Annotated in this window: 50 protein-coding genes (1 of these 50 running past the window's edge); 28 read left to right on the forward strand and 22 right to left on the reverse strand. The window is 43.7% G+C overall.

The features are described from left to right. Positions 1–274: 274 nt before the first annotated feature. On the reverse strand, positions 275–1,477 hold the full coding sequence (locus AC5JPO_RS00005) for a pyridoxal phosphate-dependent aminotransferase (protein WP_493852142.1): 1,203 nt from the start codon (positions 1,475–1,477) through the stop codon (positions 275–277). A 619-nt stretch (positions 1,478–2,096) separates the two neighbouring features. Between AC5JPO_RS00005 and AC5JPO_RS00010 the strand changes: the two genes are divergently transcribed. The 4 genes from AC5JPO_RS00010 to AC5JPO_RS00025 all read left to right on the forward strand — a co-directional run bounded on the left by AC5JPO_RS00010 (position 2,097) and on the right by AC5JPO_RS00025 (position 7,259). After that, the gene (locus AC5JPO_RS00010; RefSeq protein WP_493852141.1) at positions 2,097–2,834 is read left to right on the forward strand and encodes an SDR family NAD(P)-dependent oxidoreductase; all 738 of its coding nucleotides are present in this window, start codon (positions 2,097–2,099) and stop codon (positions 2,832–2,834) included. 57 nt (positions 2,835–2,891) lie between these two features. Beyond that, on the forward strand, positions 2,892–4,595 hold the full coding sequence (locus AC5JPO_RS00015; protein ID WP_443526147.1) for an NAD(P)/FAD-dependent oxidoreductase: 1,704 nt from the start codon (positions 2,892–2,894) through the stop codon (positions 4,593–4,595). 60 nt (positions 4,596–4,655) lie between these two features. Then, positions 4,656–5,675, forward strand: a complete 1,020-nt coding sequence (locus AC5JPO_RS00020) for a DUF1365 domain-containing protein (protein WP_443526149.1) — start codon at positions 4,656–4,658, stop codon at positions 5,673–5,675. 129 nt (positions 5,676–5,804) lie between these two features. Then, complete coding sequence (locus AC5JPO_RS00025) at positions 5,805–7,259, forward strand: class I SAM-dependent methyltransferase (RefSeq protein WP_443526151.1); 1,455 nt, start codon at positions 5,805–5,807, stop codon at positions 7,257–7,259. Between the two features lie 75 nt (positions 7,260–7,334). Here the strand turns inward: AC5JPO_RS00025 and AC5JPO_RS00030 are convergent, their stop codons facing one another. Then, complete coding sequence (locus tag AC5JPO_RS00030; protein WP_443526153.1) at positions 7,335–8,507, reverse strand: MFS transporter; 1,173 nt, start codon at positions 8,505–8,507, stop codon at positions 7,335–7,337. Positions 8,508–8,615: 108 nt separating this feature from the next. Here AC5JPO_RS00030 and AC5JPO_RS00035 point away from each other — a divergent pair, with 108 nt between their 5' ends. The 5 genes from AC5JPO_RS00035 to AC5JPO_RS00055 all read left to right on the forward strand — a co-directional run bounded on the left by AC5JPO_RS00035 (position 8,616) and on the right by AC5JPO_RS00055 (position 12,547). After that, complete coding sequence (locus tag AC5JPO_RS00035) at positions 8,616–9,503, forward strand: LysR family transcriptional regulator (protein ID WP_443526155.1); 888 nt, start codon at positions 8,616–8,618, stop codon at positions 9,501–9,503. A 29-nt stretch (positions 9,504–9,532) separates the two neighbouring features. Then, complete coding sequence (locus tag AC5JPO_RS00040) at positions 9,533–9,943, forward strand: DUF2177 family protein (protein ID WP_319050595.1); 411 nt, start codon at positions 9,533–9,535, stop codon at positions 9,941–9,943. Positions 9,944–10,127: 184 nt separating this feature from the next. Continuing rightward, entirely contained in the window at positions 10,128–10,679 is a 552-nt protein-coding gene (locus tag AC5JPO_RS00045; protein ID WP_443526156.1) for an acyl-CoA thioesterase, read from the forward strand. Positions 10,680–10,863: 184 nt separating this feature from the next. After that, entirely contained in the window at positions 10,864–11,958 is a 1,095-nt protein-coding gene (locus AC5JPO_RS00050) for a cation diffusion facilitator family transporter (protein ID WP_493852140.1), read from the forward strand. Between the two features lie 31 nt (positions 11,959–11,989). Continuing rightward, the gene (locus AC5JPO_RS00055; RefSeq protein WP_493852139.1) at positions 11,990–12,547 is read left to right on the forward strand and encodes a DUF2059 domain-containing protein; all 558 of its coding nucleotides are present in this window, start codon (positions 11,990–11,992) and stop codon (positions 12,545–12,547) included. Positions 12,548–12,685: 138 nt separating this feature from the next. On the opposite strand, the gene dps is transcribed toward AC5JPO_RS00055, so the two are convergent. After that, positions 12,686–13,168: a DNA starvation/stationary phase protection protein Dps gene (gene dps, locus AC5JPO_RS00060; RefSeq protein ID WP_319050592.1), complete on the reverse strand. Its 483-nt coding sequence runs from the start codon at positions 13,166–13,168 to the stop codon at positions 12,686–12,688. A gap of 458 nt (positions 13,169–13,626) precedes the next feature. Here dps and uvrB point away from each other — a divergent pair, with 458 nt between their 5' ends. From uvrB to AC5JPO_RS00075, 3 genes are all read left to right on the forward strand, one after another. After that, complete coding sequence (gene uvrB, locus AC5JPO_RS00065; RefSeq protein WP_319050591.1) at positions 13,627–15,738, forward strand: excinuclease ABC subunit UvrB; 2,112 nt, start codon at positions 13,627–13,629, stop codon at positions 15,736–15,738. Positions 15,739–15,967: 229 nt separating this feature from the next. Then, entirely contained in the window at positions 15,968–17,020 is a 1,053-nt protein-coding gene (locus AC5JPO_RS00070; RefSeq protein ID WP_493852138.1) for a pyridoxal phosphate-dependent aminotransferase, read from the forward strand. Between the two features lie 288 nt (positions 17,021–17,308). After that, positions 17,309–17,686, forward strand: coding sequence for a hypothetical protein (locus AC5JPO_RS00075; RefSeq protein ID WP_319050589.1), 378 nt, complete (start codon positions 17,309–17,311; stop codon positions 17,684–17,686). An 89-nt stretch (positions 17,687–17,775) separates the two neighbouring features. Here the strand turns inward: AC5JPO_RS00075 and AC5JPO_RS00080 are convergent, their stop codons facing one another. Together AC5JPO_RS00080 and AC5JPO_RS00085 are read right to left on the reverse strand one after the other, a co-directional pair. Beyond that, positions 17,776–18,165, reverse strand: a complete 390-nt coding sequence (locus AC5JPO_RS00080; RefSeq protein WP_443526166.1) for a hypothetical protein — start codon at positions 18,163–18,165, stop codon at positions 17,776–17,778. Between the two features lie 169 nt (positions 18,166–18,334). Then, positions 18,335–18,850 carry a hypothetical protein gene (locus tag AC5JPO_RS00085; protein ID WP_319050587.1) on the reverse strand — a complete coding sequence of 172 codons (516 nt, stop codon included), beginning with the start codon at positions 18,848–18,850 and terminating at the stop codon, positions 18,335–18,337. Between the two features lie 339 nt (positions 18,851–19,189). On the opposite strand from AC5JPO_RS00085, the gene recJ reads away from it, so the two are divergent. Next, positions 19,190–21,058: a single-stranded-DNA-specific exonuclease RecJ gene (gene recJ, locus AC5JPO_RS00090; protein WP_493852137.1), complete on the forward strand. Its 1,869-nt coding sequence runs from the start codon at positions 19,190–19,192 to the stop codon at positions 21,056–21,058. Between the two features lie 68 nt (positions 21,059–21,126). On the opposite strand, the gene AC5JPO_RS00095 is transcribed toward recJ, so the two are convergent. The 6 genes from AC5JPO_RS00095 to AC5JPO_RS00120 all read right to left on the reverse strand — a co-directional run bounded on the left by AC5JPO_RS00095 (position 21,127) and on the right by AC5JPO_RS00120 (position 26,835). After that, on the reverse strand, positions 21,127–21,792 hold the full coding sequence (locus tag AC5JPO_RS00095; RefSeq protein ID WP_319050585.1) for a trimeric intracellular cation channel family protein: 666 nt from the start codon (positions 21,790–21,792) through the stop codon (positions 21,127–21,129). A gap of 123 nt (positions 21,793–21,915) precedes the next feature. Then, the gene (locus tag AC5JPO_RS00100) at positions 21,916–22,551 is read right to left on the reverse strand and encodes a trimeric intracellular cation channel family protein (protein ID WP_319050584.1); all 636 of its coding nucleotides are present in this window, start codon (positions 22,549–22,551) and stop codon (positions 21,916–21,918) included. Positions 22,552–22,656: 105 nt separating this feature from the next. Then, on the reverse strand, positions 22,657–23,757 hold the full coding sequence (locus AC5JPO_RS00105; RefSeq protein ID WP_493852136.1) for a multidrug resistance efflux transporter family protein: 1,101 nt from the start codon (positions 23,755–23,757) through the stop codon (positions 22,657–22,659). Between the two features lie 69 nt (positions 23,758–23,826). Then, the gene (gene queE, locus AC5JPO_RS00110) at positions 23,827–24,558 is read right to left on the reverse strand and encodes a 7-carboxy-7-deazaguanine synthase QueE (protein WP_493842859.1); all 732 of its coding nucleotides are present in this window, start codon (positions 24,556–24,558) and stop codon (positions 23,827–23,829) included. Between the two features lie 235 nt (positions 24,559–24,793). Beyond that, positions 24,794–25,615, reverse strand: coding sequence for a 2,3,4,5-tetrahydropyridine-2,6-dicarboxylate N-succinyltransferase (gene dapD / locus AC5JPO_RS00115; protein WP_319050581.1), 822 nt, complete (start codon positions 25,613–25,615; stop codon positions 24,794–24,796). A 263-nt stretch (positions 25,616–25,878) separates the two neighbouring features. Further along, the gene (locus tag AC5JPO_RS00120; protein ID WP_443526173.1) at positions 25,879–26,835 is read right to left on the reverse strand and encodes an alpha/beta fold hydrolase; all 957 of its coding nucleotides are present in this window, start codon (positions 26,833–26,835) and stop codon (positions 25,879–25,881) included. 562 nt (positions 26,836–27,397) lie between these two features. Between AC5JPO_RS00120 and AC5JPO_RS00125 the strand changes: the two genes are divergently transcribed. From AC5JPO_RS00125 to AC5JPO_RS00150, 6 genes are all read left to right on the forward strand, one after another. Further along, entirely contained in the window at positions 27,398–28,585 is a 1,188-nt protein-coding gene (locus AC5JPO_RS00125) for an FAD-dependent oxidoreductase (RefSeq protein WP_493852981.1), read from the forward strand. Between the two features lie 221 nt (positions 28,586–28,806). Then, on the forward strand, positions 28,807–29,802 hold the full coding sequence (gene arsS / locus AC5JPO_RS00130; protein WP_493852132.1) for an arsenosugar biosynthesis radical SAM (seleno)protein ArsS: 996 nt from the start codon (positions 28,807–28,809) through the stop codon (positions 29,800–29,802). Between the two features lie 210 nt (positions 29,803–30,012). Beyond that, the gene (locus tag AC5JPO_RS00135) at positions 30,013–30,834 is read left to right on the forward strand and encodes a DUF547 domain-containing protein (RefSeq protein WP_493852131.1); all 822 of its coding nucleotides are present in this window, start codon (positions 30,013–30,015) and stop codon (positions 30,832–30,834) included. 39 nt (positions 30,835–30,873) lie between these two features. After that, positions 30,874–31,605, forward strand: a complete 732-nt coding sequence (locus tag AC5JPO_RS00140; protein WP_493852130.1) for a TIGR04283 family arsenosugar biosynthesis glycosyltransferase — start codon at positions 30,874–30,876, stop codon at positions 31,603–31,605. A gap of 106 nt (positions 31,606–31,711) precedes the next feature. Further along, on the forward strand, positions 31,712–32,389 hold the full coding sequence (locus AC5JPO_RS00145; protein WP_493852129.1) for a TIGR04282 family arsenosugar biosynthesis glycosyltransferase: 678 nt from the start codon (positions 31,712–31,714) through the stop codon (positions 32,387–32,389). 163 nt (positions 32,390–32,552) lie between these two features. After that, entirely contained in the window at positions 32,553–33,596 is a 1,044-nt protein-coding gene (locus AC5JPO_RS00150; RefSeq protein WP_493852128.1) for a methyltransferase domain-containing protein, read from the forward strand. 128 nt (positions 33,597–33,724) lie between these two features. On the opposite strand, the gene mtnP is transcribed toward AC5JPO_RS00150, so the two are convergent. After that, positions 33,725–34,618 (reverse strand): S-methyl-5'-thioadenosine phosphorylase, encoded by an 894-nt coding sequence (gene mtnP, locus AC5JPO_RS00155; RefSeq protein ID WP_493852127.1) that lies wholly within the window; start codon positions 34,616–34,618, stop codon positions 33,725–33,727. A 603-nt stretch (positions 34,619–35,221) separates the two neighbouring features. Here mtnP and AC5JPO_RS00160 point away from each other — a divergent pair. Genes AC5JPO_RS00160 through AC5JPO_RS00170 form a run of 3 tightly spaced genes read left to right on the forward strand, consistent with a single transcriptional unit; the run spans position 35,222 to position 38,787 of the window. Further along, the gene (locus AC5JPO_RS00160; RefSeq protein ID WP_493852126.1) at positions 35,222–36,241 is read left to right on the forward strand and encodes a TAXI family TRAP transporter solute-binding subunit; all 1,020 of its coding nucleotides are present in this window, start codon (positions 35,222–35,224) and stop codon (positions 36,239–36,241) included. Beyond that, on the forward strand, positions 36,219–36,779 hold the full coding sequence (locus tag AC5JPO_RS00165; protein WP_493852125.1) for a DUF1850 domain-containing protein: 561 nt from the start codon (positions 36,219–36,221) through the stop codon (positions 36,777–36,779). Before AC5JPO_RS00160 ends, AC5JPO_RS00165 begins: the two co-directional genes overlap by 23 nt. Then, positions 36,751–38,787 (forward strand): TRAP transporter permease, encoded by a 2,037-nt coding sequence (locus tag AC5JPO_RS00170; RefSeq protein ID WP_372887390.1) that lies wholly within the window; start codon positions 36,751–36,753, stop codon positions 38,785–38,787. Before AC5JPO_RS00165 ends, AC5JPO_RS00170 begins: the two co-directional genes overlap by 29 nt. 145 nt (positions 38,788–38,932) lie before the next feature. Here AC5JPO_RS00170 and lipA read toward each other — a convergent pair whose 3' ends face one another. Together lipA and AC5JPO_RS00180 are read right to left on the reverse strand one after the other, a co-directional pair. Then, positions 38,933–39,976 (reverse strand): lipoyl synthase, encoded by a 1,044-nt coding sequence (gene lipA / locus AC5JPO_RS00175; RefSeq protein ID WP_372887392.1) that lies wholly within the window; start codon positions 39,974–39,976, stop codon positions 38,933–38,935. Positions 39,977–40,124: 148 nt separating this feature from the next. Next, positions 40,125–40,535 (reverse strand): carboxymuconolactone decarboxylase family protein, encoded by a 411-nt coding sequence (locus AC5JPO_RS00180; protein ID WP_493852124.1) that lies wholly within the window; start codon positions 40,533–40,535, stop codon positions 40,125–40,127. A gap of 325 nt (positions 40,536–40,860) precedes the next feature. On the opposite strand from AC5JPO_RS00180, the gene acnB reads away from it, so the two are divergent. From acnB to AC5JPO_RS00195, 3 genes are all read left to right on the forward strand, one after another. Next, positions 40,861–43,464, forward strand: coding sequence for a bifunctional aconitate hydratase 2/2-methylisocitrate dehydratase (gene acnB, locus AC5JPO_RS00185; RefSeq protein ID WP_493852123.1), 2,604 nt, complete (start codon positions 40,861–40,863; stop codon positions 43,462–43,464). A gap of 197 nt (positions 43,465–43,661) precedes the next feature. Further along, a complete protein-coding gene (locus tag AC5JPO_RS00190) occupies positions 43,662–44,417 on the forward strand; it encodes a hypothetical protein (protein ID WP_493852122.1) in 756 nt (251 codons plus the stop codon). A 244-nt stretch (positions 44,418–44,661) separates the two neighbouring features. Next, positions 44,662–45,105: a PACE efflux transporter gene (locus AC5JPO_RS00195; protein WP_319050567.1), complete on the forward strand. Its 444-nt coding sequence runs from the start codon at positions 44,662–44,664 to the stop codon at positions 45,103–45,105. A 157-nt stretch (positions 45,106–45,262) separates the two neighbouring features. On the opposite strand, the gene AC5JPO_RS00200 is transcribed toward AC5JPO_RS00195, so the two are convergent. Further along, entirely contained in the window at positions 45,263–46,060 is a 798-nt protein-coding gene (locus AC5JPO_RS00200) for an enoyl-CoA hydratase/isomerase family protein (RefSeq protein WP_493852121.1), read from the reverse strand. 327 nt (positions 46,061–46,387) lie between these two features. Here AC5JPO_RS00200 and AC5JPO_RS00205 point away from each other — a divergent pair, with 327 nt between their 5' ends. After that, on the forward strand, positions 46,388–47,200 hold the full coding sequence (locus tag AC5JPO_RS00205) for an alpha/beta fold hydrolase (RefSeq protein WP_319050565.1): 813 nt from the start codon (positions 46,388–46,390) through the stop codon (positions 47,198–47,200). Between the two features lie 147 nt (positions 47,201–47,347). On the opposite strand, the gene AC5JPO_RS00210 is transcribed toward AC5JPO_RS00205, so the two are convergent. The 6 genes from AC5JPO_RS00210 to AC5JPO_RS00235 all read right to left on the reverse strand — a co-directional run bounded on the left by AC5JPO_RS00210 (position 47,348) and on the right by AC5JPO_RS00235 (position 54,383). Continuing rightward, a complete protein-coding gene (locus AC5JPO_RS00210; protein ID WP_493842873.1) occupies positions 47,348–48,412 on the reverse strand; it encodes an HpcH/HpaI aldolase/citrate lyase family protein in 1,065 nt (354 codons plus the stop codon). A gap of 70 nt (positions 48,413–48,482) precedes the next feature. After that, positions 48,483–49,664, reverse strand: a complete 1,182-nt coding sequence (locus tag AC5JPO_RS00215; protein WP_493852982.1) for a cysteine protease StiP domain-containing protein — start codon at positions 49,662–49,664, stop codon at positions 48,483–48,485. Between the two features lie 75 nt (positions 49,665–49,739). Beyond that, positions 49,740–50,570, reverse strand: coding sequence for an HAD hydrolase family protein (locus tag AC5JPO_RS00220; RefSeq protein WP_493852119.1), 831 nt, complete (start codon positions 50,568–50,570; stop codon positions 49,740–49,742). A 42-nt stretch (positions 50,571–50,612) separates the two neighbouring features. After that, positions 50,613–51,950, reverse strand: coding sequence for a phosphoribosyltransferase domain-containing protein (locus tag AC5JPO_RS00225; protein WP_493852118.1), 1,338 nt, complete (start codon positions 51,948–51,950; stop codon positions 50,613–50,615). 48 nt (positions 51,951–51,998) lie between these two features. Continuing rightward, complete coding sequence (locus AC5JPO_RS00230) at positions 51,999–53,087, reverse strand: NYN domain-containing protein (protein WP_319050560.1); 1,089 nt, start codon at positions 53,085–53,087, stop codon at positions 51,999–52,001. Positions 53,088–53,147: 60 nt separating this feature from the next. Beyond that, the gene (locus tag AC5JPO_RS00235; RefSeq protein WP_443526206.1) at positions 53,148–54,383 is read right to left on the reverse strand and encodes a S1 family peptidase; all 1,236 of its coding nucleotides are present in this window, start codon (positions 54,381–54,383) and stop codon (positions 53,148–53,150) included. Positions 54,384–55,176: 793 nt separating this feature from the next. Between AC5JPO_RS00235 and AC5JPO_RS00240 the strand changes: the two genes are divergently transcribed. Together AC5JPO_RS00240 and AC5JPO_RS00245 are read left to right on the forward strand one after the other, a co-directional pair. Next, the gene (locus AC5JPO_RS00240; RefSeq protein WP_443526208.1) at positions 55,177–55,884 is read left to right on the forward strand and encodes a hypothetical protein; all 708 of its coding nucleotides are present in this window, start codon (positions 55,177–55,179) and stop codon (positions 55,882–55,884) included. A gap of 122 nt (positions 55,885–56,006) precedes the next feature. Further along, the gene (locus AC5JPO_RS00245; RefSeq protein ID WP_493852117.1) at positions 56,007–56,747 is read left to right on the forward strand and encodes an MHYT domain-containing protein; all 741 of its coding nucleotides are present in this window, start codon (positions 56,007–56,009) and stop codon (positions 56,745–56,747) included. Between the two features lie 164 nt (positions 56,748–56,911). Here the strand turns inward: AC5JPO_RS00245 and AC5JPO_RS00250 are convergent, their stop codons facing one another. Further along, positions 56,912–57,671, reverse strand: the 3' portion of a protein-coding gene (locus AC5JPO_RS00250; RefSeq protein WP_493852116.1) for an ATP-grasp domain-containing protein. The gene runs 380 nt beyond the window's last position; 760 of the gene's 1,140 nt are visible here — the last part of the coding sequence; the start codon falls outside the window, past its right edge; the stop codon is at positions 56,912–56,914.

Here is a 57,671-nt window from a genome sequence, read left to right on the forward strand (position 1 = left end):
GGTTGTAAGTATTTGAACGCTTACAACGAGCCTTAGAAGCCTCTAACGAGTTCTTGCTAAGTGGGGCGTATTCTAGCAAAGATAAAAAATACGTCAAGCGTTTTTTTGCATAATTAGTAAAAATTATCATTTTAATAGCTTGAGAGAAGGTTTTTGGCAAAAACTAACCAAAGACTACCTAAAAAAGACGCCACATAGAGAATATGTGGCGTCTTTATTTATCAAGATACGAGATCTACTAGAATACTGGCAACACTAATTGGCGTTGATTTAGTTACTCGGCAACGTCTAAATCAGCAACGGCTTTTTCGATACGTGACAAGGCATCTTTTAAAGTAGCCTCGTCAGTCGCGTAAGAGATACGCATATAGCCACCAAGACCGAAAGCATCACCAGGTACGACTGCCACACCAACTTTATCTAATAACCAAGCTGAAAACTCAGTACAAGAAGACAAACCAGCCGCTTTGATGAGCGGCACAATGTTTGGATACACATAAAATGCGCCATCAGGACGCAGGCAAGTAATACCTTTGATAGCATTTAGACCATCTACAACCAAGTCACAACGCTTCTCAAACGCCTCAATCATTGGCTTAAGCACACTTTGATCACCGTTGATCGCTGCGGTTGCAGCAACCTGGCTGATAGACGTTGGGCATGAAGTAGACTGTGACTGTACTTTTTTCATCGCACCGATGAGTTTGGCAGGGCCGCCAGCATAACCAATACGCCAGCCGGTCATGGCATAGGCCTTAGACACACCATTCAAGATAATGGCACGGTCTTTTAGCTCAGGCGCTGCATTTAAAATATTGTAGAACTTATCACCTGTCCAGCGGATGTGCTCATACATATCATCAGACGCCACATAGACGTGTGGGTACTTTTTCAATACTTCAGCAATGGCTTTTAGCTCATCTAGCGTATAGATCATACCCGTTGGGTTAGAAGGGCTGTTCAGTACCAGCATTTTGGTTTTGTCAGTGATGGCACCTTCTAGCTGTTCAGGGGTGATTTTAAAGTCTTGTTCAGCTGGGCACTTAACGATGACTGGTACGCCTTCTGCGATGATAACCATGTCAGGATAGCTGACCCAGTATGGTGCTGGGATGATGACTTCGTCGCCAGGGTTGATAAAGGCTTGGGCAAGGTTGAAGAATGACTGCTTACCACCGACCGATACTAGGATCTCGTTTGGCTCGTAGCTGATATCGTTGTCACGCTTGAATTTTTCTATGATAGCGGCTTTTAGCTCTGGCGTACCATCGACAGCAGTATACTTGGTGAAGCCGTCATTGATTGCATCGATTGCTGCTTTTTTGATGTGATCAGGGGTATCAAAATCAGGTTCGCCAGCGCCCAAACCGATAATATCTTTACCAGCTGCTTTTAGTTCTTTGGCTTTGTTAGTAATCGCTAGCGTAGGAGAAGGTTTAATGCTATTGACGCGGTCAGACAGTTGCAACTCGCTCATGAGAGATCCTTTTTTATATGGGAGTGGGATTGGAGAAAATCTGATATGAATGATTTAATGTTTTTATAGCTGTCAGGACAAGATGTTAAGTGGCTTGAACAATAATAACGCCAGTCTCATGTTGTCATGAAGATAGCCTTTATTTGCCCATCAACGAACCGGTTCACTAATGTACGTATGGCTATCTTGATATTGTAGCATGCCCGTATAGAGCTGTCTTATCGCCTCTATGACAAAACGATAGTAAACGGTTGCGATATCGCGAACCGTACCATTTATTAAGGTTGTTGCCTGTCTGCATAGCTAAAGCTTTGCGAAGATATTGCGCTTTTATATCAGCAATTGCGAAGTCACAACAATAAACCTATCGCCATACACTATAATTATTTAGGTTTGTTAAATAAGATGGCTTATCGCTTAATCAAAATCAATCAATACGATGCGTGAGTCAATACGGCATGTTAGAAATAAGACAGTCGGTCAAAGGCAAGCAAGACAAATAATCTTCATTGAAGAGTCTCGTGTGGTTTTCCAAGATAAGTCTCCTTAGATTCTAGATGAAGGGCACACTTTACAATATATATTTCATACTATAAGAATATTAAAAAGGACAATTACCATGACAAATTCTACTGAAAATCTACATATTCTCATTACGGGTGCGACATCTGGTATCGGTAATCAGTTAACAAAGGATTACCTATTAGAAGGACACACCGTCTACGCCGTTGGCCGGGATGATGAGGCATTAGCCGAACTTAAGTCATTGGGTGCAGAAACGATTGATTTGAATCTTATGGATCGAGATAAAGTCGTTGAAGCTTTTGCGAAAATCGAAACGGTTGATCTCGCGATTTGCGGTGCTGGCATGTGTGAATATCTGGACATGCCAAATTTCGATAGCAGCGCCTTTATGAAAGTCATGTCAGTCAATATGGGTACGTTGTCTCATGCTATCGAAGGAGTATTACCACATCTGATTGCTTCAAAAGGTCGCCTTGTCGGTATCGGCTCTGCATCTGCTTATGTGCCTTTTGCGCGTGCTGAAGCTTATGGTAGCTCAAAAGCAGCGATACATTACCTGATGAAAACGCTACAAATTAGCTTGGCGCCACATGAGGTGTCGGTCAGCCTTGTCGTACCTGGTTTTGTCGAGACGCCAATGACCAAGCAAAATGACTTTCCTATGCCGTTTATCCAGACGCCAAAGCAAGCAAGTCAAGCCATCCGTGATGGTATCGATAGCGGTCATGAGGTTATCGAGTTTCCCAAAAAACTTACTATGCCACTAAAAGCATTGGGTACGCTGCCTGATCTGGTCTGGCAGCAAGTCAGTGAAAAGCTGAATAAAAAATAATTTATCACAGAATATATGACTCACTAACATAGTAAAAATATAACAGGGAATGCCTTTATGCCGTTTATTCGCGCCAAGCGTGCAACCAGCCAAAAAACCGATAACAGCAACATAAAAAATTCAGGCGGTCAGCCCGTGCAAAAACGTATTGCCATCATTGGCTCAGGGGTATCAGGATTGACTTGTGCGCATTACTTGGGTATGCAGCATGAAGTGACCGTTTTTGAAGCCAACGATTATATCGGCGGGCATGTAAATACTATTGATGTGGCACTACAGGATGGCAAAAAGGCAAAGAGCGCTAATGAAGAGAGTAGTGCAATAGACACCGGTTTCATTGTTTTTAATGAGCGTACCTATCCGAATTTCTTTCGTTTACTTCACGAGCTACAAGTACCGTTTCAATCGACGGACATGAGCTTTTCGGTAAAAAACACGGCGCGTCGATTTGAATACAACGGTCATACGTTAAATACCTTATTATCACAGCGCAAAAACGTCCTTAATCCAAAGTTTTGGCAATTTATAAAAGATATATTACAGTTCAATAACCATATCAAGCAGTTGCGTCAAGACTATGATAATGCACGCGTACAAGGAGAGGATGTTAGCGGTTTTACCACGCAAACCCTTGGCGGCTACCTAGCGCAAGAAAGCTACGGTAAGCTGTTCACTGATAACTATCTGCTGCCGATGGTCTCTGCTATTTGGTCGACCAGCTTGGATGAAGTGCAAGATTTCCCGCTGGTGTTTTTTGCGCAGTTCTTTGACAATCATGGTCTACTCGATGTGGTCAATCGTCCACAGTGGTTTACGATCAAGGGTGGCTCAAAACAATACGTCAATAAGTTGATTCCACGTTTTATCAAGTCGGGCGGTAAAGTGAGAGTAAATAGCCCAGTCCAGTCTGTGGCGCGTGATGGTGAGCAAGTGTTATTGACTGTCCAGAACAAAGGTGATGATAGCGATACCGAACACCTTGTATTTGACGAAGTTATCTTTGCCTGTCATGCAGATACGGCATTGAGTATCTTGAAAGATGCCAGCACCAATGAATCTGAGGTGCTGAGTCATTTCCGCTTCACCAAAAACACCGCTGTACTACATACCGATACCAGTATTTTACCCAAGAAGCCATTGGCATGGGCAAGTTGGAATTACCTGATAGATGAGAGTATTTCAGGTGCTAAAACAGGTGATAAACAAAATGACGTAAATACGAAAACACCTGCAAAGCCCGTGCTGACCTACCATATGAATATCTTGCAACGTCTAACCAAAAAGCATAATTATTTGGTTACGCTTAACCATGATATAGATGACAAACAAATCATTAAAAGCATTGATTATAGTCACCCAGTATTTGATCTCACAATGGTTGATGCACAAACCAAGTGGTCAAATATATCTGGTGCCGGCTTGCACACTCATTTTTGCGGTGCCTATTGGTTCAATGGGTTCCACGAAGATGGCGTACGCAGTGGTCTACGTGTCTGTCAGGCACTCGGTTATGATATCGATATCAAAGATGAGGTTGATCCAGCACACTTGCCTGACGCTACGAGTACACATACGCCGTTTCGCTATAAAGACCTGCCAGTAAAGGCTGACACAAAACAGCGCAAGCTAGATAAACGTCAGGTGATTATTGCGACCACCAATCAAGAGCTGGTTGAATACGCTGCGCGTCTACAGAGTGAGACGGGGGGTAGCAGCCAACCTAAAAAACGTGGTTTATTTGGTCGCCGTAAAGCCAAGTAATATCACGATATTTTAAAGAATGTATGTTATAAAAATATGACGTTAAAAATGAGACTGTCTATGGCCACACCCATTCAATCTGCTAATGCTATGCCCGCGCATGATCTAACTCGTAAGCGTCCTATAGTGCCGCATCAGTTATTTGAGGGTACGACATGGCACAGTCGCTTGCTACCCAGTATCAATAAGTTTGTTTATCCGTATCGCTATTGGGGGGTCAATATTAGCGCACTGGCAGCAGGTCACGCGCTGCCTGAAATCAGTACAGCAGCCTTCAGCGATCATAAGACTATCAGAACATCACCTTTGAGTACGATATTGCCAAAGCAATTACTGGCAAAAGCATTGCCTTTGTTTTCTGCAAAATCAAAGGCGCTACAACGGTTCTGCCCTGAAGACTATTTGCAACATTCTAATAGCCTAAGTGACGATAAAAAGGTAGATAACAATATTCAGCCTGATCAAGCATTAGAGCAGCGTTTGAGCCAAGCATTCTTGGAGCATGCAGGCAGTACACCTACAGGGGATATGTTGGGATTACTCGTTTGCCGCAATGCAGGTATGTATTTTAGCCCAGTCAATTTCTACTTAGGGTTTGACGAGCAGCAGACACCGACGCATTTGCTGGCTGAAGTTTCCAATACGCCCTGGGATAAGCGTCACTACTATGGGTTTTTGTTAGAAGGGGAGGACACCGAGTTCTGTCATGATAAAAACTTCCACGTGTCACCTTTCAACCCTATTGATCAGTTATATCGCTGGCAGGTCACAGTTAAGCGTAGCAGTACAGATATGGCAGATGAGCAATCAACTACTGGATTACAGGTTCGTATCGCTATCAATATCAGTGATGAGCGCGGCGAAGTCCTAAAAACGGGTATAAAAATATCGGGCGTACCGATGACAGATCGCTCTGTGCGTAATAGCTTGCGCAAAAATCCATTGATGAATACCACGTCTTTAGTACGTATCTATTGGCATGCTTTTAAGCTATACGCGATCAAAAAAGTACCTTACGTCAATTATGACGAAAAACTAGCTGACAGCCAGCAGAAAAGTACGCATCATAAAAAAGCCTGAACGATTAGAGGATTAGCGCTCCATAACCTCAAAAGTCAAAATCTTAAGATGCATCAACTTAAAACGTAGCCATACCCTTTATATACTCAATTCCAAAATACAAAGCACTTAGACAAGGACAACCATACGATGTCAGCACGACCGACCGACAGAGCACCAGTCACAACACTAGAGAAATTAAGCGCTCGCATGAGCAAAGTCGTCAATGAAAGCGCTGTGCTACAGCCAGTAAGCGATGGCGTAAACAATGTCGCTCGAAAACTTATATTTCGTGCACTGCAGCATATTCAGTTTGGCAGTCTTACTTTAATTGAAACATTTGCTGAGCCAGAATCAAAGACGAGCAGTTTTGGCAAGGTCGAGTCCAATGCAGCAAGCAGCTCGGCAGTGGGTCGCCATCCGCTACATGTCACCTTAAAAATTCATGATAGCGCCGTATATCGCCAGCTATTGTTAGGCGGCTCAATCGCGCTTGCGGACAGCTATATCAATGGCGAATGGGATACGGATGATTTGACTGGTTTGATTCGCTTGGCGGCTCGCAACTTAGCCGTGCTAAACAAGCTTGAAAATCGTTTTGCAGGTATTAGTAAGGCGTTCGAAAAAGCCAAGCATCAGCTACGTAGTAACGACAAATCGGGTTCTAAGTCTAATATTTTAGCGCATTATGATTTGGGTAATGACATGTATCAGCGGTTTTTGGATGATACGATGATGTACTCATCGGCGGTATATCCCACGCCTGACATGACACTCAGTGATGCCCAGCAGCATAAGCTGTCGCTCATATGCCAGCGCCTACAGCTCAGCGCTGATGACAATGTGATTGAAATTGGCACAGGTTGGGGTGGGTTTGCTATCTATGCAGCCAAACATTATGGCTGTCATGTGACGACCACGACTATATCTGATGCTCAGTACGATGAGGCACAGCGGCGCGTCGAGGCAGCAGGTCTGTCAGATAAGATCACGCTACTCAAGCAAGACTACCGCGAGCTGACGGGACAATACGACAAGCTGGTCAGTATTGAGATGATTGAAGCGGTAGGGCATGAGTACTTGCCAACGTTTTTTGCTAAGTGTGACAGCCTACTTAAACCAACGGGTCTTATGGTACTTCAAGCGATCACTTTCAATGATCAAAACTACCAAGATTATATCGGTTCGGTCGATTTTATCCAGACGCATATCTTCCCAGGTGGCTGCCTGCTCTCTAACCAAGAGCTGACCACTCAGTTCACTGAGCAGACGGACATGGTCATCAAGCAACTACACGACTATGGCTTTGACTACGCTTATACATTACGTGATTGGCGTGCTGCGTTTTTGGCACAGCGTACAGAGATCCAAGCGCTTGGCTATGATGATGCCTTTATACGCTTGTGGGAGTTTTACTTCTGCTACTGCGAAGGTGGGTTTTTGGAGCGCACCATTGGTGTGGTGCAGGTCACTGCAGTAAAACCAAACAATATCGATACCTTGCATTTTTCTGATTTGCCAGCTGCTGTTTTGAACAACAGGACGGTCTCAGATAATGAAGGAACATTTAACGATGCAGGTGTGACAGATACAGTCTCGGTATAAGTATATAAGATTTGGCCGCCAAGCTTGTGCGGTCTCATACTACCAGTAGAGTATGAGACCGATGTGCTGACAGACTTAGGAAGCTAGTGCAGACCGTCTATCAAGGGCGCCCGAATAGCGTGTCACTGCCAATGCCATCAAAGAGATAACAGCACCGATCCAAGCGGTATCTTGCAAGCTCAAGTTTTCGACCACGCTGCCGCCGATAATAGAGCCGAGTGCGATACCGATATTGAATGCAGCAATGTTCAACCCAGAGGCGACATCGACAGCATTTGGTGTGTATTTTTCGGCTTGTTTGACGACGTAGATCTGTAGACCAGGCACGTTTCCAAAGGCAAAAGCACCCCATACTAAGATAGTCAGCACCGCTGCAACTTTTGATTGCATCGTAAAGGTAAACAGCAATAAGACAATGCTAAGTGCGCTAAATATTATACTAAGCGCACTAATAGGACCACGTTTGTCGGCAAGTTTGCCGCCCCAAATATTGCCGATGGCAACGGATACACCGTATACCAGCATGATGAGGGCAACAGCAGAAGGTGCAAATTTGGTCTGTTGTTCCAAAATAGGGGCAAGGTAAGTAAACGCTGTAAACGTACCACCATAGCCAAGAATAGTCATCAGGTATACCAGCAGCAATTGTGGTTTTACGATGACTTGCAGTTGTTCTTTAAATGTTGCAGGAATGGATTGTTTGAGGTTTTTGGGTACCAGTAAAGCGCTGCCAATCAAAGCGATGACGCCCAGTACCGAGACGACCAAAAACGTGGCACGCCAGCCAAAATGCTGACCGATCCATGTGCCGAGCGGTACACCAGTGACTAGCGCAACAGTGAGTCCGGTAAACATAATGGCAATCGCACTGGCCTCTTTTTCTTTACTCACTAAACTGGTGGCGATCATAGAGCCAATGGAGAAAAACACGCCGTGAGCCAGACCGGTCAATATACGTGCAAGTATCAGCGTCTCGTAACTGGGCGCTTGCCAAGCGAGCAAGTTGCCGATGACAAATAAACCCATGAGGCTCATGAGCACTATTTTGCGATTCCAGCGACCAGTGAGTGCAGTGAGTATGGGCGCGCCAATAGCGACGCCCACCGCGTATAAGCTGACCAGTAGCCCTGCAGAAGGCAAGCTGACGCCTAGATCAGCTGCGATAGTTGGTACTAACCCAACAATGACAAATTCGGTTGTCCCGATTGCAAATGCGCTCAGCGTGAGCGCCCATAAAGCGAGTGGCATAACGACATCCTAAGCATTAAATGATGTGCGTAGTTTGACGTACTTATAGTTTGCAAAAAACAGCACAAATGACAAAATACTTTTGTCAGTTTTGTAAAGGTAGCAGTAATGACAGGACATGCTAGAACAGAAGATATAGAGATATTTTTGACGGTAGTGGATACGGGCAGTTTTACTGGCGCTGCTAACTTGTTAAATCAGCAGGTCGCTAAAGTATCTCGTGCTGTGTCCAGACTCGAAGGTACGCTGCAATGCACACTGCTAAATAGAACGACGCGACGTTTAGAGTTGACAGAGGAAGGGCTTGTCTTTATCCGATATGCACGTGAGAGTTTAAATACTCTGCATACTGGTGAAGAGGCGATTAAGTTGTTAAAGCAAGCGCCAAGTGGACACTTACGAATTGATGCAGCCAGTCCGTTTGTTTTGCATCAACTCACGCCATTGGTAGGTGAGTTTGTGCAGCAGTATCCGCATATTACGCTTGATTTGACATCGCATGACAATATTATCGATTTACTTGAGTACAAAACTGACCTTGCGATTAGAATCGGTGACTTAAAAGACTCAAACTTGCACGCGCGTATGCTAGGCAGAAGTAAACTGCGTCTGGTAGCCAGTCCTGAATATTTATATCGCCATAACCAAGTCACTGATGTCGCAGACTTGATCCATCACAAATTGATCAGTTTTAATGACGCATCAAAGCTTGCGAGTTGGCCATTGACGTCGTCCGTGGATCTTAGTTTTCATATGACCGCGAGTAGTGGCGAGACCCTGCGGCAGCTATGCTTGGCGCATCAAGGCATCGCGCTGTTGTCTCATTTTATGATTGGCAAAGACATAGAGTCTGGGCGACTGATTGAGGTACTGCCTGAGGCGGTAGACAGACCGAACAATCGCGAATCGATACAGGCGGTTTATTATAGAAACAGTGCTGTATCGTCGCGTATTTTAGCATTTCTAGATTTCATTCAGCCGCGGCTGACATTATAGTTTTTATTCATTTGATAAGGGATATCATTATGGGCTACGTTTTTATCTATCTTGCCGCTGTGGTTATTTTCTTGGGTGTTGACGCTGTTTGGTTGACGACCATGAAAGGCGCTTTTTATGAGTCGCGCATTGGTCATCTTTTGGCTGATGAGCCAAATATGATGGCTGCTGGTGTGTTCTATATGTTCTATATACTGGCACTTTGTATATTGGTTTTATATCCACAAATTAAAGCAGGCGCATCAGTTGGTCATATCTTTTTACTTGGCGGTTTGATTGGTTTGATGGCTTATGGTACCTATGACTTTACCAACTTGGCACTTTATAAAGGATTTACATTAGATACGGCGCTGGTTGATTTTGTGTGGGGCGGTGTTTTGACAGGTTCCGTCAGTGCGATTGTTGCTTGGCTTGCTTATCGTTTTCATTGGTTGAGCTAAGGTTAAGGTATATCGTCTTGCTCTCTATGATGTCGTATATATATAGTACTGACATATCGCTCTACTTGTAGAGCGGTGATTTACATAACCTAGACTGTTTACTGACAGAGGGCTGTTTGTGCTATAGGCTGACCTACTGTATAAATGGTAGGCATAATAAATGTCAAACCCATTAAGGAATATTATGCCACAATACAATACCAGCTCAACTGCCAAAAAAGCCCCACTAAACCACGAGTTGTATATGTCGATATTGATGACGCCTGATATGGCAAATTTCATCGGTAATGTACACGGTGGTGACTTGCTCAAGATGCTTGATCAGGTTGCTTACGCCTGTGCCAGTCGCTATAGCGGGAACTATGTAGTGACACTGTCTGTCGATCAAGTGATGTTCCGTGAGCCTATTTATGTGGGTGAGTTGGTTACTTTTGCAGCGAGTGTCAACTATGTAGGTAACACTTCGATGGAAGTAGGTATTCGCGTTGAGGCAGAAGACGTACGTGCTCGTACAGTGCGCCATACCAACAGTTGTTACTTTACGATGGTAGCTATCGATGATAATGGTAAACCAACCCCTGCGCCGCCACTCGATATAAAAAACGAAATGCAGCAGTGCCGAGCTGACGCAGCAAAAGAGCGCAAACAGCAACGTATGGAAAGCTCACATCGCCCAAGCTGCGACTTTGAGAGCATAAGCCAAAAATTCGATAAGCATGATAATGAGGCTAAATAAAACAAGAAACTAAACAGAACGAATAGCTTTTCAATTCTGAATATTTAGCCATCATTACCCTGTGTAACGACTCACTAAAAAGACACTGATATTGTAGCGCGCTTACTTTAAGCTGATGTGTATTCCAATTTATTCATCTATAGTAAATACGTTCAGTATCAACCTGTTCTTTAGTGAGTCCAGCATGAGCCTAAAACCATCTATCGCTAATCCCCAGCGTCATCTATCATCCTCTCCTAAAGCACAGCCCTCTCGTGCTCGCGGTGCCAGTCATCCAAAAGTATCAGATGATACCAGCCTAAACTCTAATACCAACAACTATTCTGAAATCAATGATGAGCATTCAGGTTCACTCGTTACGGTATTGATTGCGGTTGGTGCCAATCTTATTATCGCAATTGCAAAATCAGTTGCTGCTTTTATGACAGGCTCTGCCTCGATGATTGCAGAAGCCGCTCATTCGTGGGCAGATGCCGGTAACGGCACATTACTCATTGTGGCAGAAAAAAAGTCTATAAAACCTGCAGATAAGAGCCATCCATTAGGCTATGGCAAAGAATCCTATGTTTGGTCGATGATTGCTGCGTTTGGTGTATTTACCGCAGGTTCAATTGTCTCTATCTATACTGGTATCAAAGAGTGGAATGCTACGGAGTCTGAGACCAATTATACGGTCGCTTTTATTGTTCTAGCAGTAGCATTTGTGCTTGAAGGGTTCTCACTGATTCAGGCCTATAGACAAAGTAAAAAACATGGAGAGGCATTAGATATCAGCGCGATTGGCTATGTAGTAGATACCTCTAACCCAACGCTGCGCGGAGTGTTTTTTGAAGATTTGGCAGCTGTTGTTGGCTTGGTGATTGCGGCTGCCGCGATGGGTATGCATGCTTATACAGGAGAGCCATATTGGGATGCGCTAGGCTCTATCATTGTAGGTTTGCTACTGGGAGCGGTCGCTATCTTTTTGATCAGTCGTAACCGAGACTTTTTGGTAGGACATCGAGTTGCTGAACGCATGCATGAGTACGTCTTGGGCGAACTACTTAATCATCCAGATATCGATAGTGTGTCATATCTACACCTAGAGTGGGTCGGTCCCAAAAAAATGTTTATGGTTGCGGCTGTAGATATCAAAGGTAACCAAAAAGAAGAGCAGATTGCACAGAAATTCGAAGAGGTTGAGAACCTATTTCGAGCCAATCCTATATTTCAGGAAGCTATTTTGACACTATCGGTGCCAAATGCTGATCTTTTGACTTTATCAGATATTTCATTATAAACTTAATCCACAACAATCAAGTGATAATCATATGAAAGCTTTTTCAAGAAATACCATATTTTCTATGTCATTGAGTGCCGTGGGACTGATACTCATGCCTATGCTATCCACACAAGCAGCTGTGCCAACGGACAGTTCTTTAGTACGATTGGCAGAAGTGACCAAGGTTGTAGAGCGAGCGAACGATATTTCTAATAGCAGTGGTATGGCAGAACAGGTCACGCAGTCAATACTATCTTCGATATCTAGTGATAACATAAGCCAAGAAAAACGCCAACGTTTCGATGAGATTGTTAGTAAGTATAGTAAAGAAATGACAAATAGTAGCCAAATAGGAGATATGAATAAGCAGATTATCAACGTCTATATGCAGACAGCGAAACAACACTTTGACCAAAGAGAAGTTGACGCTCAGATAGCCTTCTATAGTAGTGAAATAGGTCAAAGCATCATCGACAAACAACCTGCTATGCTCAACGATTATATGGAAAAAGTGATGCCTATTGCTATGGAGTCCACTATGAAAAAAGTGAAGAGCACTGTACCGAAAATGGTCGCAGAGATTAAAGCTCTCCAGCTTGAAAAGTAGTTCGGGTCACTATAAGGTTAAAAGATTGTACATACAATAAATCAGTCGTTAAGCAATCTTAAAAACATAAAAAAGCCATCGATATCGATGGCTTTTTTTGTGGCTATAAATTTTAAGTGTCTAGTAGTCTATAACTAGTTATTTCTTAGGCGCGTTAGCACCGATGAACCATGCGTCTTTATCAACAATGCGGCTTGCTTCGGTGAATAAATCAGCTGTATCTTCATCGCCTGCATCACCAGCAGTAGCAATCGCTTCTCTTAACGTCTCTGCTACTTTTTTATAACGACCAGTTAGCTCACGAACGTGTTGGTCCACTTCAGTAATATCAGTTGGATAATCATCCAAGATAGACTCTTTTGCCACACGGCTGGCTAGACCATTCGGCTGACCACCTAGGATAACAATGCGCTCAGCAATCGTATCTGACACTTCAAGAATACGATCTGATGTTTCATCTAATAACTGATGCACACCAATAAACCCAGTACCTTGTAGGTTCCAATGGCACTGTTTACCATCTAGAGTTAAATCAATAACGTTTGCTAGGTTTGCATTTAGCAGATCAATCATCTTCTTTGCAGTCTCGTCCGAAATTCCACTTGCGTAACGTTCTCTCATATTGTACTCCGTTATTTGTTTAAAATTATTATATTGAATTAAATATCCAATGTATTTTTATTAGTTCTTATTTGATGATACTTGATCAATTAACTTCGTTATTTTATCAAGTGTCATCTACTTGCTTGTTAATTCATGATCGATAATAGCAGCTTAAATCTATGATGGAACCCCTGAGTGTTAGGCTTTGTTAAGTGGTCGTGTAAATGGTTTGTTAACCGTGAAAATCTTTGTAAATTTATCAGAGGCTGTGTGCGTTTTTTATAACGATGCAATATTTATCCGCTACTATTGAGGCTATTCGTCCAGTAAATAGCGCTTTTACATACTCGCGCTTTGCTTAATAAAAATCCTTATCAGCCAATACTTATAAACCTTAGATATGCGGCATTATTGTCCTTTAAAATCCGCTGTTTGAACCCCATATTGTTATAAACTTTAATAAGAAGAAATCAATTATGCGAATGCCTGAACCGCGTTCATCGCGTCAGTTAAACCAATTGGCCACACAGCTCCAAGGTGAAGCTGAAATTACTGGTGTCAATGCGTCAGGGACGCAAATATCGAGTCGTGCTTTTGAGATGGTCACTGATTTCGAGCCAGCAGGTGATCAGCCGCAAGCCATAAAAAAACTGGTCAACGGTATTAACTCTGATATGGATGAGCAGCTATTATTAGGTGTGACCGGCTCTGGTAAGACCTATACCATGGCAAAGGTTATTTCTGAGACGCAGCGCCCGACCATTATTATGGCGCATAATAAAACACTAGCCGCTCAGCTATATGGTGAGTTTAAATCGTTTTTCCCTAACAATGCTGTCGAGTACTTTGTTAGTTATTACGACTATTATCAGCCAGAAGCCTATGTTGCTGCCAGTGATACTTTTATCGAAAAAGACAGTGCCATCAATGATCATATTGATCAGATGCGTCTGTCTGCTACGCGTGCACTTTTAGAGCGCCGTGATGCCATTATTGTGGCCTCGGTATCTTGTATCTACGGTTTGGGTGACCCAGAGAGCTATCTAAAAATGTTATTGCATGTTGTGGTGGGCGACAACATAGACCGTACGGCGACTATCAAGCGTTTGGTAGAAATGCAGTACACACGTAACGAGTTAGATTTCGGTCGTGGTACGTATCGACTACGTGGTGAGCTGCTTGACATTTATCCTGCTGAGTCTGAGCAGCTAGCCGTACGTGTGCATTTATTTGACAACGAAGTCGAGAAGATTACGTGGTTTGATCCTTTAACAGGGAAAACAGTACGCAGCGTGCCACGTATTACGATTTATCCAAAATCGCACTATGTGACTCCGCGAAATAAACTAGAGGCAGCAAGTCATACCATCCGCGAGGAACTAGAGCCACGGCTAGAATACTTCCGTGATAACAACAAGCTGATTGAAGCCCAGCGTCTAAAGGAGCGTACTCAGTATGATCTTGAGATGATTCAGCAGCTGGGCTACTGCAATGGTATCGAAAACTACTCACAGCATCTCTCTGGTCGCCCATCAGGAGAGGCGCCGCCAACGTTGTTTGATTATATTCCAGAAGATGCCTTGTTGTTCCTCGATGAATCACATGTCACGGTCTCTCAGATTGGTGCGATGTACAAAGGCGATAGATCACGTAAAGAAAACTTAGTCAATTATGGTTTTAGATTACCAAGTGCAATGAACAATCGCCCGATGAAGTTTGAAGAGTGGGAGCGTATCAAGCCTAAGACGATTTATGTCAGTGCGACGCCTGCATTATATGAGCTTGAACACAGTGAGCAAGTAGTAGAGCAGGTTGTCCGTCCAACTGGTCTGATCGATCCTGAGATTGAGATACGTCCCGTCTTGACGCAAGTCGATGATGTGCTATCAGAAATTACTAAACGCCGAGAAAAAGACGAGCGTGTATTGATTACCACACTGACCAAGCGCATGTCAGAGGATTTGACCAGCTACCTCAAAGAGTACGACGTAAAAGTCGCTTATCTACATTCGGATATTGATACGGTTGAGCGTATGCAGATTATCCATGAGCTACGCACAGGCGTGCATGATGTGTTGGTCGGTATCAACTTATTACGTGAAGGTTTGGATATGCCTGAGGTGTCGCTAGTGGCGATCTTTGATGCTGATAAGGAAGGTTTTTTGCGTTCTGAGCGTTCACTTATTCAGACGATTGGTCGTGCCGCACGTCATTTAAATGGTAAAGCCATTCTTTATGCTGATCGTATTACGCCAAGTATGCAAAAAGCGATAGACGAGACGGATCGTCGTCGTGATAAGCAGATTGCCTTTAATGTCGAGCATAACATCACGCCAAAAGGCGCTCGCCGCAGTATTACTGATAAGATTGATACGGGTGAAAGCTTGGATGCCAATGATAATCAGGCTATCCCTGTTAAGAGTAACCTACCAGATGTCGACATCAATATATTACGTAGTCCTGATTTGCTTGCTAAAGAAATAAAACGTCTAGAGAAACAGATGCAGCAAATGTCGCGCGATTTGAAGTTTGAAGAAGCAGCAAAAACACGTGATAAAGTGCTTGAGTTAAAAGCACATCTAATCTGATAGTTTGGTTTGATAAACAAAAAAAGGTGACGTGCTTATTGAGTACCTCACCTTTTTTATGGCTTTTTCAATAGTAGGGCGCTTGTAATACGTTTTAATGACACTTACCATATGCGCACCATTCTTACTATCCACATCGCATTCCAAAACTTGTACCAGGCTTTATAGATAAGCTTGTCATCCAAGACTGAATTTTTGGAATAGTCATAAACTAGGCGTATCATTCACTGTGCTTATTAACCATTTGATAGAACTTAACTCCAATGAAAACTCACTGGGTATGTCAGCGGCTGCCAAAAAAGCTGTTATCGACTCTTTAGATATCGGCTTTCGTTATCCAGACGATCAGCGTGCAGCACTGACCACCAAAGTCGCTGAGATAAACGGCGTAGCAGAGAACCAGATCTCACTAGGCAGCGGCTCTAGTGAGAACATCCGTACCGTTGTCCAAATGCTAAAAAATAAGTCCTTAATAGAAGGTAAAAACTTTCAAGTCATCGTGCCGCATCCAACTTTTGCCTATGCTGAGCTATATGCAACGTCCATTGATATACCCGTGGTAAAAGTGCCTTTGACCCCTGAAAACTACGATTTCGACTTACAAAACATGCAAAAAGTCGCTGACGACTTTGACGGTATTAGCTTATTTTATTTATGCAATCCAAATAACCCAACAGCGACTATTACCGATACTGCAGTATTAAAAAATTGGGTAGGGTCTGCGCCAGCCGATCACTATTTTTTATTAGACGAAGCTTATTCGGAGTATGTGATAGACTCTAGCTTTGAGAGTGGTATTGGCTGGCTCAGCCAGCAGCAATCGGATAATCTGGTTGTTGTGCGTACTTTCTCAAAACTATGTGCGCTCGCTGGCATGCGTATCGGCTATGCAGTGGCTAGCCCGCAAATGATAGCCAAACTAGAGGCGTTTATCTCGATTGATAATACCAACTTGTCAGGCGCTGTAGCTGCGTTAGCGACTCTCGATGATGATGCGTTCTTGTCATTGAGTCTACATACGGCCAACCAATCGCGTAAGTTAGTTGAGCAGACGTTAGATGAGCTGGGCTTACGCTACCTGCCATCGCAAGCCAGCTTTATATTTCATGAGATAAAAGGAGACGTACAAACCTACATCGATAGAATGCGAGATCATGGTATCGCAGTCGGTCGGGAGTTTGCGCCAATCACTGGATTTAATCGGCTAACGCTTGGCAGACCTGATGAGATGGCAGTATTTGTAAAAGTGCTCAAATCATTTCGTGATAAAGGCTGGGTTTAGTTGGATTCGTTAAGGTAGTTTGATAATGCAGTAGGGAAGTTGCCACTGAGCAATTTCATTTTCTGCTTTATATCTATTCATCTATGTTCCGACACCAAAATTGACCGCGGGTTTTTACCAACATCAAACGCAGTTTTACATATTGTACCTTAAATAGCTTTTGTCTATCTTATAGGATGGTTCAGTAATGCATGACCCGATAAGCACATATATAAATGTCGTATAAATAATATACAACTGGGCATGCTCACTTATCTGATAATTATAAAGTTAGGGATGTACTGTACTATGTTTGATATCAAGTCGTTTTTTAAAAGAGAAGTAGAAAAAAAGCTCATCAACGTGGATGATTATATTTTTATGCCTGAGCGGGTAGAGATGGAGCTTGAAGGGGGTCGATTGAACTGTGTACTAAATAGTGACGGCCGCGTAGATATTTTTTATAGCAAAGAAGGGGTGACAGAAGTAGGTTCGGCATCGCGTAAGCACCCATTTACAGCATTTGAGAAAGAGCTGTATCATGGTATCTATGATGACGTAATCGATGATTTAATCAAGGAAGTAGATAAAATTATTGATAGCTCTTCTAAGTACTTTCGTCGTAGCCAAGTGCTTCCTTTTACTGCTGCTATATCACAAAATCCAGTGGACGAAAACAAGTTCTAGGCTGCGTAGTATAGAGCTGAGTAGAAAAAAAGGGGTGCATTACTTATAGTGCACCCCTTTTTTTCTCTATTTTTTAACGCTTATATATTCTACTGAACAAAACTTGCATAGCAGCTCTGCAGTGATTTTGCGACTACTTGCGCTACCAACTGAGTACGATACTGAGAGTCAATAGCGGCATTGCCCAACTCAACAATGGTGACCTGCTGTGGTGCTTGCTCGCTGACACAACCACAAACGTTGGTTTTAACAGATTCTTGCTGTGCTTCCGTCATGGCGACGCTGGCAACACGCCAAGCGGTTTGTTTTTCAATTTGGCTACGGCATTGGTTGTCGATCGCAGCTCTAAAGACATTCATACCAATCTCGTTTGCGGTGCCGATTGCTGTACCTGTACCGTTATTTGTAGCACCTGTTGTGGTACATCCAGCTAGCGCAAAAGTGGCTAGCATGACTGTTGAAGCCAAAAGTTTTTTCATGAATTAATCCTTTAAGGTGTTGGGTAGTCTCTAAAGCTACATATTATCAGTAAAACATCGCAATGACATCATGAACCAATGGCTGGGGTCAGCTTTCAACTAGATAACGCATAAAAAAGCCAGCTAAGAGAATGTCTCTCAGCTGGCTTTTTGCAAAATATGGCTGATATTAGACGTTTTTGCCGTGCTCTTTTTGCTGAATGTCTTTTGCTAGCTTGTAGCATTCATTGATATGGTCAGTAGCGATCTTCTTAAAGATGGTATAGCCCATAGTAGCAGCAACCAATTGACCGCCCAATGGGATAAACTTAGTAACCTGTTTTGCAGCGATGCGACCACCGAAGCCTTGGATTGTCTTTTTGACGATACCACGTGTCGCCATCAGACCAGCAAAGTCTACCGTACGGTCTTTAACAGCACTCCAATGCACTTCACGTGACTCTAAATTGATGGCTGACTGACGATCTTCAATCAAACCAAAGCGCTCACTGATTTCAGGAATCAATTGCGTCAACATACCAGCATCGACCGCCACATCAAAAAACGGTACAGGAATAACAGCAACACCTGCAGATACTCTGGCGCGCTTTTTTACCATGCCTAGGCATTCTTTTTTGACTTGATCAAGATCCAAGCTAGGATCGATTGTATTCGGTAGTTTTTCAGCAGCTGGGGTGGTTTTCATAAAGTGTCCTTATAAATGGTTAAAATATTGATAATTAAAATTTCAATAAATAGCAAGTCTCTCAGTTGTTTACTATTCTATGTATTTATCAGCGGCATACAATCATTGCTTTGTAGCAAAATGCAGAAAAGTACGGTCACTATGCACCCTTTTTGTAAATACAGGACTGCCTGTGCCTATACATGTCAGCCTTTACATGATGATGAAAATACAAATCAATCACCTATCTAAAGTGTTTGCGAAGCTAATATTTTGATAAGCATATGCAACCATGAATAGTATACAGAGGCATTATAAATTGTCGTTGTGAGCACGCTCTAAAGCCAGTAGAATACGTTCATGCTAAATTTAACCTCCCGTTATACTGGTACTCGCATCGACGAGCTACCCACTGCGTTGCAACCACTTGCCGCCCAATCTTTCACACTTGCCCGACTGTATGCAGGGCGAGGTATCATGGAGCCTGATGAGCTTGAGACAGCTTTGTCTGGTCTGTTGCCAGCTGATATGCTGCACGGTGTTACTGACGCTGTCCATCTATTAGATACTGCTATCGATGAGCGTAAGCGAATCCTTATTGTTGGGGATTTTGACTGCGATGGCGCAACCAGTACCGCACTGATGATGCGTGCGCTGACTGCGATGGATGCGGTTGTTGATTTTTTAGTGCCAGATCGATTTAAGTATGGTTATGGACTCACGCCAGAGATTGTTGAGCTAGGGATTGAGACTTATCGTCCAGATCTGATAGTGACAGTCGATAACGGTATTTCTAGCCATGAAGGCGTGGCGCGCGCCCAAGCTGATGGTATTACGGTGATTATCACTGACCATCATCTCACGACTAAAGAGACACCACCTGCTGAGGCCGTCGTAAACCCTAATCAACTTGCTTGCGACTTTACTAGTAAAGCACTGGTAGGGGTTGGCGTAGCATTTTATGTCCTTGGACGACTGGCAAAGCTGCGCCGCCAAGCGGGCAAGTCTACAGTACAGGTCAGTCAGTATCTGGACTTAGTTGCGCTTGGAACCATTGCAGATGTTGGCGTACTCGATAAGAATAACCGTATCTTGGTACATCATGGATTGTCTGCTATTCGTCAAGGTCGCTGCTGTATGGGTATATTGGCATTACTTGAGCAAGCAGGCCGTGACCCGAAACAGCTTCAGGCACAGGATTTTGGTTTTGTGTTAGGACCACGTATCAATGCTGCTGGACGTATGGATAACATGCGTATTGGGATTGAGTGCTTATTAACTGAAGATTGGAGTACTGCGCAGCGTTTGGCGCAAGAGCTTGAACAGCTGAATCGTACACGTCGTCATGTAGAAGGCGAGATGCGGGCACAAGCAGATAGTATTGTGCAGGCATTAACCACTGACAATATTCATGATAGCGGTGTCAATATTGAGACTGATGTTAATACTGATGAGCATATAGGCGATAACCAGAATGAGAGTCATGATGATGTAATCACTTTAGAGGCTACCCCTGGTCTGGCAAGCAAGACAGGCGCTCGTAGTATCGTTCTGTATCAAGATGACTGGCATCAAGGTGTCATTGGCATTGTCGCTGGTCGATTGAAAGAAAGCCACTATCTACCTAGTATCGTTTTTGCGCCAGCAGATACTGAGCATACGGATGCAGACAGTGCCATCAAAGGCTCGGCACGGTCTATCCCCGGCATCCATATTCGTGATGCGATTGAACAAGTCGCCGAGCGATATCCGGATTTGATCAGCCATTTTGGTGGTCACGCGATGGCAGCAGGCTTGACCCTCAAACGCCGTAACTTTGAAGCATTTGTTACCGCATTCAATGAAGTAATGGCTCAAATGAACGACGACGTGTTTGCAGAGCAAAAATTCACTGATGGGTCTTTGCAGGCGAGTGACTTTAGTCTATGGTTTGCTGAACATCTCGCAGATGCCAGTATTTGGGGTCATGGGTTTGCACCGCCACTGTTTGATGGTGTCTTTGAAGTGCTCAGCTTTAAAATATTAAAAGACAAGCATCTGAAGCTGTCGCTGCGCTATCCAGACGTTCAGTATCCAATTGATGCAATTTGCTTTAATTTTGACAATGATGCTTGGGATTACCGTGCCAAAAAAGTACATTTGCTGTTTCAGTTAGATATTAATGAATGGAATGGCAAGCAAAGCCTACAGCTGATGATAAAAGATCTAGCGGTAGTAGAACAGGGCTAAGACTAAAATAGTGTGAGTGCGATCAAGCTTGAGGGCACTCATACCAGTCGCCATCTTTTGATTTCGGATTAGTATTTCCATTCGAGTGTCGGAAACTGCCAGTCATAGCGGATAGCCAGCATACGTAAAGTAAATATCGTACTCATGGTAGAGATATCAACGATCCAGTCTGTCACGCCTAGGTTTCTGAGCGCAAAGTAGAGAATACCACCAGTTAATGCGGCAGTAATATAAATCTCTTGCTGTAGCACCAGTGGAATCTCGTTGCAGATCATATCGCGGATAATGCCGCCAACAATAATGGTAATCACACCCAATAATAGTGCTACCGGTACATTGGCGCCCATGCTATCAGCGACCTTGATACCTATCAATGTGAATGCAGATAAACCGATGGTATCGGATAGCTTGAGAAACTTGTCGACGCGCCTTGAGTTCGGGTGAAAAAAGATTTGCATCACCAGTGACGAGATAGTAATGAGCGTCAGATAGCTCATATCTACCATCCAAAATAGCGGATGACGGTCCAAAATCACATCACGTACCGTGCCGCCGCCAATAGCGGTGACAATTGAAACCAGCAAGCAACCAAAGACGTCAAAGTTTTTGTGCTTCGCCAGAATCGTTCCTGAAACACTACACGCGACAATGCCGATCATATCAAAAAAATATATCAAAGAGCGCGGATCAAAAGTAGTGATTAGGACGGCAGGATCCAGTGCGATAGCCAACATAAGTCATTCTCACTATTTTCAATGATCGTCATCGGAACTGTCTTAGTCAATAAACTACCATAAGCCTGCCATCGCAAATGCAGTAGCTAGCAACTAAGTAATTAGCAACTAAGCAGCTAATAACTAAGCAACCAAACGAATAGAGGGCAGATGCCAGTCATATCTAAGTGCTAGCATACGCACGGCAAAAATCACAAAGAGCATAATAAACTCATTGATACTAGCACTTACGCCCAAGTACTGTAGACATAAATAAGTCACAGATCCTGCGATACTGGCAGTGATATAAATTTCACGTTGTAGCACTAGGGGTATCTCATTACAGATAATATCACGTAGCATCCCGCCAATAATGGCCGTCCAAACGCCCATCATTATCGCGATAATAGGAGACATGTCTTGTGTCAATGCAACCTTAAAGCCAATAACACTAAACGCCGCCAAACCAATAGCATCAAAAAGCTTCAGTGCATTATCAATCTTATGATAAAGATGGAAAAATATCTGCAGGATAAGAGACGTTACAGTGATCACAATCACATAATTGAGATCAGTCATCCAAAATAGGGGATGACGGTCTAGTGCCATGTCACGTAGGGTTCCACCGCCGATGGCATTGACCATAGAGACCAATATGCAACCAGCAATATCAAAGCCTTTGTGCTGCGCGAGTAGCGTTCCTGCAATCGCACAAGCGATGATACCTACCATATCTAATAAATATAATAGAATATCAGGAAAAATTAAATCATTAACCATGGTTATATTGCCAAATCTTGATCATCAAAAATAATTAAATGTGTTGTTAAAGCGGGTATGACGATGATGACCTAAACTAAAGCTATTTTGCTGTTAGATCATCATTTAGCCATCTTTTGCAAACAGTATCAGTCCGATAATAATCAGCACAATACCGACCAATCCTAAGATTGATGGGAGTGGGTTGTCCAGCAGGATCATACCACCGATCAAAGCAAAGATAATTTCACTTGCCTGAGTCGAGTCGACGCCCGCTACCTCGCTTGAGGTCACCGCTTGCTCACGTGCATATAAGAACAGGCTGGTCGCAGCCACGCCTGATAGTAAAGCAACCAGTAGCGTATTGAATACCTGCGCGCCGCCTGGCAACTCAGGGCGGACTATAATGCCTAACACAAGCCAAAATGGCAAACTCCCTACGGTCATTAACCATACTTTGTTAAAGGCGTTCTGCAGTAAGTCTGTATCGATAACAGGGATGCGTCCGATTAGAGTCTGAAGGGTGGAGCTACCGGTAGTGTCATGCTGAGTACTATGGGTATCAGCGGTATCATGAGCACTGGCTAATAATGCGGTCTCAGCACGCATTGGCTGCGCCTGTTGCTGGCTGTCTTGTTCTTTAATTTTATGCTGCTTGGCATTATAAGAGGCCTGCCAGACCAACTGATTACCAATAGGGTAGCTAAATGCAGCGATTAGCGCCGGTAGTGCACCATATAGCAGCATTTGGGTCAGTGGAATAGCATTGGTATCAGCAGGCGCGTGTAGACCCTCACTGATATTGACCAGCACGACGCCAACGAAGACAATCAGCGCATAGACGATGAATTTTTTGTCAAAGCGCTGCCCAAATGCCAATAAGACGAGCAAGCTGGTGACGACCGTAAACATAAAGGTTGCCGCGACAACCCAGCCGCTAGCATGATCACCTGCATAGCAAATACCGGTATAAAACAAACCAAAACCAATACTGCCAGTGATGCACCAAAAGCCTATATGCTGACAGAAAATCGTCCAAAGCTCTTTGATGCGTCCCATACCGTGCTGAACAGCAATCATTGCCGTCAGTAGCAGCAACATAAATACGTAGCGCAAGCTCGCTGACCAAAACCAATGCCCACCAGCCGCGCTCATCAGCTCATTTAACACAAACGTTGAGCTAAAAAACGCACCTGATAGTAGCCCCAGTAAGATCAGTCTTATCATATTTCCTCCTTGAAAATGCTTGCGGTTTGTATCTGGTTTTAGGCAGACGATATGTCATCTGTGGTTATGCTATTTGCCTTTGGCGTCCGCCCAGATAATCTTGTGTAGTTGCAACTGAAAGCGCACAGGCAGGGCATCTGCCAACATCCACTCAGCAAGCTCCCGTGCCAATACAGGTACTTCAGGGCTAAGCTGCTCATCAATATCATCTGCAACGTTGAACATTGGCGAAAACCAAACGGTTCCGACCAGCTCATCTAGCTTATGCTCTATTAATTTTTCTTTGGCCCAGTCGTAATCTTTACGATTCATGATGACAAATTTGATTTGGTCATGTTCGGTGAGGTAGTCGAGGTTTGACCATAGGTTTTTGTCGACTTCGCCTGAGCTAGGCGTTTTGAGATCCATGACTTTACTAACTGCTGGCGGCACATTCTCTACGGTGAGGGCACCTGCTGTCTCAAGAGATATCTCGTAACCATCGCTCAGCAAGCGTTTCATCAGCTCGATAGCATTCGGCTGCGCTAATGGTTCACCGCCTGTCAGGCAGATGCGCTTACATGGATAGCTTTTGATGGTTTCTACAATCGTCTCTAAAGACTGACGTTCGCCACCAGTAAAAGCATATTCAGTATCACAATAAATGCAGCGCAGCGGACAGCCTGTGAGACGGACAAATATCGTCGGTAAGCCTGATGTTATTGCTTCACCTTGTAAAGAATAAAAAATCTCGGTCAGACGCAGTCCGGCTTCAGGATCAGTAACAGGAATAGCGGCGTTGCGTAATAGTGATTCACTCATAATATGTCAAATACAGTTAAAGGCTGACAAAGCGATTAAGCCGTTGTCAATCGTAGTAAAAAAGGCAGGTTTTGTTATAGATGATTTTGTTTGGACAAAGCCAAAAAATGGATTATAACGCAACAGTATCTATTAAGGTGCAAAAAAGACGCTGAAGTTTGCTTCAGCGTCTTTGATAAAGAAGATTTATTACTGTCTGTACCGTTCGGGTACGAGAATATAAGTATGAAAAATACTAGGCTAAACGTAATAGCTCATTTACTGATGTTTTTGCACGAGTTTGTGCATCGACTTTTTTTACGATGATTGCAGCGTACAAGCTGTGCGTGCCGTCTTCTGAAGGCAAGCTACCCGGTACGACAACAGAACCTGCTGGTACACGGCCACGATGAATCTCACCAGTTTCGCGATCATAGATGCGTGTAGATTGACCGATGTAGACACCCATAGAGATAACAGCGCCTTCTTCGACGATCACGCCTTCAACGATCTCAGAGCGTGCACCGATGAAGCAGTTGTCTTCGATGATAGTAGGGTTGGCTTGTAATGGCTCTAATACGCCGCCGATACCAACGCCACCTGATAGATGGACGTTTTTACCGATTTGGGCACATGAACCAACGGTTGCCCAGGTATCAACCATAGCGCCTTGATCAACATAGGCACCAATGTTGACGTATGATGGCATCAATACTGCACCTGCTGCGATATATGAGCCTTTACGGGCAACTGCTGGCGGTACCACACGTACGCCTGCTTCTTTGAACTGTGCTTCAGTCCAGTCAGCAAACTTAGTTGGTACTTTGTCATAAAACTGCACATGCTCGCCTGCTGCCTGGACATAGTTGTCGTTCATGCGGAATGATAGTAGTACGGCTTTTTTTGCCCATTGGTTGACGACCCATTCGCCATCTTTCTTTTCTGCGACGCGTAGGCTACCGTTATCTAACTGCTCAAGCACTTGACTGATAGCATCACGTACGTCTTGTGGCATAGTGCTTGGGCTATACTCATTGCGATTTTCAAAAGCCTGTTCGATAGTTTGTTGTAACGACATAAAAATTCCTAAGATAAGTGAAAGGGGAGGTAACTCAGTATTATAGTGATATAACGGGTTTGACCCGATCTCAAATAGGCCATACCTCACAATATAATTGATTTTGAGGTGTGGCTTATTTATAGGATTCACTGGGTCAAAAACTTACTTGCCGTATTGTCGCTAATTTGGCAGCGTTTAGCAAATAAGTTCAGTGTCTCGTGATGAAAGTACGGACGATAAAATCCCTGAAACATGCTGTAAAAAAGAATCAGCTACCACTGTTAAGCATCTGGCGTGGTGTTGTCTATCCACGCTAAAATATCTTGATAAACAGTCTGGTGGTCTGTTTCGTGTAGCACTTCATGGCGCATAGTGGGATACAGCTGAATATCAACACGATTGAATTTTTGCTTGTGTAATCGGCCAACAACTTTGCGGATACCGCGTCCCATATTACCAATAGGGTCATCCTCACCGCTAATAAACAGCATTGGAAAATTCTTGGCGATGGTGGTTGCCCAGCCTTTATTTAGTCCTGTATCCATTAGGGTAAATAGGGTCATAAAGCCATTATTAGTAAAGTCAAAACCTGTTTTTGGGTCGGCTTCATAGGCCTCAATGTTAGCCGTGTTTTCACTCAACCACGCAAACTTCGATGATGCAGTACGATCTTTTAATTGGCTGTTGAGTATCTTATTCATGGTATTTGCCAGCACTGTATTGGGCTGTCTTGGTGCTATTTTTGCTAATATCTTATTGATAGGAAGCAAAACTTTGGTCAGTGGGTTGGCGTCTGCCGAGCCCATTAGTATCGCCCCAGTAAAGTTATGTGCGTGATGTTTGAGCACGTTGCGCACGATAAAAGAGCCCATAGAATGACCCATAACAAAATGTGGCACATCGGGATGGCGGGCTTTTAGGTTGTCTGCCATCACAATTACGTCTTTTAATAGCGACTGCACGGGATGCTCTTCACCAAAAAAACCTAAATCCGCGTCGGTTTTGATAGTTTGCCCATGACCCAAGTGATCATAGGTTGCTACCGCAATACCATTGTCCGCCAAAAACTGCGCAAAATCTGCATAACGACCACCATGCTCTGCCATTCCATGCACGATCAGCAACGTTGCGCGAATATCGATGCCTTTGTCACGAGGTTCAAAGAAGTCATGATGTAAATAATGGGTGTTATCGGATGAGAGAATGTGGTCATTATTGGTATCGAGAGGGGTACTCATATAAGGTTCCTTGACGGGTTTTGATTGTCTGTATTTTTTGTTGATATGTTTTGAGAGTGACAATGCATTGGGCAATATCTCGCAGAGCAGTAGCTTACAAAGCAGGGTCACAAAGAACTATGTTTTAAAGCGCTATGTTTTAAAGAAAAAATCTTAAAATAATGCTCCAAAATAATGTCTCAAAAATAGCTACTTGAAAACTTGAAAAATAGCATTCTAAAAAATCACTCTATCACGTGGCTTCTATTACGACTCACTATACTAAGTGTTTTGTCATCAACGTAGGTAAATAATTTTACCTTCTTTTATTATTTCAAGCAGTATTTTTATAAAATTCATCGTGCGCCGGACAAACGCTATGGACAATTTAACGACAAAGCTGAGTGTGGTCAATATTGTCAAAAGCATTTGAGACTTTCAAACCGTTTACGCTCTTACTGTCTGCCCGTAACAGAAGACTCTCAATTATATGTTACCTTTAGAAAATATCTAATAAGCATATGTCCAAAGTCGTCTATTAAGACACACCTTAAACACACTGTTAGCCTTGATAAAGTTGCCTATGAAACCTTCACCGATAAAGAAACTCTTATTAGCAGGGGCGGGTCACGCTCATATAGGTATGCTGCGCCGAATTAATGACGCATCTCTAGACCCAAGCAGTATTGATATTTGTTTGGTTAGTGAGCAGACGCAGACCATATACTCTGGGATGCTACCTGGCTGGCTGGCTGGACATTACCAACTTGATGACATCAGTATCGATACACAATCACTTTGCGCGCGTGCGGGTGTACGCTTTATTCAGCAGGCAATTACTCAGGTCCATGCCGCATCAAATACCGTAGTGACGGGTGGTAATGAGACGTCGTCTGGTGACGAGATGTTAACTGATGATACGGCGTTAACGCTCTATTATGATGTACTGTCACTTAACACGGGCGCAGATACGGATATAGGGTGGTCGGGATCGTCAGGTAGTGATGTTAGCCACGATGTCGATACAAGCACAGGCGTGATTGCTATTCGTCCATTGTCAGCATTCATTACACACTGGCAGCAGATTTTGACGGATGCTCAGCAGTCTGATAATTATCAACTGGCTATCGTTGGCGCAGGCGCTGCTGCGACCGAGTTGGTCATGGCAGCTCAAGTCGCGCTACAGCATATCAACAATAACCATCAAGTGACCTTGGTGTGCGGTAAGCAACTGTTATCAGGATTCAATACACGGTTTAAAGAGCGCGTTATTAGGCAGCTGCATCGCCACGGTATTAAAATAGTTTATGAGCGAGCAATTGACTATCGTAACGGCCACCTATCGACGACAGATGACTCGTTGCCGATGAATGCTGTGATCGCTGCAACTGGCGTAGTGGGTGCTGCATGGACGATTAACACGGATCTTCAGACACTAGATAAAGGCTTTATCGCAGTCAATAATCTGCAACAAAGCATCTCTCACCCTAATGTATTTGCAGTTGGTGATGTCGCCACGCGCGTAGATAAAGAGGTAGCGCATTCAGGTGTCCATGCGGTGCATGGCGGGGCGGTAGAAGCTGATAATTTATTTGCATATCTAAAAGGCGAGTCTATGCAAGAGTATCAACCAAAAGCACGCACGTTGTATCTATTGTCTTGCGGTGACAAATACGCCATTGCCAGTTGGGGAGACTGGAGCTTACAAGGTCGCGGGCTATGGTATCTCAAACGGTATATTGATAAGCGCTTTGTAAAATCCTATTCGTAGTCATGCTCATTTGGAATAAAAGATAATAACCATCATATTGGTTGTCAATATTGATTCACAATGAGGTATGATTGGTTAGGTAAACCGTAAAGTAACGGGGAAGTATACAAGGTGCTATTTCTAAAATAGTAAGCGAAAGCAGTAACTTGTCTTTGTCTAAAGCTTTTTTGACTTTGCGCTATTATTTTTTAGTTGTGTGACTAACAGGGTTTTGTACCATTATGAAATCGACTATCGAATTACTTGAGCATACTGACTTTCCAGCTATCAAACGTCGTCAACTGACGATACTACAAGTCAACATGGGCTATTTATGCAATATGTCCTGCGTGCACTGCCATGTGGCAGCCAGCCCTTATCGTACAGAAATGATGTCGCGTGAGTTGGTTGAGTTGATACCCAAGGTGCTACAAGCACAAAATATAGATACGCTCGATTTGACGGGCGGTGCGCCTGAGATGCATGAAGATTTTAAGTATCTGGTAAAAGCAGCTCGTGCACTGGGTGTTAAAGTGATAGATCGCTGTAATCTGACTATTCTCATGGAGGATGGCTATGAGGATATGGCGCAGTTTTTAGCAAACAATCAAGTGGAGGTAGTCGCATCTCTGCCGTGCTACTCCCTAGAAAACGTAGATAAGCAGCGCGGTAAGGGTGCGTTTGACGACAGTATATTGGGGCTACAAAAGCTCAACCAGTTAGGCTACGGTAAGTCCGATTCAAACCTAACGTTGAATCTGGTCTACAACCCACAAGGTGCTACGCTTCCGCCCAATCAGCAACAGCTTGAAGCGGATTATAAGCGTGAGCTAAAAGAACACTTCGATATCGAGTTCAATCATCTGTTTGCATTGACCAATATGCCTATCCAGCGCTTTGGTGCAGTACTACTGGCCAAAAATGAATTCCATCCCTATATGGACTTGCTCAAAGAAAACTACGTGGCAGACAACTTAGCCGAGGTGATGTGTCGCTCGACCATCAGTGTCAACTGGCTTGGTGAATTGTTTGACTGTGATTTCAATCAGCAACTAGAGATTCCTGTACCCAATAAATCCCGTCGGCATTTAAGTGACCTATTGACTCAAGACCCCTCTGGAGATGCCATTGCCATTGCTGACCACTGCTACGGCTGTACAGCAGGACAGGGCAGTAGTTGCGGCGGTGCGCTAGAGGAAGAGACTACAGATCAAACGATAGTAGATACCGCTGTTTAGTATTTTATACCCATAATAGATGACAACTGGTCGTAAGTGATTAGCAAAGATAAGCAACTATCTGTAATAAGCGCTTATGTACCGTAAATATCTATGTGCAGTAAGATCTTATTGGCAGTCATTACTGTCTGTCATTTATATACACGATTGTAAAAAGCACAACGAAAGAATTATACAAAGAATATCATCGACTCAAATGGAGTTAGCTTTATGTCAAGATTCAATTTTTCAGCGAAAACGGTAATCGTGCAACCAGTCCTTGCGGTCGCGATCTTATCATCAAGTGCAGCCGCTTATGCTGACTTTAACCATCAAAGCTGGGACAGTTTATTAAACAAACATGTGACCATGACCAATGGTGGCAAAGCCTCTGTGGTCAATTATGCTGGTATGAAGGCGGACAAGAGCAAGCTGACAAGTTACCTTGAGGCGACGAGTAAAGTGTCTCAAGCAGAGTTTAATCGCTGGAGCAAAAACGAGCAGTTGGCATTTTTGATCAATGTTTACAATGCTGGTACGGTCGACTTGGTGTTGACGAAATATCCGAATATTAAATCCATCAAAGATATCGGTGGTCTGTTTGGTTCGCCGTGGAAACAGGATTTTATTCCATTATTAGGTAAGACACGCTCGCTTGATGATATCGAGCACAATCTCATTCGTGGCTCCAAGCGTTATAACGATCCGCGTATTCATTTTGCGGTCAACTGTGCCAGTATTGGCTGTCCTGCACTGCAAGATGATGCTTTTACTGGTAAACGTCTAAACAGTCAATTAGAGCAGGCAACTTCTAAGTTTTTGGCAGACGGTAGCCGTAACCGCCTAAAGGGAAGTACGCTAAGCGTGTCGCCGATTTTTAAATGGTATAAAGAAGACTTTGCTACCAATTGGCGTGGTACCAATGATCTGGAAGGGTTTTTGGGTCGTTATGGCTCATCTTTAGGGCTGAACAAAGCGCAAACAGCAGATCTAAAGCAGGGCAAGATAAAAATCAGCTACACTGATTATGATTGGAATCTGAACAAAAAATAAGACGAGGCTCCAATTGATATTGGTTAGCAGTTGCCTACTATGACGGTACATACATTGAACCTCTCTATCATTGTTCCATTGTTAAATGAAGCGAATAATTTGCCGCAGCTTATTGGTCATATCAGTAGGCTCAGACCTGTTCCGCAGCAAGTTATCCTAGTCGATGGTGGCTCAAATGATGGTTCAGTCTCTATCGCTAGAGAGTTGCTAAAAGATGTGTCAAGTAGGACGCACTCATTGACTGACTGGTTTGTTATTGAGTCTATCGCTGGACGCGCGCGGCAAATGAATGCTGGTGCTGGGCAAGCGACGGGTGAGGTATTGCTGTTTTTGCATGCAGATACTCAGCTGCCGACTGACGCGATAGACAAGGTAGAGATAGCAATGCGTCAGCATAAATGGGGGCGTTTTGATGTGCGCTTGGACAGCACTCATCCGCTTCTTAAAGTCGTTGGTACAATGATTAATAAGCGCTCACGTTTGGTCAGTGTTGCAACAGGTGATCAAGCCATCTTTGTCAAAAGATCCGTGTTTGAACAATTCGGAGGTTACGCTGATCAGCCGTTAATGGAAGATATTGAGCTATGTAAGCGCTTAAAAAATATCAGTAGACCTGCTTGTCTAAAGAGTAAAGTGACGACATCAGCGCGGCGCTGGCAGCAACATGGAAATGTTCGTACGGTTTTTTTGATGTGGCGTTTGCGTTTTGATTACTGGCGCGGCGTATCGCCTGATGTTTTGAAACAGCGCTATTACAAGCAGCACAGATAATATGGCGATAAGCATTCAACATCGAGGTTGCGATAAGTATTTAAATCGAAAGAAAACAACTTAATTTATCGATATTGTAGACAAGAAAAGAAAGGGACTTTTACTAATGCACTCAAGCCCTCGCACTGTTCACACCGCGAGAACTGACTCGCAAGCACGCCAGCAAAAAATAGGCATTATTCTATTTGCTAAATATCCTGCACCAAATATGGCAAAGACTCGTCTACAGCCTGCATTAGGTGTTGATGGCGCTGCACATATGGCAAAAAATCTGCTACTACATAGTATAGAGCAAGCGGTTGCTACCGACTTTGCGGTCGAGCTATGCGTGAGTCCCACGCCAGACGACCCGTGCTGGCAAGCATTTGATCTACCCAAGTCAATGCAATGGTCTGCTCAAGCAGATGGCGATTTGGGCATGCGTATGTTGATAGCCAGTCAGAGCGCATTAGAAAAATATGAAAAAGTTGTCTTAATCGGGACAGACTGTCCTAGCCTCACGGCAGAGCGTATACAGACCGCCGTACAGCAGCTGGAGAAATACGACACGGTGATGATTCCTGCAACCGATGGAGGTTATGTGTTGCTTGGGTTCAAGCAGATTGATAGCAGCCTTTTTTCAGACATCAGCTGGAGTACGGCGAGCGTCGCTGAAGTCACCAAGCAACGTATCGCGGCATCAGGGAGGACACTGACGCTATTGCCAGCGCTGCATGACATTGACGAGCCTGAAGACTTACAGAATTTACCGTCAGGTTGGTGCAATACGCTCAACAAAATCTAAAAATCAAATATGATTTTCTACCGTTATTCATTTACGTTTTAGGGCGTGTCATCACTTATATAGCGAGGCTTAAAATTTATCTCATTTTAAGACCGCTAAATGATCTAATGGGCTAATTGATGACACGCCCTAAATAGATTTTACTACTAATAAGGATATTGTCATGCATGATGTCGTGCAAAATTACTATGGAAAAGAGCTGCAAGGTACCGATGATCTAAAAACCTCGGCATGTTGTGATATTAGCAATATGCCTGAATGGCTAAAACCATTGCTCGCAAACATCCACGATGAAGTATTGAATCGTTATTACGGCTGCGGTCTGGTATGTCCTGCATTGCTTGAAGGCTGCCGAATTTTGGATTTAGGCAGTGGTTCAGGTCGCGATGTCTATGCACTCGCGCAACTGGTTGGTGAGAGCGGTCATGTGGTCGGTGTAGACATGACTGACGAGCAACTAGCCGTTGCAAAGGAACATCAAGCCTATCATGTTGAGCAGTTTGGCTATGACAATGTGACGTTTTTACATGGTTATATCGAAAAACTAGATGAACTGGATCTTGCTGATGGTAGCTTCGATATTATCGTCTCAAACTGTGTTATCAATTTATCACCAGATAAGGCTGCCGTGATGGCGAGCGTGCAAAGACTGCTCAAGCCTGGCGGCGAATTTTATTTTTCTGACGTCTATGCTGATCGCCGTATCCCGCAGCATCTAATCGATGACCCTGTCTTATATGGAGAGTGTTTAAGTGGCGCTTTATACTGGAAAGATTTTGTTCGTTTATCAAGAGGCGCAGGGTTTTTAGACCCACGTCTGGTCGAAGATCGCCCGCTTGAGATTACAGATCCAGTACTGGCTGCCAAAATCGGTGATATACAGTTTTTCTCAGCCACTTATCGCCTGTTTAAGATTGCCGCGCTAGAAGATGCCTGTGAAGATCATGGACAAGCGGTGATATACAAAGGATCTATCGAGCAATCCCCGCATCGGTTTGATCTAGATAAGCATCATGCGATTGAGGCGGGCCGGGTATTTCCTGTCTGCGGCAATACCTTTAGGATGCTACAAGAATCTCGCTTTGCACCGCATTTTGAATTTATTGGTGATGACAGTCGCCACTATGGCATTTTTGCAGGGTGCGGTGAGCTGATGCCATTTGATCAGGCTATGATGCCATCGTCTGGTATGGGCGGCTGTTGTTAAGAGTAAAGGCGTGTATTTAGTATAAATTTCAGACCTATATGCTGAAGCAAAGAAAGGCTATTATTTGAGATAATAGCCTTTCTTTTGATTAGAAGTAGTCAGTTCACAATGGAGGATACGCTTTAAGACTACGCTAGCAACGCTGCCAATCTAATTTTGGTATGTTCATCCATCATATCCACAGGCGTGACCAATGCTTGTGCAAGCGCACTATGAGCGATGGATTCAGGCATTTCAGCAGCAATCAAAGCAACGGCTTTTTGGATCACCTGTTGAGCATTTTCAGCATTTTTCATCAGATTTTTTATCGCATAGTCTGCACTGACAGCTTCTTCGGTCGGGTGCCAACAATCAAAATCGGTTACTAACGCCAATGTTGCATAAGCCATGCTGGCTTCACGTGCTAATTTGGCTTCGGGCATGTTGGTCATGCCAATGATATCTGCTTGCATTTGACGATACCACTCTGACTCTGCACGAGTTGAGAACTGAGGCCCTTCAATACAGATATAAGTTGCCTGCGAGTGACAGTTACCCTCGATAATATCTGCTTGGTGATAGGCACGTGTCAATATATCCGATAAAGCAGGGCATAGTGGATCTGCCATTGATACATGAGCAACTGCGCCTTCGCCAAAGAACGTACTTACTCGCTGCTTGGTCATATCAATCATTTGATCTGGCACGACCATGTCTAATGGTTTAAGTGTTTCTCGTAGAGAGCCAACGGCTGATACCGAGACGATATAGCGTACGCCCAATGTTTTTAGCGCATAAATATTAGCGCGATAGGGGACCTCAGATGGGGTTAATCTATGACCTTGACCATGCCGCGTCAAAAAAGCAACGGTCACACCTTCTAGCTCACCCAAAACAATATCATCAGATGGACTGCCATAAGGCGTCTGTACCGTAATACTGCGTTTATTGGTCAATGCTTGGATCTGATAAAGACCACTACCGCCAATGATAGCGATATCAGCAGACAAAGGTTCTGATGCTTCTATTGTAGATATTGTCATAAAAGTTATCCAAGTTGGGTTATAAGAAACGATGATGTTGTCTTAGCTGATAAAGCATATATCCATATATAGTCAATCCTCTATAAACTGGATACGGTGTCAGCCTTACTGAGTCTACTGCTTGTAGTACTTTCACTCGGCTTCCTTGTATCCAAATCATATTGAACCGACTATATCTTAGATACCGCATCAATAAAGAATGTCTGTAAGAAATATAGCAGAACTTGAATAGTAATAAAAATAAATCGAAAAATCTGACCCACTCTCCATTATCGACTATGTTGTTATAAACAATATGAAATAAGAATAAGTATTTGCTGAGTAGTCATTGATAGCGATAAAGGTTTACAACGCAAACAAACTTTGATTAAATGTATGGAACACTGTTTCACTCAGCGGAACATTGTAACGCGTAAATCAGACATTAAAGTAAGGTTGATTTCTCAAAGCGCCTTGTATATAAGGCATTGAAAGCAAAAGAGAAAAAATACTTTAGTTTATTTATGACAAAAATTGCTATATCATGACTCAGCTGTAACGGATTAATGCCAATTTATTAATACCGTTAGATGTATTAAATCGATTACTTCAAGGATGAACTCAATGCTCAATTCTCTAAAGTCTCCATTACTTTTATCAGCCATGTTAAGCGTCACACTAGGCTTGACCGCATGCTCATCACCAAGCTCAGAAGGTGAGGATACTGCCGCTGTAGATAGTACGGCAACTGAGGCTGCCACTGACACGCTGGATACTAAATTTGTGACTATCGCGACCGGCGGCGCCTCTGGTCCTTACAACATCATCGGTACGTCACTGTCTGAGGTGTATGTCAAAAACTTTGGCGTTAACTCCAAAACCCAAACCACGGGTGCATCAGTTGAAAACGTCAATCTATTGACCCAAGGCAAAGTCGATATGGTATTGGCATTGAGTGATGTGGTCACTGACGCAGTCGAAGGTAAAAATAACTTTGAGCAGCCAATCACGAACATTCAACAGATTGCAGTACTGTACCCTAACGTGGTGCAAATCGTCACGTCGAAAAAATCTGGCATCAAAAATATTGAAGACTTGCGCGGCAAGCGTATCGCTGTTGGCGATCAAGGCTCTGGCACGGAAGTAAACGCTCGCACCTTACTAGAAGGGTTTGGCATCACTTATGATGATGTCACCGTTGATTATCTAGGGTTTGCTGAAGCGGCTGACGGCATGAAAGCAGGTAAGATTGAAGCGGCATTCTTTAGTAGTGGTCTGCCAAACTCATCTTTAATGGAGCTAGAGCAAGGCCTCGATCTACAGATTGTGACTATCGACCAAGACAAGCTAAAAGAAATCATTGCGGCTAAGCCTTATTTTAAAACCTTTGCTATCCCTGCGGGCACTTATGGCAATGAAACAGATGTTCCAACTGCAGCAATCATGAATGCGTTGTTGGTTAGCTCTGATCTGTCTGAAGCTGATGGTTATAAACTAACCAAAGCTTTGTTTGATAATTTGGACGGTCTAAAAACAGCACACCAAGCGGCTAATGACATCAGCTTAGAAACGGCTCGTGAGGGTATGGTCGCTCCAATCCATCCTGGTGCTAAGAAATACTATGACGAACAAGCAGCCAAGTAATTCATGTTGGTTATCAACTGGCGCCGCATTCATTGTAGCGCTGGTTTTTTTTATGCTATGGATGGGTTTGATGCTCCAATCCGTTGTGGAAGTGCGAGTTGCAGTCGAGGGTGATGATGACAAGGTTTGTTATTTCGCCGACCCTAATTTTCAGCTGCGCTGGATACATTCTGTAGAGAAGCAGTGGTGGGAAGAGCAGTATCAGCGTCTAGATAAAACCAGTACAGAAGATGCTACGTTATTACTCACCACCACTTACTTTGAAGCGTTCGGTGCTGGGACCCCCTCAACTGAACCACTCGCTCCCATACAAAAACCTGGCTATCTTGGGTATCAAATTAATGAAGAACTGCCCAATCTCAATTGGGTCGTGTCTAGACTGACCAAGGGTGAGATCGATTACGGTGGTCATCGTTTCTTGATTCACCAGTGGGTGCCAGACTATTCTGAAGTGGTAATCATGCCTAAGACGTATGGTTTAATTGATAGATTTAAAAAGGACTTTTGTCATGAACTCCCAAGTGACGGATCACGATAGCGTGAATACCACGCCAGATGCTGACGTTGATAAAGATGCTGAGGCTGTCAACCGAGCGGTATTGGAAAAATACGACCGAGAGTCAATCACACGTCATATCACGCAAGGACCAGTGAAGTACTTTATCGCTGGTATTTGTATCCTTTATTCGCTCTTTCATTTGTATATCACCTTTAACCCAATGCCAGCGTTGTTACAGCGCTCCGTACACGTGGGTGTTGGTTTTGCCTTGATTTTCTTGATTTTCCCCGCCAGCAAAAAAAGCAGTCGTAAGCGAGTCGCATGGTATGACTGGCTTTGGTTTGCGCTGTCCTTATCTGGCATGGGCTACTTGATTTACGAGTATCAAGATATTGTGACCTCGCGCGGCGGTATGGCGAACCAGATGGATGTGATATTTTCACTAATCACCGTAGTCTGTGTGTTAGAGGGCAGTCGCCGTATCACAGGTTGGATTTTGCCAATATTGGCAGGGATATTCTTAGCCTATCCGTTTGTCAGTCACATGGATTTTATGCCTGACAGGCTGTTGACTCGCCCTTACGATATGGGTGATATTTTTGGTCAATTATTCCTAAAAACAGAAGGTTTATATTCTGTCGCGATCGGTGCGTCAGTGACGTTTATTTTCTTGTTTATCTTATTCGGTGCGTTCTTAGCACGCTCAGGGATGGGGCAGCTGTTTAATGATTTGGCATTGGCCATCGCAGGTCATAAGAAAGGCGGGCCTGCAAAAGTAGCGGTCATCTCTAGTGGCTTTATGGGCAGTATCAACGGCTCTGCATTATCAAATGTAGTAAGTACTGGTGCCTTTACGATTCCGCTGATGAAAAAAGTCGGCTATCACAAAGATTTCGCGGGTGCAGTTGAGGCGAGTGCGTCTGTAGGTGGGCAGATTTTGCCACCAATTATGGGTGCCAGTGCGTTCATTATGGCAGAGACCACAGGTTTGCCTTATAGCACGATTGCGCTTGCAGCCCTATTACCAGCCGTGCTGTACTATTTGGGTGTGATTGCACAGGTACACTTTCGCGCTGGTCGCCGCGATCTAAAAGGTATCGCTAAAGAAAATCTGCCAGCAGTAAAAGCAGTACTAAAAGCACGTGGTCATATGCTATTGCCGATTGTTTTTTTGGTTTTCTTGTTAATCAAAAATGTACCTGTCGGTTATGCTGCCGCTTATACCATTGGTTTTACGGTTGTCATCAGTATGCTACGTGCTGAGACACGCATGAGCTTTTCTGATATTTTGGGTGCATTGGAAGATGGTGCGCGTCAATCACTTGCAGTTATGGCGGCCTGTGCGGTCGTTGGTATTATCATTGGGGTGGTGAGTCTGACTAGTTTCGGTACCGTAATGACATCCTCTATCGTTACGCTAGGCGCGGGATCGTTGTTCTTTACGCTTATTTTGACCATGCTAGCATCTATGGTATTAGGCATGGGATTACCGTCTATTCCTGCCTATATCATTACGGCGACGATGGCGGCACCAGCGTTGGCTGGTTTTGATATTCCAATCTTGTCAGCGCATATGTTTGTCTTTTATTTTGGTATTTTTGCCAATATTACCCCGCCTGTGTGTCTGGCGGCCTTTGCTGGTGCGGGTATATCGGGCGGCGATCCGATGAAGACAGGATTCTTGTCACTCAAACTGGCACTCGCTGGATTTATCGTACCGTTCATGTTCATCTATAATCCTACGATGCTGATGATTGATCCAACCGGTTTAGCAGTCACGGCAAAAGACTTTCCACTACCGCCTATTGTAGATATCATCACGGTGGTTGTGACCTCAGTAACAGGTGTGATTGCACTAAGCTCAGCACTTGAGGGGTATTTTAGAGGTCAGATGAATACCGTGACTCGTGTCATCTTAGCGATTGGTGCTTTGCTATTAATTTATCCTGAGATGTTGACGGGGATCATCGGCGGTATCATCGTACTAGGTATTGCGGTACTCAACATAAAAACAGCTGGAAAGCCAACGCCAACTTTAACCGTGTAAAACGTTGGGTTTGAATCCTTTGATAATCTATCAAGGCGAAAAAAAGGGTGAATAACAAATTTGTTATTCACCCTTTTTGGTATTCTTAAAAACTGTTCTTAGCGATCGTTGTTAGCAACTAATTTCGCATCGCTTTGTAGCTAGATTAGCAGCCAAGTTTGCCTTCAGCTTCTAATGCTTTTTTGCTGCGGATAGGTGCTGGGCAGTCTTCGCCGTAGTACTGACGATCTGCAAAGTAGCTTGAGCGTACCATTGGACCTGCCCAAATGCTAAAGAAGCCAATCTTTTTGCCGTAGTCCATATAGCGTTGGAACTCATCTGGATGGACGTAACGATCGACGGGCGCGTGATTCTTACTAGGCTGTAAGTACTGACCAATGGTAATCATGTCTACGTCATGCGCTTTTAGGTCATCAAGTAGGGCATAGATCTCTTCTTCAGTCTCACCAAGACCGACCATAAAGCCACATTTGGTTGCGATATCAGGACGACGCTCTTTGTAAATTTTAAGCAAGTCGAGTGAATGCTGATAATCAGAGCCTGGACGGAAGGCTTTATAGAGACGTGGCACGGTTTCGATGTTGTGGTTGAACACATCAGGCGCGGTCTCTGTCAGTAGGTCTAAAGCGATATCCATACGACCACGGAAATCGGGTACCAAAATCTCGATTAGACAATTGGGGCTAAGCGCTCTTGATTCGTTTAGTACTTCAACGAAATGTCCAGCACCGCCATCTTTTAGATCATCACGATCGACAGAAGTAATTACCGCATATTTGAGCTTTAGACCTTCGATAGTCTCAGCGGTATGACGTGGCTCATCCTTATCTAGCTCATTAGGGCGACCGTGACCGACATCACAGAATGGGCAGCGACGGGTACAGATATCACCCATGATCATAAAGGTCGCTGTACCATCAGCAAAACACTGTGGCAGGTTAGGGCAGGCCGCTTCCTCGCAGACGGTGTAGAGCTTTTGCTCACGCAAAGTGGCTTTGATACGTGCCACTTCAGCAGGTGATGACATTTTTACCCGAATCCAATCTGGCTTTTTCTTAGCCTCGACGGTCGGGATTACCTTGATTGGGATACGGGCAACTTTATCGTAGCCACGTAGCTTTTCGCCTTGGATGGCTTTTTTTGGTTTGACCTTAGCAGCAGGTACATGTGTTTGTACGGCAGTTGTCATAATAGAATTATCTCTTAACCCTTTATATTATAAGGGTTTATGGAATTATCAAAATGTTTTATGAGTAACGATATTATAGCAGAAATTTAGCAGGTATTTTTTGTACAATATCATTAAGGTTACTACGATTGCTCTAGCGACCATAGTTTTAAATATCTATATCGATTTCCATCTCATTTAGGGTATCTATGGCGGCACGAAATGCTTCTTGCGTGGCAGGCGCGCCGCAGTAAGGGAGGCTATGCATCAGCACTTCTCGTATTTCAGCGACACTTGCCCCGTTATTGATGGCACCGCGAATATGTCCTTTTAACTCGTTTGGGCTTTTTTGTGCAATCAAAAAGGCAATGGTAATTAATGAGCGGTACTTGCGCGGTAGCACTGAATCATCTTGCCATGTGCTGCCCCAAGCATGTTCAATGATCCAGTCTTGTAGTGGCTGAGTAAATCCTGTTGCCGCGTCAAGCGAGCGCTTCACATGCTGCTCACCCATCACCTCTGTGCGTACTTTGAGCCCATTGTCATAGTTGGTATTGTTGTTCATATTACTATCGTCCATATCTCGTCGTCCTTAATAATGTCTTATAAAAGCGCATAACAGTCATATGGTGCCTGTTCAGTCATAAAGCAAGCACTTATTGATACGTGTGCCTGAGTGAATGCCAGTTATAATGAGCGTGACAATCATATTATTGATGGCACTATTTTTATAATAAATGTTCGATATGGCCTTACTATGCGCCTTTTCAGGACTGAGCCATTAACATTTAGAGCGATTTAAGCTATGATTGCACGGATAATTATTCCCTATAGTATATAGACGCAGGCAGTCATGCTGACTACCCACGCAATGTGCTAAACCCCAACTGACGAGGACGACTATTGTGTTAGAAGCTTATCGTAAACATGTCGAAGAACGTGCTGAGCTAGGAACGGTTCCGCTACCATTAAACGAAAAACAAGTAGCAGAGTTGGTTGAATTACTAAAGAACCCGCCAGCAGGCGAAGATGCATTTTTGATGAACTTGTTAGAAAACCGTATCCCTGCTGGTGTTGACCAAGCAGCCTACGTAAAAGCTGCGTTTTTGGCTGCTATCCTAAAGGGTGAGACGTCATCGCCACTTATTAGCAAGCAAAAAGCGGTTGAAATCCTAGGTACGATGCAAGGTGGCTACAACGTTCAGCCACTAGTTGCTGCCCTTGATGACAGTGAAGTTGCACAAGACGCTGCTGAAGCACTAAAGAAAACGCTATTGGTATTTGACGCATTTAATGATGTGACTGAAAAAGCTGAAGCGGGCAACACCATTGCTAAAGAAGTGGTTCAATCTTGGGCTGACGCAGAATGGTTCTTGAACCGTGATGCAGTACCAGAAAAAACCACTTATACGACGTTCAAAGTCACTGGCGAGACTAATACAGATGACTTGTCGCCTGCGCAAGACGCATGGAGCCGTCCTGATATTCCATTGCATTCACTAGCCATGCACAAAAACTCTCGCGACGGCATCACTGCTGACGAAGAGGGTGTTGTTGGTCCAATGAAGCAAATCGAAGCATTAAAAGAAAAAGGCCATCCGCTAGCTTATGTTGGTGATGTCGTTGGTACTGGTTCTAGCCGTAAGTCTGCCACCAACTCAGTATTGTGGTTGATGGGTGAAGATATTCCTAACGTGCCAAACAAACGTGGTGGTGGTCTGGTATTGGGTAACAATATCGCTCCGATCTTCTTTAACACCATGGAAGATTCTGGCGCATTGCCAATCGAAAAAGTTGCCGTTGATAACCTAAACATGGGTGATGTGTTTGACATCTATCCATACGAAGGCAAAATCACTAAGCATGACTCTGATGAAGTATTGTCAACGTTTGCACTAAACTCACCAACATTGCTTGATGAAGTACGTGCTGGTGGCCGTATCCCATTGATCGTTGGTCGTGGTTTGACTAACCGTGCTCGTGAATATATGGGTCTTGGTCATTCAGACGTATTTGCTAAGCCAGAAGAGCCAGCCGATACGGGTAAAGGCTTTACGCTAGCGCAGAAAATGGTTGGTAAAGCGTGTGGTCTAACAGGCGTACGTCCAGGTATGTACTGTGAGCCTAAGATGACTACGGTCGGCTCTCAGGATACCACTGGTCCAATGACGCGTGACGAGCTAAAAGACTTGGCATGTTTGGGTTTCCAAGCAGACCTAGTCATGCAGTCATTCTGCCATACTGCTGCTTATCCAAAGCCAGTTGACGTTGAGACTCAGCATACACTACCTGACTTTATCATGAACCGTGGCGGCGTCAGCTTACGTCCAGGTGATGGTATCATTCACTCATGGTTGAACCGTATGCTATTGCCAGATACCGTTGGTACTGGTGGTGACTCGCATACTCGTTTCCCAATGGGTATCTCGTTCCCAGCGGGTTCTGGCCTGGTTGCGTTCGCAGCTGCAACTGGTGTCATGCCACTTGATATGCCTGAATCTGTTCGTGTTCGTTTTGTTGGTGAGCGTCAAGCGGGTATCACCCTACGTGATCTCGTACATGCGATCCCTTATCAAGCGATCAAAGAAGGGTACTTGACGGTTGATAAGAAAGGCAAAATCAACGAGTTCAACGGTCGTATTCTTGAAATCGAAGGTCTAGAAGATTTGACCGCTGAGCAAGCGTTCGAATTGTCTGATGCCTCAGCTGAGCGTAGTGCTGCTGGTTGTACCATCACTTTATCTGAAGCATCAGTGACTGAGTACCTAAACTCAAACATCACGCTGCTTAAGTGGATGATCAGTGAAGGCTATGGCGATGCGCGTACGATCAGTCGCCGTGTTGAGCAAATGCAAGAGTGGTTGGCTAACCCAAGCCTCATGCGTGCTGATGATGATGCTGAATACGCTATCGACATCACTATCGATATGTCAGACATCAAAGAGCCTATCCTTTGCTGCCCGAACGATCCAGATGATGCAAAAACGTTAGCAGACGTCGCTGGCGATACCATTGATGAAGTATTCATTGGGTCATGTATGACCAACATCGGTCATTTCCGTGCCGCTGGTAAATTGCTACAAGACGTACCAGCAGGTAGCCTCAAGACTCGTCTATGGATTGCACCACCGACTAAGATGGATGCACGCCAGTTGATGGAAGAAGGTTACTACAACATCTATGCACAAGCCGGCGCTCGTACTGAAATGCCAGGTTGTTCACTATGTATGGGTAATCAAGCACGTATCGCACCGAAGTCTACTGCGGTATCGACCTCAACCCGTAACTTCCCGAACCGTCTAGGCCAAGGCGCTAACGTATACCTAGCATCTGCCGAGCTTGCAGCAGTCGCAGCGGTACTTGGTAAATTGCCGACTAACGATGAATATCAGCAGTATGCTGGCATGCTAAACAGCATGGGTGATGAAGTGTATCAATACATGAACTTCGACCGTATGGAAGACTATACGGAAGAAGCAGACAAGATCAATGTTGCTCAGTTGAGCTAGTCTTGGTTGACGCTTAAGTTAAACGTTTTTAAATAAACAAAACCTCGTATCGTGATGATGCGGGGTTTTTCGTTTTCAATATCAATAATGCATTTAACTATAATCACGACAGGAGTTGTCATAATAGACATACGTCTATACTTAAAATTATTAAAATATATGTATAATCAAGAAATAAAATTATCATAGGAATTAGAATGAGTTTTTCAATAGAGATACTATTAGGATTTTTAGCAGTGATAGCCGCTATTACTGTGCCACTCATTATCTATTTCCTGCAGAAAAGTAAAAAGAGATTGGCTTATGAAGTTGTTTCAAATACACAGTTAGTTGGAGTTAAAAGTGAAGTTCAAAATAAGATTAAAATTCATTATGAAAATAAAATTGTTGAAAATGTACATCTAGTATCAATTAGGATAATTAATAGTGGTAACCAACCGATTTCAATAGACGATTTTGCAAGACCAATCAGTATACAACTTGGTAGTAATACAAACATTTTGACGTGTGAAGTGTTAGAACAAAGTCCGAAAGACTTGGATATAAGTATTTTAAAAATGCAAAATAGCGTCGAAATTCAACCTCTATTACTTAATCCAAATGACAGTTTCAATTTGAATATCCTTCTAAGTGATTATAGGGAAGAGCTAGAGGTTTCTGCTAGGGTTAGAGGAATTAGCAACATTAAAGTTTATAAAGAGCCTGAGTCTATAAAAAGTATATTTTTATTTTTACTATTCGTTTTACTATTAATTTTAAACTTTTTTAACGCTGTATCTAAAAATAAAATTGGAAATTTTTTGGGTATAGATGGTCAGAACCTAGTATTGATACTTATGGGGCCTATTATTATATTTATGTGCTATACATTAATAAGCCTTTTGTATCAAGCTACTAAGGATTTTCTTGTAAAAAAAGTTAAAGAGATTTATTCTGAAGAAAGTGAGGAATAATCTATCTATAAAATATTAAGTATTTTTCTAAATAGGATTTGTATAAACTTTTTATACTTCAAGGTGCTCTATTGAATCTCATGCTACGATAAGTGCACCAGCTGATTTTATACGCTATCTTATGTATAATATAGGGGCAGGCGGAAACCGTGGCTCTGCATTTGACCTCTCTTTTCTATCTCGGGACGGACCGATACTTTGATATGCACTTTGCTGTTTAAATACAGGTGCTTTGGAGTCTTGGTTGATTACCTTATCCCCAGTTAAACGCCGTATTGTCTATGTGATTGTGTTTGAAATTCTGGCAATCATATCCTCTACCTTTGTACTCATGAAGCTTAGCAATAGTGATGCATCAGAATCGCTGCCCGCTGCTATGATGATATCGCTCGCTGCGATTATTTGGAACTTCTTATACAACACCGCTTTTGAGACTTGGGAGCAGCGCAGGCGTATAGCTGAGCGTACGCTGCTAATTCGTAGTGCGCATGCGCTGATTTTTGAAATCGGTCTGGTATTGATTTGCTTACCAATATACATCATCTGGTACGATGTCGGCTTGATCGAAGCATTTATGATGGAGGCAGCTTTGATGGTTTTCTTCTTAATATATAACTTTGTATTTACCTTTATTTTCGATAAAATATTTACCTTGCCTTATCATTATGACCCCGCGACGGCCTCTTGATAAAGGGCGCTGAATAGAAAAGGGCTGCCATAGTGGCAGCCCTTTTTTGATAGTATCCTTATAGTCCGTCTAAGCAAAACAAACTCAGTTGTCAGATTAAAGTGCTTACAGTCTCGTTATTTAACCTGGCGTTTAGCTTGGCTTGTCATTGAGCCTGTTACTTACCTTGATAGACAGGTTTACGTTTTGCTATAAATGCGCTAACCCCTTCTATAAAGTCATCGGTTTTTGCCATTACTGTCTGTTGCTCTACTTCCGTATCTAATGCTGCGCTCAAACCAGCAAAGGCGTGTACGTTGAAGCTCTCCTTCATAGCAGCCAATGCTTTGCCTGGTAGTTGGCTCAATCGTAGCGCCAATGCTTGTACGGTAGCATCTAGCTCATCAGCACTCACCACATTATTTACTAGATTTAAGCGCGCCATATCTTCTGCTTTTAACTTATCACCCAGCATCACAAGTTCCGTTGCTTTTGCGGCACCGACCAATTGATTCAGTAAATAAATACCACCTGCATCTGGCACTAGGCCAATATTGACAAAGGCTTGTACAAATTTTGCGTTGTCTGCGGCGATACGGAAGTCACAAGTAAGTGCCAAGTTCATACCAGCACCAGCTACAGCGCCTTCTAGTTTGGCAATGATAGGTTTATGCACATGGCGTAGTTTTAAGCTGACCTCTCCTGCGCCCTCTACCATACCTCTTAGTTTGGTAGAGACAACCTCTTTATCCAGCCCTTCAGATAGCATCTCTTTGATATCGCCGCCACTTGAGAAATTACCGCCAGCGCCTTGCAAGATAATCACTCGTACCTGATCGTCTGCTTCAGCCTTGTCTAGTGCTACCAAGACTTGGTTTTTTAGGGGGGTACCAAAAGCATTTAGGCTTTTTGGATCGTTAAAGGTAATGATCGCAATGTGTTTTTCAACTTGATAATCGACTAAAGGCTCTGACATCTGAGATTTCCTTATTTAAATGACGGTTTTAATATTTTGTATCAGTGAGAATGCTATGAGATAAAGGTAAAAATGATTCAATACCAATTACTATAGCAGCTTGCTCGGATTATAAAAGAGTATTTTATGAGCGCTCAAGACACATCTATACACTGGTCAAGAGTGCTGTTTTGTCGTATAAATTGATAGGGATTATCCAAGGACGTGATTGTCTAGCAAGGAGGTCATTGCCGAATGCATTTATAGACTATGCTAATATTCCAAGCTGAGCATAGAAGAATGTCATGTGACATATAAATTTTCAATGAATCAAACAAGGATGTGATTATGCCAACTATCAATATCAATAATGCTGATATCTATTATGAAGACAGCGCGCCTAACGATACGCAAAAGCCTGTCATTGTATTTGCTCATGGTCTGCTGTGGAGCTCGCAGATGTACGAAAAACAAGTGGCGTACTTTAAATCAGATTATCGCTGCATTGCTTTTGATTTCCGCGGACAGGGTCAGTCACAGATTACCAAATCTGGCTATGATATGGAGACACTGACCGAAGATACGCTTGGGCTAATCGACGCGCTTGGTATTGATCGCTGTCATTTTGTTGGTCTGTCCATGGGCGGGTTTGTGGCTCAGCGTATCGCCATAAAGCGTCCTGAACTACTGCTATCGCTCAGCTTACTAGAGACATCATCTGACGCCGAAGATCCAAAAAACATACCGCAGTATCGTAAACTGGTAAAAGCTATTCGTTGGCTCGGTATAAAGCGTGTGAGTAGCAAAGTCATGCCGATTATGTTTGGCAGTACGTTTTTGACGGACAAGCTACGCAAGTCCGACCGTAAGCACTGGCTCACTATGTTGCAGGGTAACCGTAAAGGCGGTGTGGTTAAGGCGACCATGGGCGTCATCGAGCGGACAGGCACCTATGAGCAACTGGGTGAGATTACGACACCGACACTCATCATCGTTGGGGATGAAGACGCAGCAACGCCTTATGATAAGTCTGAACGAATGCATTTTGCCATTGCTGGATCTAAGCTTGCGGTTATCAAAGGGGCAGGCCATACCTCAACAGTAGAGGAGCCTGATCAGGTCAATCGAGTGCTTAATAAGTTCTTGGAAAGCTGTGCTTAGTATAAACAACGAGTAGAGTATAGATAATGAGCAGATGCACGGCAGTACTTTGCTGATTGAAAAGTACTCAATAACCTAACAAAAAAGCCGCTATCGCTTATGTGGTATCGGCTTTTTTTTACTGTAGATATAATAAGCAGTGGAGGACTAGCGCCGTGAGCTATATGGCGTATGTCCATCATCAATGGTACCAAAAGCTTCTGCACGGTTGACAACTTCGGTGGCCCATGCCCGATGGGTCGCGGGCTCTAGCATGGTGTTGTTATATTTAAACACCGCTTTTGCGTCAGTATGTAGAATGGCTTGTGCTTCATCTAATGTGCTGAGTGGCACGCAGTAAGCTTGCTGCACTAAGGCGATTTGACTCGGATGAATGACCGTTTTGCCCACTAGACCTAAGCTGACATCATGGTTTAGCTCTTGCATGAACAGTGTTGGCTGATCCAGATATTCAAATACAGGCGCGCTCAGATAAAACCCATGCGGCACGAAACAGCCAAGCAGCTGATAGGCTAGGGTACCGATAGGCGTATCATAGATAATGCTGTTTTTTGGTCGACGTAGACGCAGTGCTGCAAATAGATCATTACCACCAATACGGAGTGCAAATACAGGCTGACTAAAGGCCTCCTTAAAAGCAATGGCCAGCTCTTGGTTATGATGCGGACTAAACAGCGCGGCAGTTTCGAGTGTGGGCATGAGTAGATGGTCGATACTGAGGTTCTGACAAGCCATCCGCCAGTTCGATAAGCTATACATATCGACCTTTGGCATAACAAAACCGTCGATCAGGTCGATATGAGCATAGTCCGCCAGTTGTTGTAGCATCGATGGACTACGCGGACGTATAAAGACCAATGGTCGCGTTGGATGCTGTGCGTGAATAGCAGCGGCTCTAGAGGGCGCATTGATGCTGTTGACATGTTCAGCCCAAGTATCCAGCAGTATACGCAAGCGCTCAAGTGCCAGCTCAACGTCTTCATGACTGACAGCATCCTCTAGGCAAATAATAATACTGTTGATCGTAGGTAGCTTGTCGCGCTTGATGACTTGCCAAATATCTTGCCGAGTAGCAGGCATGTATAGACTAGCACCCAGCTGATAGGGATGATGCGTATGCGGTCTGACCATCGCATGACGCTCAGTAATCAGATGCGCATAAGACTGGGTATCGTGGTAAAGCTCTGACTCATTGTGTTTGGTATCTGACATAGTTGGCATCATAAATAGAGGAATAAGGGGCAAGCGTTCAATCATGCGAGATGAATTTGTGCTACAGGTATTAACGGTCTTTCGTGCGTTGCTTGATCAGAGTGATGGCTTGATAAGGCAGTATTTTATCACCTAATACGTCAATAGTGATGCCTCGTTGCTCACATAAATGACGCAGTAGTACGGTATCGGGATGCGCCGCGGTCGCGAGCAATATACGCTCCGGATCACGGCGCAAGATAGCGCGCGTCGCCTCGGCGATAGTTGGCTTAATACGGTTGCGATTAGTGATGCCATAGTCTGCTGCGAGCGTATCTATCAATGCAGCTGTCTGGTAGCGCGGCTGCTGATAGGTTGGCAAACACTCTGGTGGCGCGGTCAGTGAGCGTCTCGCTGCATCGACATGATCGATAAATGCCAAGCTATGATCTGCCTCTATCAAATCCTCATAAAAAACACTGCGATGAAGACCTGATTGCGGCTCGGTATATAAGCTGCGCGAAATCAGGCCTGATACGGTGCTATTTAACAAGCCTGATGGAATTAACCAATCTTCTGCGCTCGCCGCGAGCCAAGCAACGCCCGCCGGATCGGCAAGAGTCAATAGCGGAATAACATTCGCGCCTTGGTGAAAAATATTGGCAAAATTGGCATGAGACGTATCGCTAAATACGTCTAAGCTGCGCGCAAGCTCCTTATAAATCGCGCCTTTACCTGTCCAGCCATCGACGAATACAATCGGACTGTTTGGGTACGCGTCCAGCAGCATTTGCAGCGCCGCAGGATCAAGCCCGCGATCACGGATGATACTGATACCATAATGCTTGCTTGGTAGATAGTAGCTGCTATCTGTGTCCGACAGCGCACGCTGCAATAGTACGCCAATCGGCAGACCTGCCCGTACCAAGCTCACCAAGACCAGCGGATGCTCATCACTGACATCATGACCAAAGACATCATGTATGGTGTGCGCTAAGTGTGCGATATCAGTTGCGGCTCTCTCACTACCTTGCGCCAACGCTTGACGGTATAGCTGCTCGTGCATCGCGGTAGGCGCTTGCTCTAAGGTCAACATGTCAGAGTAGTGACGTTGCCCACTTTGAATGAGTGCCTCTTTTTGACTGACCTGCACATCGGCAACAGCATCTTTATCGACGATATTGAGTAGGACCGTCACATCGCTTGCAAGATAGCTGCCTGAGCCGTAGTTGTTTAGATTGGCTCTATGGGTCTGTATATTAGGTAAAGTCATAGTATGAATAATGGCACTTGTGATGATAATGAGGTTATGTGTCTGTTTTTTTAACTGATTGTTTAGCCCAAAAAATTAAATAGATGGCTCAGACTGATAGTGTTCATGCATCTGACCGCGGCTTGGCATACCGTACCAGTCAAGCAGTTGCAGAAAAGGTAAGTCCGCCAAGCTATCACCAAAGCCAAAACTGGGACGCTGATGATCTAAATAATTGTCTAACAAAAACTGTACGGCATGATGCTTGTGAACCGCATGGGGCAATATCGCTAGATTATTGGCATTGACATGCACATAAAAATCTTGCTCAAAATCACGTATTAACGTGGGCAGTTTTTTGGCCAAATCTATTAACGCTTGATGGTCTTTTTGCGCGTGTTTGATCGCTAAATAAATGGTTAATTCTTCCTCGACAGAGCCATTGTTAAAGCAATCAATATGTGGCGTAAATACCAACTGGCTTTGCTCATTTTTGCTATGACTAGCAAATAGCTCGCTCAGTTGGTTTAACTTATCTTGCAATGGTGCAAGCTTGCTATACATAAGCTGCTGCCATTTGCTTAGTAGCTGCCCATCAGCCGTTAAAATAATGGCACCATGAGTCAATACTTGCCAACTGTCGAACGGTAATTTAACACGCTTAATTTCACTACGATCACGCGCCGTCACGACTATTAGGTCGGTACTAGCCAGTAACCAGTTAAAAAAGCTCGCTTGGCGCTGACTCATAAAGCTGAGTGGTTCATCTTGCTTGTTAACCGTCGCACATACTAAGTTTTCAATTTCAGCAGTAGGCAAATTCCATGCGTCGATTTTACGTTGGGTTTGAAAAAGTGTATCGTCCAAATCCATTAGCGCGTAAGGCTTAATGATATCGGGGTTAGGCTTGAAAAATGGGATAGTCATGACGTCGTCCATAAACAGGAAATATGAAGGTGAAAGAATGGTTTAAGTCGTCGGACTGACCACCAAAACATTATCCAAACCGCGCCACATCGCATCGACGCTATCAGCAGCCGTTTCTACACACAACACAATCAAGTCCCAATCACTGGGCTCAACATTATAAGCAAAGTTGGTCATGCCCAGTCCGTAATTATCATGAAAGCTCAGTATGTTAGTAATAGCACCGCCAAGCGCAATCGGTGAGCGTGTCAATGCACTAAATTTAACAATAGCATCCCTGTCAGCTTTGAGGTTTTGAGACGCTGCCTCAAGCCATTCGGCTAATAAAAACGGCAACCACACAAACTCGTTGCTGCCCAATACCAATATTTTCTTGGGCAGTTGACTCACATCAAAGCGGTCTTGATTATAGAAGCCTGCAAATGTAGCCTTAAAACTTGAAAGATAGTTATCAAACCCATTTGTGCTATCGAGCGTGGGGAAACGTCCCCAGTTGCCCGTAAACCCAAGCGCCTGACTACCTGCTGCAGTAGTATCAACCGATGGCATAGTGATAGGCTCTGGGTTAGGCGCATCGGTCCATTGCCATGCACCAGAAAGCAGATGATGACGATGAAACTCAATACCAATCAAACGATCCGCCATACGCGCAGGCTGAGCGCCATTTGTCTGCTGGTTTGTATTCTCTTGATCCAATGACCAATCAACCAGAGTTGTTAGATGCACTTGCTCTAATTGTATCAGACCTGCATCACGTAAAGCTGTGACGACATTAACACAGGTATTGCCTGTTGACGCTTCGTCATCGACCATGATTAGCGTTTTGCTAGTGAGCAGTTGTGCTTGTGTGATGCTATCTGTACTTTGATAAATCAAATGCTGGCTGGCATGACTGTGGTCTTCACAAAAAGTCGTGAATAACGAGTTAGTATCGCTTTGTTCACCCTGATCAAGGCTTTCATCATGTTGGGCATGACGAGTAGAGTTCAGTAGCAGCGCCTGCGGATAGCGTGTTTGTAGCGCTTGATGCACGCCTGCCGATAGACCGACCGCGGTCTCTGCCATACCAATGACTAAAATTGGCTCGGGCAAATCATTAGGAACTAAATTGGTCAAATCAGTAAACGCATTTCGCATGGTGCTGGGTGCCACGGGAATATGACGACCCAATACTTTTGAGACAAACAAAAACGCCCGTTTTGGGTTAATGCGCTGGGCAAAACCAAGCAGATCTTCTAGCTGATAGTTGTCGCTGTGTTCCAAGCTATTCTTGTTAGCCATTGAATTGGTCTGATAGGTCAGATCAAGGGTGCCACGAGGTAGGGTGATGCTGCGTTTATAGGTTTTGTTAGATGGTATATTTTGATTTGTATTATTCATTGTTTCTTGTTGTCCTATGTATTATCAGATCTCATTTATTGCTTATGTTCATTTGGCTTTATGACGTACATAGAGCGTAGAGTTTACCGTTTTGGTTTCAAATATTCTGATATTTTTAATCATGTCAGAGAGTCTGGTATAGCCATAACTTTTAGGATCTAGGGTTGAGTAATGCGTTTTCATAGCATTACCAACTATTCCAAAATTTACCCAGCGTTCGCTATCTGCATTTGGGTGATCAATGATGGAGGCGCGTAGACTATTCAATAATTTGGTATCACATTTTAAGCGTCTCTCATCCCATACTGATGTGGCATTGTCGTTTGGCGCTACACTTGAAGTTGGCAATGCATAGTTTTTTAGTTTAATAGAAATAACTTTGTTCACAGTGCGTATATCATATAACGCCATTGCTATAATTAATTCTGAAAACTTTGCATAGCCGTATCTATCTAACTTGATATTTGTATGGTGTTGTTTAATCTGGCTAGCAAGATAAGATAAATTTGACCAGCCTTTGGCAGAATTTGGGTCTTCTTTTATCAGCTTGTTTAAAACGCTAATAAGATGTGTCTGCTTCTGAAGTGCTTTGGTTGTCCATTTTTCGGGTGATGTCTTGGATTCGGTGATAGGAAGCAATGGTTTAGTCTTAATATCAAGGCTGGGCGCGTCTTTGTTTTCGCTGATGGGTAGTGTTTTTGGTAAAGTTACTAAATCTTCCACGTAGTAAAAGTTATCACAGGCTTGTGTGAACGCTTTGACGGTCTGTTGTTTGCCAAAACCAAAGACTTTAATACCGTTTTTTCTTATGCGTAGCGCCAAAGCGGTGAAATCACTATCGCTAGATACTAAGCAGAAACCGTCGTAGTGTCTACTATGTAGTAAGTCCATAGCTTCAATAACCAGACCAATATCAGTCGTATTTTTACCTTTAGCATAGGCGAAATGTTGTATTGGGTCGATAGCATGCTTTAGCAGTGCTTCTTGCCAACCTTGAATATGTACGTTGCCCCAGTCACCATAGATTTTTTTACAAGCAATGTGACCAATGCCCTCTATCTTATGTAAAATATAATTAATGTTATTAGCTGAAGCATTATCGGCATCGATAAGAACGGCTATGCTTTTGAGTTTCATTGATATAACAGTCCTTTCTTAATACCGTTTTTCTTTTGAGTTTATCATTGTAGTAGACCATTAACCCTGACAGCCAACCAGCCATAACGCGCTACGGCTTTGCTTGCTGAGTTGCGGTGTGGTCAGAGGCATATTCACAGGTGTCACGCTTGAGGTATCAGGCGTACATTCCAAGCTGATGCCAGCACTCGCAAGCAGCGCAGATAATAACTGAAATTTTACCGCATAGTTCATGTTTTGTGCGTGTTCATGGACCAGACTGGCAGTTACCATACCAACGACCTCGCCAGTTGGTAGTAATAATGGACTACCACTAGAGCCGGGTTGAATGGGCGCGGTAAACTGAAGATAACGGATATCATCATTCAAACCCGTTAGCCCTGAAATACAGCCTTGCGTCACTTGTAGTTGACTGCTGAGTCCCGATAGTGGGAATCCCAGCGTTGTAATGGTTTCACCCAATATATCACTACACTGCTGCGCCAATGGAATATAGTGAGGCAATGGGTCGCTAACTCTGATAATAGCGGAGTCGCTACCGATATCGCTGAGTACCACTTGTGCCTCGCGGTCGGGCTGACCCTGCTGGCGTATACCAATCATTTGGGCTGACTCGATTACATGATAACAGGTAAGCAGGTGATACGGATCAATGGCAAATGCCGTGCCTGTCCACGTCTCACCTGACTGCACTTGACGAGGCGTACGCACTTCGTTATTAGGACGCGCTTGCTGTTGTTGGGCCTCCATAATACGTGTATGTGTATCAGGTGGTCGCATATCGAGACTGACCTGTGCGCGCCGCTCAAGACTTGCCAATCCTTGGGTCGATGATTCACCAAGCGCCCGACATTTGAATTGTCCATTACGCTGATATATCTCTAAGATGATAGCGGCTTTCACGTGACGTTCGCGCGCCGTAAAGTCATAGCGAAGGGCACCATCATCGATTGTTAAGCAAACATCCTTTAGCTCAACCGCAGGTAGGTTGAGATTAGGATCAAGATAAACATAGGCAATCAGCTGTAAAAAATAAACGCCTTTTTTATCAAATAATGTAGGTAAGTCAAGCTGCCATATATTTGGGTCTTTTGAATTATTTATTGTCGCCCAGTCTTTCGATTCATGCAGATAGGCTGGGCTACAAACCGCTTTGCGATTCGCATCTAGAGGCAGCCATAGTAGCCCAAGCTGCTGTCCAAATTTAAGCGGGGTGGTAGTAGAGAAGGTAATCGAGCACTGCGCGTTTGTGATAAAGGTGTTGGCGCCTAACACGAGCGCGGTCTGTGCTGTCATCGTATAGTCCTAATTGATTTTTTATTTATCCACACGGTCATTATAGTGTTGAATGTAGTTGTACTAGTGACATAAAAAGTAGTGCTCATACATCATGATATAAATAGAAAATTAAAAGTATCGCTATATTTTAGAATAAGCAGCATGTTTATCTACTAGCAACGGCGATCTATGGCAAGTACAAATGACAGAGATCAAAGTATGTATAGAAGACAGCACAATAATAACGCTAAAACATTGTATTAAGTAGACTAATGTTTGTTTATATAGCAAATAGCCATCTATCGGATATAGTCACCATCCATCGGACAATCTATCAATAAGTCTTGCTTGACTAGATAAATATCATGATAATGCGATTAAAATTCATTACTGTTTAGTAACTTTATTGCAGATTACTGTTAACAAGGTAAATAGAGACGCTATAAAGTAACCACTTACTAAGTACTAATTAACCACCTACTTGAAGTACTCAAGACCAGCCGTTCCAATCTTATCTTAAAGCTCACTTTTTATCTTTAACTATACGAAAAGCTAAAAGTTGCCCAGCTGCAAGTAATGCCATGTTTGATAACTATGCCTACACTTTTATCAGTTATTAAAAATAAGACGGTTTAGTCATTCTATGCTGAATAGCATGGTTAAAAAAGAATTTTACATATCGCCTTTCCATAATATCTATATTGCACAACAGTCAATGGTATAGGAGCTCGATGCTTCCATTAGACATGCTGCCTGATATATAAATGGTTCGGTATAGCAGCTTAGTCGTATTTTAGAAAAGGAGTGACCTTTGAAATTTTCTTGTGCATTAGAGACGTCTTCTGAACGTGTCCGTTTGGTTAATGTCATCTCGCCACTTATCAAAGCGGGCTATCAACTTGTCTCCCAAAGACAAGAGTCGTCAGGAAATGGTGGCAATATCATCCACGTCATTGCGAGAAGTATGAGCTCCAAGACACAAGAAGAACTAATCGATGATCTTTCTTCGATTGAAGGGTGCACGCTTTTTAATTTAGAAATAGATGACGAGAGTAGCTCATCAACCGCGCCTGCACAAAAGGTTTTAGACGAAAAAAGTGTTCTATCCGCCATTGGTGCCTATTATCCTAAGATAGCAGACATTGTTAGCGAGTATGAGGCAAGCCTACCTTTTGATCGCCGTGTAACAGCGTTGCAAGAGTTGGGACGCAAGGTGGGTGGCGGTATTTATCAGCGAGATTATTCACTGGGTAGCCCATTAAAAATGCCCAAGACAATCAGTCGTGAGCTTGTGCCAGCACTGAAAGGGTTGTCCAAAATTAAAGCAAAAGACAATGTCATTTATTTAATCAAATGTCCATTTTGCAAGTCGGCAAACCACAATCATTCAGGGTGCCACTTTGTTGTGGGATATATAGAAGGGTTTTTGGCAAGTAACCCTGCTGTAGATAGGGTGCAAGTCGAAGAGACTAATTGCGGCGCCAGTAGTACCAATATTTGCGAATTTACCATCGGGTAGGTCAGCACGACGCATAGATAACTCACTGTCTATGTAAACCAATAACGAGCGTATGATGTCCTGCAGTTGATCCAAATCAGTGTTATATGGCTCAGTTTTTATTAAACACAAAAGGCAAAAAAATGATTGAAGTTGAATATAACTTACTTTTGGTATTGGTCTCTTATGCCATTGCAGTATTAGGCTCTTATGTTGGTTTAAATCTTGCCATTCGAGTACCCTCTGCAAAACCAGGTTCAGACCTTTATTTTTGGGTTGCGCTATCTTCGATTGCGATTGGTGGTGCTATTTGGTCGATGCATTATATTGGCATGATGGCAGTCGATATGAAGATGCCAGTTACGTATGATTTAGGTCTGACGATTGTCTCGATGTTGCTGGCTGTTGGCTTTGTGGCTGTGGGAATTATCATTGTAGGACGCGGCGACTCTAGCACCGGTAGATTGCTCGGCGGTGGTGTTTTGACAGGTCTGGGTGTTGCAGCCATGCACTATACTGGTATGGCTTCGATGCAAATGGATGCGACTATGTCATACAACATACCGCTTCTGATTACATCTATTGTGATTGCTATCGTGGCTGCCATTGCGGCACTATGGCTGGCCTTCAATCTACGCGGTACGCTACAGCGTTTTGGTAGTGCGTTTATTATGGGTATCGCCGTTTGCGGTATGCATTACGTTGGTATGGCAGCGATGGAGATGAATATGACTGGTAATATGATGGATATGGGTTATACGCATGACAGTGCTATATCTTCATCGATTATGATTTTTATCGGTTCGGCTATCATATTGGGCTTGTTGTGGTTTATTGCATCTAAGAATGCACCTAAAAAAGCAACACTGGTATTTGGTGACTAGTTTTAAGTTGCTGTTTTGCTATTGATATAACAAGAATACAGCATAAAGGGTTTTAGATGATTATCTAAAACCCTTTTTTTGTGGCTACTTTTTGAGCCTACTAATGTGGTTATTGACACGTCGTATTTTTAAGTATGCAATCAGGCACTCAGCAGCATCTTCAGTTACTCAGTAGTGTCGTCAATTTTGACACTCACCATGATAGAGCGTACTTGACACGGTTCTATTTGCCGTGTGATATCAGCCAGCTTTGGTTTATCGGTTAAACCAAGCCAATAGCCAAAACCGACTTGCGTCAAATCGATCCCGCTATGCGTGGTGTAACCAATACCACCAGATGGGCGGCTATTAATCTCAAGGACGCGGTGCTGTCCGTCATCATCGGCTTTGGTTTGTACACTCACGATACCGTCACAGCCAAAGGCTTTAATCAATGGAATAACCACATCCATGACTGATTGCTCATAGCCAATATGCTGGATCTTGCCTGTCTTATAGCGAGTAACGGCCGCTAGTACTTCACCATATTCACAGACCACATCGATTGAGTACTCTTGGCCTGATAGATAAGGCATAAGCAGCATAGGGATAGGGCGCTTATGTACCATTACGCTATTGTTGTAAGCATTAATAAACTGCGCGGTATTTATTTTTTTCTCTTCAGTAAAGTATAAATGCTCAAAGCTATCGTAAGCACTGTCTTCAGACTTGCCTGTATCCAAGCGCCAAAATCCTTGGGCAAAAATACCGACGACAGGTTTGACGCATAGGGGCTGATGACCGTGTTCAGCGAGTAAAGCCTCAAGCTCAGCGGTATTGTCAAAGCGCCAAGCATCAGCGACAGGAATACTGTGCTCATGACACTGCTGCATAAAGGCAAATTTATCCTCGATTGACTCCAATGCCGCAACGCTCATTGCCCCT

The sequence above is a fragment of the Psychrobacter sp. H25 genome (genome assembly GCF_059076335.1).

Excerpts from the sequence above, each read along its gene's own strand:
- AC5JPO_RS00085 (WP_319050587.1), bottom strand. The coding sequence starts at position 18,850 with ATGAAAACCACCCCAGCTGCTGAAAAACTACCGAATACAATCGATCCT.
- AC5JPO_RS00210 (WP_493842873.1), bottom strand. The coding sequence starts at position 48,412 with ATGTCAGATACCAAACACAATGAGTCAGAGCTTTACCACGATACCCAG.
- AC5JPO_RS00170 (WP_372887390.1), top strand. The coding sequence starts at position 36,751 with ATGAACTCCCAAGTGACGGATCACGATAGCGTGAATACCACGCCAGAT.
- mtnP (WP_493852127.1), bottom strand. The coding sequence starts at position 34,618 with ATGACAATATCTACAATAGAAGCATCAGAACCTTTGTCTGCTGATATC.
- AC5JPO_RS00030 (WP_443526153.1), bottom strand. The coding sequence starts at position 8,507 with ATGCCACTCGCTTTATGGGCGCTCACGCTGAGCGCATTTGCAATCGGG.
- AC5JPO_RS00125 (WP_493852981.1), top strand. The coding sequence starts at position 27,398 with ATGAAACCTTCACCGATAAAGAAACTCTTATTAGCAGGGGCGGGTCAC.
- AC5JPO_RS00200 (WP_493852121.1), bottom strand. The coding sequence starts at position 46,060 with ATGTCAGAGCCTTTAGTCGATTATCAAGTTGAAAAACACATTGCGATC.
- AC5JPO_RS00035 (WP_443526155.1), top strand. The coding sequence starts at position 8,616 with ATGACAGGACATGCTAGAACAGAAGATATAGAGATATTTTTGACGGTA.
- AC5JPO_RS00220 (WP_493852119.1), bottom strand. The coding sequence starts at position 50,570 with ATGACTATCCCATTTTTCAAGCCTAACCCCGATATCATTAAGCCTTAC.
- AC5JPO_RS00190 (WP_493852122.1), top strand. The coding sequence starts at position 43,662 with ATGAGTTTTTCAATAGAGATACTATTAGGATTTTTAGCAGTGATAGCC.
- AC5JPO_RS00135 (WP_493852131.1), top strand. The coding sequence starts at position 30,013 with ATGTCAAGATTCAATTTTTCAGCGAAAACGGTAATCGTGCAACCAGTC.
- AC5JPO_RS00025 (WP_443526151.1), top strand. The coding sequence starts at position 5,805 with ATGTCAGCACGACCGACCGACAGAGCACCAGTCACAACACTAGAGAAA.
- AC5JPO_RS00235 (WP_443526206.1), bottom strand. The coding sequence starts at position 54,383 with ATGACAGCACAGACCGCGCTCGTGTTAGGCGCCAACACCTTTATCACA.
- AC5JPO_RS00165 (WP_493852125.1), top strand. The coding sequence starts at position 36,219 with ATGACGAACAAGCAGCCAAGTAATTCATGTTGGTTATCAACTGGCGCC.
- dapD (WP_319050581.1), bottom strand. The coding sequence starts at position 25,615 with ATGTCGTTACAACAAACTATCGAACAGGCTTTTGAAAATCGCAATGAG.
- AC5JPO_RS00225 (WP_493852118.1), bottom strand. The coding sequence starts at position 51,950 with ATGAATAATACAAATCAAAATATACCATCTAACAAAACCTATAAACGC.
- recJ (WP_493852137.1), top strand. The coding sequence starts at position 19,190 with ATGCTAAATTTAACCTCCCGTTATACTGGTACTCGCATCGACGAGCTA.
- AC5JPO_RS00055 (WP_493852139.1), top strand. The coding sequence starts at position 11,990 with ATGAAAGCTTTTTCAAGAAATACCATATTTTCTATGTCATTGAGTGCC.
- AC5JPO_RS00120 (WP_443526173.1), bottom strand. The coding sequence starts at position 26,835 with ATGAGTACCCCTCTCGATACCAATAATGACCACATTCTCTCATCCGAT.
- AC5JPO_RS00005 (WP_493852142.1), bottom strand. The coding sequence starts at position 1,477 with ATGAGCGAGTTGCAACTGTCTGACCGCGTCAATAGCATTAAACCTTCT.
- arsS (WP_493852132.1), top strand. The coding sequence starts at position 28,807 with ATGAAATCGACTATCGAATTACTTGAGCATACTGACTTTCCAGCTATC.
- AC5JPO_RS00075 (WP_319050589.1), top strand. The coding sequence starts at position 17,309 with ATGTTTGATATCAAGTCGTTTTTTAAAAGAGAAGTAGAAAAAAAGCTC.
- AC5JPO_RS00105 (WP_493852136.1), bottom strand. The coding sequence starts at position 23,757 with ATGATAAGACTGATCTTACTGGGGCTACTATCAGGTGCGTTTTTTAGC.
- AC5JPO_RS00100 (WP_319050584.1), bottom strand. The coding sequence starts at position 22,551 with ATGGTTAATGATTTAATTTTTCCTGATATTCTATTATATTTATTAGAT.
- dps (WP_319050592.1), bottom strand. The coding sequence starts at position 13,168 with ATGAGAGAACGTTACGCAAGTGGAATTTCGGACGAGACTGCAAAGAAG.
- AC5JPO_RS00145 (WP_493852129.1), top strand. The coding sequence starts at position 31,712 with ATGCACTCAAGCCCTCGCACTGTTCACACCGCGAGAACTGACTCGCAA.
- AC5JPO_RS00015 (WP_443526147.1), top strand. The coding sequence starts at position 2,892 with ATGCCGTTTATTCGCGCCAAGCGTGCAACCAGCCAAAAAACCGATAAC.
- AC5JPO_RS00095 (WP_319050585.1), bottom strand. The coding sequence starts at position 21,792 with ATGTTGGCTATCGCACTGGATCCTGCCGTCCTAATCACTACTTTTGAT.
- AC5JPO_RS00150 (WP_493852128.1), top strand. The coding sequence starts at position 32,553 with ATGCATGATGTCGTGCAAAATTACTATGGAAAAGAGCTGCAAGGTACC.
- queE (WP_493842859.1), bottom strand. The coding sequence starts at position 24,558 with ATGAGTGAATCACTATTACGCAACGCCGCTATTCCTGTTACTGATCCT.
- AC5JPO_RS00040 (WP_319050595.1), top strand. The coding sequence starts at position 9,533 with ATGGGCTACGTTTTTATCTATCTTGCCGCTGTGGTTATTTTCTTGGGT.
- AC5JPO_RS00180 (WP_493852124.1), bottom strand. The coding sequence starts at position 40,535 with ATGGACGATAGTAATATGAACAACAATACCAACTATGACAATGGGCTC.
- AC5JPO_RS00050 (WP_493852140.1), top strand. The coding sequence starts at position 10,864 with ATGAGCCTAAAACCATCTATCGCTAATCCCCAGCGTCATCTATCATCC.
- AC5JPO_RS00020 (WP_443526149.1), top strand. The coding sequence starts at position 4,656 with ATGGCCACACCCATTCAATCTGCTAATGCTATGCCCGCGCATGATCTA.
- AC5JPO_RS00205 (WP_319050565.1), top strand. The coding sequence starts at position 46,388 with ATGCCAACTATCAATATCAATAATGCTGATATCTATTATGAAGACAGC.
- AC5JPO_RS00160 (WP_493852126.1), top strand. The coding sequence starts at position 35,222 with ATGCTCAATTCTCTAAAGTCTCCATTACTTTTATCAGCCATGTTAAGC.
- AC5JPO_RS00245 (WP_493852117.1), top strand. The coding sequence starts at position 56,007 with ATGATTGAAGTTGAATATAACTTACTTTTGGTATTGGTCTCTTATGCC.
- AC5JPO_RS00230 (WP_319050560.1), bottom strand. The coding sequence starts at position 53,087 with ATGAAACTCAAAAGCATAGCCGTTCTTATCGATGCCGATAATGCTTCA.
- AC5JPO_RS00045 (WP_443526156.1), top strand. The coding sequence starts at position 10,128 with ATGCCACAATACAATACCAGCTCAACTGCCAAAAAAGCCCCACTAAAC.
- AC5JPO_RS00080 (WP_443526166.1), bottom strand. The coding sequence starts at position 18,165 with ATGAAAAAACTTTTGGCTTCAACAGTCATGCTAGCCACTTTTGCGCTA.
- AC5JPO_RS00215 (WP_493852982.1), bottom strand. The coding sequence starts at position 49,664 with ATGACTTTACCTAATATACAGACCCATAGAGCCAATCTAAACAACTAC.
- AC5JPO_RS00010 (WP_493852141.1), top strand. The coding sequence starts at position 2,097 with ATGACAAATTCTACTGAAAATCTACATATTCTCATTACGGGTGCGACA.
- AC5JPO_RS00140 (WP_493852130.1), top strand. The coding sequence starts at position 30,874 with ATGACGGTACATACATTGAACCTCTCTATCATTGTTCCATTGTTAAAT.
- uvrB (WP_319050591.1), top strand. The coding sequence starts at position 13,627 with ATGCGAATGCCTGAACCGCGTTCATCGCGTCAGTTAAACCAATTGGCC.
- lipA (WP_372887392.1), bottom strand. The coding sequence starts at position 39,976 with ATGACAACTGCCGTACAAACACATGTACCTGCTGCTAAGGTCAAACCA.